Annotated in this window: 51 protein-coding genes (2 of these 51 cut by a window edge); 30 read left to right on the top strand and 21 right to left on the bottom strand. The window is 63.2% G+C overall.

Features of this window, described 5'->3' with window-relative positions:
- From AC3RCP_RS06350 to AC3RCP_RS06340, 3 genes are all read left to right on the top strand, one after another.
- A protein-coding gene (locus AC3RCP_RS06350) for an ornithine cyclodeaminase family protein (RefSeq protein ID WP_492569326.1) crosses the window boundary here: on the top strand, positions 1-485 show its 3' portion. The gene continues 469 nt to the left of window position 1, outside the view; 485 of the gene's 954 nt are visible here — the last part of the coding sequence; its start codon lies off the left edge, out of view; it ends in the stop codon at positions 483-485.
- A 127-nt stretch (positions 486-612) separates the two neighbouring features.
- Positions 613-1740: an NAD(P)/FAD-dependent oxidoreductase gene (locus AC3RCP_RS06345; protein WP_492569324.1), complete on the top strand. Its 1128-nt coding sequence runs from the start codon at positions 613-615 to the stop codon at positions 1738-1740.
- An 86-nt stretch (positions 1741-1826) separates the two neighbouring features.
- The gene (locus AC3RCP_RS06340; protein WP_101336898.1) at positions 1827-2453 is read left to right on the top strand and encodes a helix-turn-helix transcriptional regulator; all 627 of its coding nucleotides are present in this window, start codon (positions 1827-1829) and stop codon (positions 2451-2453) included.
- A gap of 94 nt (positions 2454-2547) precedes the next feature.
- Here AC3RCP_RS06340 and AC3RCP_RS06335 read toward each other — a convergent pair whose 3' ends face one another.
- The 6 genes from AC3RCP_RS06335 to AC3RCP_RS06310 form a co-directional block, all read right to left on the bottom strand.
- On the bottom strand, positions 2548-3324 hold the full coding sequence (locus tag AC3RCP_RS06335; RefSeq protein WP_101336897.1) for an ABC transporter substrate-binding protein: 777 nt from the start codon (positions 3322-3324) through the stop codon (positions 2548-2550).
- A 308-nt stretch (positions 3325-3632) separates the two neighbouring features.
- Positions 3633-4085: a molybdopterin synthase catalytic subunit MoaE gene (gene moaE / locus AC3RCP_RS06330; RefSeq protein WP_492569322.1), complete on the bottom strand. Its 453-nt coding sequence runs from the start codon at positions 4083-4085 to the stop codon at positions 3633-3635.
- 1 nt (position 4086) lies between these two features.
- A complete protein-coding gene (moaD, locus tag AC3RCP_RS06325) occupies positions 4087-4329 on the bottom strand; it encodes a molybdopterin converting factor subunit 1 (protein WP_007932097.1) in 243 nt (80 codons plus the stop codon).
- Positions 4326-4799 (bottom strand): cyclic pyranopterin monophosphate synthase MoaC, encoded by a 474-nt coding sequence (gene moaC, locus AC3RCP_RS06320; protein WP_009047097.1) that lies wholly within the window; start codon positions 4797-4799, stop codon positions 4326-4328. Before moaC ends, moaD begins: the two co-directional genes overlap by 4 nt.
- A 234-nt stretch (positions 4800-5033) precedes the next feature.
- Entirely contained in the window at positions 5034-6428 is a 1395-nt protein-coding gene (locus AC3RCP_RS06315) for a PhoH family protein (protein ID WP_007929389.1), read from the bottom strand.
- A 348-nt stretch (positions 6429-6776) separates the two neighbouring features.
- Complete coding sequence (locus AC3RCP_RS06310; RefSeq protein ID WP_492569319.1) at positions 6777-7901, bottom strand: polysaccharide deacetylase family protein; 1125 nt, start codon at positions 7899-7901, stop codon at positions 6777-6779.
- 226 nt (positions 7902-8127) lie between these two features.
- Between AC3RCP_RS06310 and yaaA the strand changes: the two genes are divergently transcribed.
- The 14 genes from yaaA to AC3RCP_RS06240 all read left to right on the top strand — a co-directional run bounded on the left by yaaA (position 8128) and on the right by AC3RCP_RS06240 (position 27581).
- Positions 8128-8907 carry a peroxide stress protein YaaA gene (yaaA, locus tag AC3RCP_RS06305; RefSeq protein WP_101336894.1) on the top strand — a complete coding sequence of 260 codons (780 nt, stop codon included), beginning with the start codon at positions 8128-8130 and terminating at the stop codon, positions 8905-8907.
- 813 nt (positions 8908-9720) lie between these two features.
- Positions 9721-11037, top strand: a complete 1317-nt coding sequence (locus AC3RCP_RS06300) for a nucleotide sugar dehydrogenase (RefSeq protein WP_087091309.1) — start codon at positions 9721-9723, stop codon at positions 11035-11037.
- 205 nt (positions 11038-11242) lie between these two features.
- Positions 11243-12724 carry a mannuronan synthase gene (alg8, locus tag AC3RCP_RS06295; protein WP_009042274.1) on the top strand — a complete coding sequence of 494 codons (1482 nt, stop codon included), beginning with the start codon at positions 11243-11245 and terminating at the stop codon, positions 12722-12724.
- Between the two features lie 35 nt (positions 12725-12759).
- On the top strand, positions 12760-13929 hold the full coding sequence (locus AC3RCP_RS06290) for an alginate biosynthesis protein Alg44 (protein ID WP_101336893.1): 1170 nt from the start codon (positions 12760-12762) through the stop codon (positions 13927-13929).
- A gap of 26 nt (positions 13930-13955) precedes the next feature.
- Complete coding sequence (algK, locus tag AC3RCP_RS06285; RefSeq protein WP_062823611.1) at positions 13956-15488, top strand: alginate biosynthesis TPR repeat lipoprotein AlgK; 1533 nt, start codon at positions 13956-13958, stop codon at positions 15486-15488.
- Positions 15485-17137 (top strand): alginate export family protein, encoded by a 1653-nt coding sequence (locus tag AC3RCP_RS06280; RefSeq protein ID WP_256593460.1) that lies wholly within the window; start codon positions 15485-15487, stop codon positions 17135-17137. Before algK ends, AC3RCP_RS06280 begins: the two co-directional genes overlap by 4 nt.
- A gap of 26 nt (positions 17138-17163) precedes the next feature.
- Complete coding sequence (algG, locus tag AC3RCP_RS06275; protein WP_492569317.1) at positions 17164-18768, top strand: mannuronan 5-epimerase AlgG; 1605 nt, start codon at positions 17164-17166, stop codon at positions 18766-18768.
- A gap of 11 nt (positions 18769-18779) precedes the next feature.
- Positions 18780-20228 carry an alginate O-acetyltransferase gene (locus AC3RCP_RS06270; RefSeq protein WP_007932828.1) on the top strand — a complete coding sequence of 483 codons (1449 nt, stop codon included), beginning with the start codon at positions 18780-18782 and terminating at the stop codon, positions 20226-20228.
- A 7-nt stretch (positions 20229-20235) separates the two neighbouring features.
- A complete protein-coding gene (locus AC3RCP_RS06265) occupies positions 20236-21360 on the top strand; it encodes a mannuronate-specific alginate lyase (protein WP_007932826.1) in 1125 nt (374 codons plus the stop codon).
- Between the two features lie 212 nt (positions 21361-21572).
- Positions 21573-23138, top strand: a complete 1566-nt coding sequence (locus tag AC3RCP_RS06260; RefSeq protein WP_492569315.1) for an MBOAT family O-acyltransferase — start codon at positions 21573-21575, stop codon at positions 23136-23138.
- An 11-nt stretch (positions 23139-23149) separates the two neighbouring features.
- The gene (locus tag AC3RCP_RS06255) at positions 23150-24325 is read left to right on the top strand and encodes an alginate O-acetyltransferase (protein ID WP_007930047.1); all 1176 of its coding nucleotides are present in this window, start codon (positions 23150-23152) and stop codon (positions 24323-24325) included.
- Positions 24326-24341: 16 nt separating this feature from the next.
- Positions 24342-24998, top strand: a complete 657-nt coding sequence (locus tag AC3RCP_RS06250) for an alginate O-acetyltransferase AlgF (RefSeq protein WP_053259711.1) — start codon at positions 24342-24344, stop codon at positions 24996-24998.
- 261 nt (positions 24999-25259) lie between these two features.
- Complete coding sequence (locus tag AC3RCP_RS06245) at positions 25260-26711, top strand: mannose-1-phosphate guanylyltransferase/mannose-6-phosphate isomerase (RefSeq protein WP_007930049.1); 1452 nt, start codon at positions 25260-25262, stop codon at positions 26709-26711.
- Positions 26712-27305: 594 nt separating this feature from the next.
- The gene (locus tag AC3RCP_RS06240) at positions 27306-27581 is read left to right on the top strand and encodes a short-chain dehydrogenase (RefSeq protein WP_492569313.1); all 276 of its coding nucleotides are present in this window, start codon (positions 27306-27308) and stop codon (positions 27579-27581) included.
- A gap of 90 nt (positions 27582-27671) precedes the next feature.
- Here AC3RCP_RS06240 and AC3RCP_RS06235 read toward each other — a convergent pair whose 3' ends face one another.
- The 4 genes from AC3RCP_RS06235 to AC3RCP_RS06220 all read right to left on the bottom strand — a co-directional run bounded on the left by AC3RCP_RS06235 (position 27672) and on the right by AC3RCP_RS06220 (position 30491).
- Positions 27672-28256: a putative adenosine monophosphate-protein transferase Fic gene (locus AC3RCP_RS06235; RefSeq protein ID WP_492569311.1), complete on the bottom strand. Its 585-nt coding sequence runs from the start codon at positions 28254-28256 to the stop codon at positions 27672-27674.
- Positions 28249-28728 (bottom strand): YhfG family protein, encoded by a 480-nt coding sequence (locus AC3RCP_RS06230; RefSeq protein ID WP_492569310.1) that lies wholly within the window; start codon positions 28726-28728, stop codon positions 28249-28251. The genes AC3RCP_RS06235 and AC3RCP_RS06230 overlap by 8 nt, the downstream gene beginning before the upstream one ends.
- Positions 28729-28932: 204 nt before the next feature.
- Positions 28933-30198: a type II toxin-antitoxin system HipA family toxin gene (locus AC3RCP_RS06225; RefSeq protein ID WP_101336890.1), complete on the bottom strand. Its 1266-nt coding sequence runs from the start codon at positions 30196-30198 to the stop codon at positions 28933-28935.
- Positions 30195-30491 carry a helix-turn-helix domain-containing protein gene (locus tag AC3RCP_RS06220; RefSeq protein ID WP_097135857.1) on the bottom strand — a complete coding sequence of 99 codons (297 nt, stop codon included), beginning with the start codon at positions 30489-30491 and terminating at the stop codon, positions 30195-30197. Before AC3RCP_RS06220 ends, AC3RCP_RS06225 begins: the two co-directional genes overlap by 4 nt.
- 218 nt (positions 30492-30709) lie before the next feature.
- On the opposite strand from AC3RCP_RS06220, the gene AC3RCP_RS06215 reads away from it, so the two are divergent.
- The 5 genes from AC3RCP_RS06215 (at position 30710) to AC3RCP_RS06195 (ending at position 35787) form a co-directional block, all read left to right on the top strand.
- A complete protein-coding gene (locus AC3RCP_RS06215) occupies positions 30710-31174 on the top strand; it encodes a hypothetical protein (protein ID WP_009042259.1) in 465 nt (154 codons plus the stop codon).
- A 36-nt stretch (positions 31175-31210) separates the two neighbouring features.
- Positions 31211-32035 carry an SDR family oxidoreductase gene (locus AC3RCP_RS06210; RefSeq protein ID WP_492569308.1) on the top strand — a complete coding sequence of 275 codons (825 nt, stop codon included), beginning with the start codon at positions 31211-31213 and terminating at the stop codon, positions 32033-32035.
- A gap of 185 nt (positions 32036-32220) precedes the next feature.
- Entirely contained in the window at positions 32221-33216 is a 996-nt protein-coding gene (locus AC3RCP_RS06205; RefSeq protein WP_492569306.1) for an SEL1-like repeat protein, read from the top strand.
- 233 nt (positions 33217-33449) lie between these two features.
- Positions 33450-34481: an SEL1-like repeat protein gene (locus tag AC3RCP_RS06200; RefSeq protein WP_101336887.1), complete on the top strand. Its 1032-nt coding sequence runs from the start codon at positions 33450-33452 to the stop codon at positions 34479-34481.
- A gap of 280 nt (positions 34482-34761) precedes the next feature.
- Entirely contained in the window at positions 34762-35787 is a 1026-nt protein-coding gene (locus AC3RCP_RS06195; protein WP_492569304.1) for an SEL1-like repeat protein, read from the top strand.
- Positions 35788-35895: 108 nt separating this feature from the next.
- Here AC3RCP_RS06195 and AC3RCP_RS06190 read toward each other — a convergent pair whose 3' ends face one another.
- The 4 genes from AC3RCP_RS06190 to AC3RCP_RS06175 are packed head-to-tail and all read right to left on the bottom strand — an operon-like array spanning position 35896 to position 40731.
- A complete protein-coding gene (locus AC3RCP_RS06190) occupies positions 35896-36762 on the bottom strand; it encodes an efflux RND transporter periplasmic adaptor subunit (RefSeq protein ID WP_101336885.1) in 867 nt (288 codons plus the stop codon).
- A gap of 10 nt (positions 36763-36772) precedes the next feature.
- Positions 36773-36973, bottom strand: coding sequence for a DUF1656 domain-containing protein (locus tag AC3RCP_RS06185; protein WP_007930063.1), 201 nt, complete (start codon positions 36971-36973; stop codon positions 36773-36775).
- Positions 36963-39167 (bottom strand): FUSC family protein, encoded by a 2205-nt coding sequence (locus AC3RCP_RS06180; RefSeq protein ID WP_101336884.1) that lies wholly within the window; start codon positions 39165-39167, stop codon positions 36963-36965. Before AC3RCP_RS06180 ends, AC3RCP_RS06185 begins: the two co-directional genes overlap by 11 nt.
- Before the next feature lie 52 nt (positions 39168-39219).
- Positions 39220-40731: an efflux transporter outer membrane subunit gene (locus AC3RCP_RS06175; RefSeq protein WP_101336883.1), complete on the bottom strand. Its 1512-nt coding sequence runs from the start codon at positions 40729-40731 to the stop codon at positions 39220-39222.
- Positions 40732-40993: 262 nt separating this feature from the next.
- Between AC3RCP_RS06175 and AC3RCP_RS06170 the strand changes: the two genes are divergently transcribed.
- The gene (locus tag AC3RCP_RS06170) at positions 40994-41962 is read left to right on the top strand and encodes a LysR family transcriptional regulator (protein ID WP_007930066.1); all 969 of its coding nucleotides are present in this window, start codon (positions 40994-40996) and stop codon (positions 41960-41962) included.
- Between the two features lie 230 nt (positions 41963-42192).
- On the top strand, positions 42193-43167 hold the full coding sequence (locus AC3RCP_RS06165; RefSeq protein WP_007930993.1) for a 2-hydroxyacid dehydrogenase: 975 nt from the start codon (positions 42193-42195) through the stop codon (positions 43165-43167).
- Positions 43168-43255: 88 nt separating this feature from the next.
- On the opposite strand, the gene AC3RCP_RS06160 is transcribed toward AC3RCP_RS06165, so the two are convergent.
- Entirely contained in the window at positions 43256-44221 is a 966-nt protein-coding gene (locus AC3RCP_RS06160) for a DMT family transporter (protein ID WP_492569301.1), read from the bottom strand.
- 260 nt (positions 44222-44481) lie between these two features.
- Between AC3RCP_RS06160 and AC3RCP_RS06155 the strand changes: the two genes are divergently transcribed.
- Entirely contained in the window at positions 44482-45357 is an 876-nt protein-coding gene (locus AC3RCP_RS06155; RefSeq protein WP_087091298.1) for a helix-turn-helix domain-containing protein, read from the top strand.
- A gap of 133 nt (positions 45358-45490) precedes the next feature.
- Here the strand turns inward: AC3RCP_RS06155 and dacB are convergent, their stop codons facing one another.
- The 4 genes from dacB to AC3RCP_RS06135 form a co-directional block, all read right to left on the bottom strand.
- The gene (gene dacB / locus AC3RCP_RS06150) at positions 45491-46939 is read right to left on the bottom strand and encodes a D-alanyl-D-alanine carboxypeptidase/D-alanyl-D-alanine endopeptidase (protein WP_492569298.1); all 1449 of its coding nucleotides are present in this window, start codon (positions 46937-46939) and stop codon (positions 45491-45493) included.
- 140 nt (positions 46940-47079) lie between these two features.
- Positions 47080-47403, bottom strand: a complete 324-nt coding sequence (locus AC3RCP_RS06145; protein ID WP_007929380.1) for a DUF3325 domain-containing protein — start codon at positions 47401-47403, stop codon at positions 47080-47082.
- Positions 47404-48978, bottom strand: a complete 1575-nt coding sequence (locus AC3RCP_RS06140) for a PepSY-associated TM helix domain-containing protein (RefSeq protein ID WP_123573640.1) — start codon at positions 48976-48978, stop codon at positions 47404-47406.
- Positions 48975-49280, bottom strand: coding sequence for a DUF3649 domain-containing protein (locus tag AC3RCP_RS06135; protein WP_492569296.1), 306 nt, complete (start codon positions 49278-49280; stop codon positions 48975-48977). The genes AC3RCP_RS06140 and AC3RCP_RS06135 overlap by 4 nt, the downstream gene beginning before the upstream one ends.
- Before the next feature lie 220 nt (positions 49281-49500).
- Between AC3RCP_RS06135 and AC3RCP_RS06130 the strand changes: the two genes are divergently transcribed.
- From AC3RCP_RS06130 to fecA, 3 genes are all read left to right on the top strand, one after another.
- The gene (locus tag AC3RCP_RS06130) at positions 49501-49989 is read left to right on the top strand and encodes a sigma-70 family RNA polymerase sigma factor (RefSeq protein ID WP_101336879.1); all 489 of its coding nucleotides are present in this window, start codon (positions 49501-49503) and stop codon (positions 49987-49989) included.
- On the top strand, positions 49986-50951 hold the full coding sequence (locus tag AC3RCP_RS06125; protein ID WP_101336878.1) for a FecR domain-containing protein: 966 nt from the start codon (positions 49986-49988) through the stop codon (positions 50949-50951). The genes AC3RCP_RS06130 and AC3RCP_RS06125 overlap by 4 nt, the downstream gene beginning before the upstream one ends.
- 232 nt (positions 50952-51183) lie before the next feature.
- The gene (fecA, locus tag AC3RCP_RS06120; RefSeq protein ID WP_492569294.1) at positions 51184-53544 is read left to right on the top strand and encodes a TonB-dependent Fe(3+) dicitrate receptor FecA; all 2361 of its coding nucleotides are present in this window, start codon (positions 51184-51186) and stop codon (positions 53542-53544) included.
- A gap of 175 nt (positions 53545-53719) precedes the next feature.
- On the opposite strand, the gene AC3RCP_RS06115 is transcribed toward fecA, so the two are convergent.
- Together AC3RCP_RS06115 and AC3RCP_RS06110 are read right to left on the bottom strand one after the other, a co-directional pair.
- Complete coding sequence (locus AC3RCP_RS06115) at positions 53720-54127, bottom strand: HPF/RaiA family ribosome-associated protein (RefSeq protein ID WP_492569291.1); 408 nt, start codon at positions 54125-54127, stop codon at positions 53720-53722.
- A gap of 212 nt (positions 54128-54339) precedes the next feature.
- Positions 54340-55287: a LysR substrate-binding domain-containing protein gene (locus AC3RCP_RS06110; protein WP_492569289.1), complete on the bottom strand. Its 948-nt coding sequence runs from the start codon at positions 55285-55287 to the stop codon at positions 54340-54342.
- A gap of 135 nt (positions 55288-55422) precedes the next feature.
- On the opposite strand from AC3RCP_RS06110, the gene AC3RCP_RS06105 reads away from it, so the two are divergent.
- Together AC3RCP_RS06105 and AC3RCP_RS06100 are read left to right on the top strand one after the other, a co-directional pair.
- Positions 55423-56799 (top strand): L-serine ammonia-lyase, encoded by a 1377-nt coding sequence (locus AC3RCP_RS06105; RefSeq protein WP_087091289.1) that lies wholly within the window; start codon positions 55423-55425, stop codon positions 56797-56799.
- A gap of 201 nt (positions 56800-57000) precedes the next feature.
- A protein-coding gene (locus AC3RCP_RS06100; protein ID WP_492569287.1) for a serine/threonine transporter crosses the window boundary here: on the top strand, positions 57001-57671 show its 5' portion. Its footprint extends 631 nt past the window's final position; only the first 671 of its 1302 coding nucleotides appear in the window; it begins with the start codon at positions 57001-57003; the stop codon falls past the right edge of the window.

Raw genomic sequence — 57671 nt, 5'->3', positions numbered from 1 at the left:
GCCTGTACTCCCCTGGCCTGGCCGGCAAATCCGCCGAGAACATCGCGCACCTGAAGGCCCTCGACCCGCGCCTGCAGGTCGCCAGCCAGCTCGATGATGCCCTGCAGGACGCCGACGTCATCATGCTCTGCACCTCCTCCGCCGGCCCGGTGATCGACCCGCGCACCTTGCGCAAACCGGCACTGATCACCTCCATCAGCACCAACGCGCCACGGGCCCACGAAGTGCCGCCCGCCGCACTGAAGGACATGCAGGTGTATTGCGACTATCGTCAGACCACCCCCGGCTCGGCCGGCGAGATGCTGATCGCCGGCGAACGGCATGGCTGGGACAAGGCGGCGATTCTCGGCGACCTGCCCGAACTGCTCAGCGACCTGGCGCAACGACCGGAGCCGGGGCGCCACGTGTTCTTCCGCTCCATCGGCCTGGGCCTGGAAGACATCGCCCTGGCCAATGCGCTGTACCGCTTGCAGTGCACTCACTAAATACCAATGGAACACCAGCTGGCTCGCGATCGACGGCCCCGAGCGAACCACGGTGACAGGCTCAGGATCGATCGCGGGCAAGCCTCGCTCCTACAGACGCGCGTTATCCCCTTTTTTGGAGGCTCGAATGACCCAGGCAGACTTCATCATCATCGGCGGCGGCATTGCCGGTGCCTCCACCGGCTACTGGCTGTCGCGCCATGGCCGGGTGCTGGTGCTGGAACGCGAATCGCATCCGGCCTACCACTCCACCGGGCGCTCCGCGGCGCTCTATACCGCCGCCTATGGTACACCCCAGGTACGCGCCCTGACCCTGGCCAGCCGGGACTTTTTCGATGCCCCGCCGCAAGGGTTCTGCGAGCACCCGCTGCTGACCCCGCGCGGCGAAATGACCGTGGACTTCACCGGCGACCCCAGCGAGCTGAACAACCAGTACCTGAGCGCCAAGGCCACGGTGCCGGAAATGCAGCTGCTGAGCGCCGACGAAGCCTGCGCGCGCCTGCCGATCCTGCGTCGCGAGAAGGTCCACGGCGCCCTCTACGACCCAAGCGCCAGCGACATCGACACCGACGCCCTGCACCAGGGTTACCTGCGCGGTATCCGGCGCAACCAGGGTGAGGTGCGTACCGACTGTGAAGTGCTGGGGCTGAGCCGCGACGAACAAGGCCAATGGCAGGTACAGACTGCCGGCCAGACCTTCAGCGCGCCCATCCTGATCAACGCCGCCGGCGCCTGGGCCGACCAGGTCGGCACCATGGCCGGCGCCCGGCCCCTGGGCCTGCAGCCGAAACGCCGCGCAGCCTTTATCTTCGCCGGCCCCGAAGGCGTCGATATCCACCACTGGCCGATGCTGGTGAGCCTCGACGAATCCTTCTACATGAAGCCCGACGCCGGCATGTTCCTCGGCTCGCCGGCCAACGCCGACCCGGTGGAGCCCCACGACGTACAGCCGGAAGAGCTGGACATCGCCATGGGCATCTACCAGATCGAAGAGGCCACCACCCTGACCATTCGCCGCCCGACCCGCACCTGGGCCGGCCTGCGCAGCTTCGTCAGCGACGGCGACTTGCTGGCCGGCTTCGACACCCAGGTACCGGGCCTGTTCTGGGTCGCCGCGCAAGGCGGCTACGGCATCCAGACCTCACCGGCCATGGGCCAGGCCAGCGCCGCCCTGGTACGTGGCGAAGCCTTGCCGGAGCAACTGGCGCGCTTTGGCCTGGACGCCGCCATGCTCTCCCCCGCCCGCCTCGGCTGACCCCGCTCAGTGACGCGCCCCAACGATTGCGGCACACTCGCAGCGCCCTGCCTCGCAGGGCGCTGACACCGCCTGGAGAACCACCCATGACCTCACCCGCGCAGGACCCTGCCCTGGATAACTTCCGGGCGATCGCCGATGCCATCGCCACGCTGTTCTTCCCCCATGCCGAGGTGGTCATCCACGATCTGCGCACGCAGAAGATCGACTACATCGCCAACAACATCTCCAAGCGCGAAGTGGGCGACGACTCCGCCCTCGAAGACATGCTCGGCGAGGATGCCAATGAGCGGAATATCGGCCCCTACGAAAAGCTCAACTGGGACGGCCAGAAGATCCGCAGCCTCAGCAGCGTGCTGCGCGACGGCAGCGGCCAGCCGCTGGCGGTGCTGTGCATCAACCTGAATATTTCGCTGTTCGAGAATGCCAAGGCGGCGCTGGACCTGTTCCTCTCGCCGAGCAAACTGATCCCGCAACCGGACTCGCTGTTTCGCGACGACTGGCAGGAGCGCATCAACACCTTCCTGCACAACTGGCTGCGCGAACGGCAGCTGGGCCTGAACCTGCTGACCCGCGAACACAAGCGCGAACTGGTGCTGGCGCTGCACGCCGAAGGCGCGTTCAAGGGCAAAAGCGCCGCCAACTATGTGGCCAACGTGCTGAACATGGGGCGGGCGACGGTGTACAAGCACCTGAAGGAATTGAAGGGCTGACAGCCTCTAAAAGCATCGCGGGCAAGCCTCGCTCCTACAAAACCGCAGGAGCGAGGCTTGCCCGCGATGGCGTCCTCACGAACGCCACACGACATCAGTCGCCGTAGATGTCGGACTTGAAGTACTTCTCGGAAATCTTCTGATATTCGCCACTGGCGCGAATGCCATCGATGGCACTATTCAACTGGCCGACCAGCTCGGCATTGCCCTTGCGCACCGCGATCCCCGCGCCCTCGCCCACGTATTTCGGGTCCTTCAGCTCCGGCCCGACAAACGCATAGCCCTTGCCGCGCGGCATCGACAGGAAGTCATTCAGCGGAATGGTGTCCGCGAAAATAGCATCGAGGCGCCCGGCCGCCAGGTCCATGTAGATCTCTTCGTTGTTGCTGTAGCGCTTGACGTTGATGCCCTTGGGCTCGAACACCTCGGTGGCGTAGCGGTCAGTGGTGGTCGCCCGTTGCACTCCGACGTTCTTGCCCTTGAGGCTGGCGTATTGGTCATCGACCGTGGCGCCTTCCTTCATCACCAGCCGCGAGGAAGTGAAGTAGTACTTGTGGGTGAAGTCGACCGACTTCTTACGGTCTTCGTTGATGGTCATCGACGACAGCGCCATGTCGATTTTTTTCACTTTCAAGGAGGGAATCAGGCCGTCGAATTCACCCTCGACCCATAGGCACTTGACCTGCATCTGCGCGCACAGGGCATTGCCGATGTCGTAGTCGAAACCGACGATCTCGCCCTTGTCGGTTTTCGAGGCGAACGGCGGATAAGCCGCCTCGATGCCGATGCGCAGGGTTTTCTCGGCGGCGAACAGGCTGCTGCACGCCAACAGGCTCAGGGCCAGGCCACTGATGAGGGGGAGTTTCTTCATATTCGTTCTCTCGCGGGTTGTTGTTGGTTTGGCAAGACAGAAGAAAGGAGTGAAACAGTGGAGCCTTGTTTGTACTTGTAAATCCATACTGGACTTTTACGTATATCTCGTCAACGCAGCGGACGCGGTTCAACTGGCCTTTGGTCGAGAGACAGAAATGGGAAAAGCAGGAAAATGGAGGGTGCAGCTGAAGGCCAATAGCGGGCAATCGAGCGCCGACCGGCCGCTCCTACATGGCCAGGTGCTTCTGTAGGAGCGAGGCTTGCCCGCGATAACGGACTTGCGGTCAATACAGAGGGATCAGGCCGTCATAATTTCCAACGATCCGCCGCCGCATGATCGCTGTCGCGACCTTCCACCCAGCGTGGGCCATCAGCGGTGGTTTCCTTTTTCCAGAACGGTGCGCGGGTTTTCAGGTAGTCCATGACAAAGGCACAGGCGTCAAACGCCGCCTGGCGGTGGGCGCTGGCGGCGCCGACGAAGACGATCGGCTCGCCCGGCTCCAGCGCGCCGATGCGATGCAGCACTTCCAGCTTGAGCAACGGCCAGCGCTGTTCGGCCTCGGCGGCGATCTTGCCGAGGGCCTTTTCGGTCATGCCCGGGTAATGCTCGAGAAACATCCCGGCCACATCCAGGCCATCGTTGAAATCACGCACGTAGCCGACAAAGCTCACCACCGCGCCGACGCCGACATTCGCCGCATGCATGGCGTTGACTTCCGCCCCCGGATCGAAGGCGCCCGATTGCACACGAATCGCCATGTCAGCCCCCGGTCACGGTAGGAAAAAACGCCACTTCGTCGCCGTCGCTCACTGGCTCGTCGAGCTGGCACAGGTCTTCGTTGCGGGCGCACATCAGGTTCTGCTCGCTGAGCACCTCGGCGCCCTCGCGTTGGGCCAGCAGGGCGCGCACATCGTCGACCGTGGCGAAATCGCCGGCGACCCGCAGCGAATCCACACCCAGCGCCTCGCGATAGCGGGCGAAAAACTTCACAGTCAGGTTCATTGTTCATCCGCCTGGTAATGACCGCTCTTGCCGCCCAGCTTCTCCAGCAAGCGCACGCCTTCGATGGTCATGCCGCGGTCCACGGCCTTGCACATGTCATAGATGGTCAGCGCGGCGACGCTGGCGGCGGTCAGGGCTTCCATTTCCACCCCGGTCTGCCCGGCCAGCTTGCAGCGAGCAACGATGCGCACGCTGTCCTCGCCTTCGGCGCTGAGCTCGACCTTGACGCTGGTAAGCATCAGCGGATGGCACAGGGGGATCAGATCGCTGGTCTTTTTCGCCGCCTGGATGCCGGCGATGCGCGCCACGGCGAACACATCACCCTTGGGGTGACCGCCGCTGACGATCATTTGCAGGGTTTGCGGGAGCATGCGCACCCGGGCTTCGGCCGTGGCTTCGCGGGACGTCACGGCTTTGTCGGTGACGTCGACCATATTGGCGCGACCTTGGGAATCGAGATGAGTCAGCACAGCCTTACTCCTGATCAGGAAAGGCGATTGTAAACCCGAGGGTCAAATTTCCGCACGTTTGATTATCCACGCACTCCGCCCCTGTAGGAGCGAGGCTTGCCCGCGAAGGCATCACCGCGCCTGACCTGCTGCACCGCGTTGCCTGGATCGCGGGCAAGCCTCGCTCCCACGGAAGATAGGTTTGCTTCGGGCACAAAAAAACGGGCGGCCTCGCGGCCGCCCGTCTGGTGAGGGTTACAGATGGGATTCGGCGTATTCGGCCAGAATCGAGCGTGGCACCCCTTGCAGGGTGATGTGCACCCCGTTGGGGAAGTCCTTGAAGCGTTCAGTGAGGTAGGTCAGCCCGGAGCTGGTCGCGGACAGGTAAGGGGTATCGATCTGCGCCAGGTTGCCCAGGCACACCACTTTGGAACCGGCGCCGGCACGGGTGATGATGGTTTTCATCTGGTGCGGGGTGAGGTTCTGGCATTCGTCGATCAGGATCAGGCTCTGCTGGAAGCTGCGGCCACGAATGTAGTTGAGGGATTTGAACTGCAGCGGCACCTTGCTAAGGATGTAGTCGACGCTGCCATGGGTGCTTTCGTCATCCATGTGCAGGGCTTCGAGGTTGTCGGTGATGGCGCCGAGCCAGGGCTCCATCTTTTCCGCTTCGGTGCCCGGCAGGAAGCCGATCTCCTGGTCCAGCCCCTGCACGCTGCGGGTGGCGATGATGCGCCGATAACGCTTGCTGACCATGGTCTGCTCGATGGCCGCGGCCAGGGCCAGGATGGTCTTGCCTGAACCGGCAGCCCCGGACAGGTTGACCAGATGGATGTCCGGATCGAGCAGGGCGAACAGCGCCAGGCCTTGATAGATGTCGCGCGGTTTCAGGCCCCAGGCTTCCTGGTGCAACAGGGGTTCCTGATGCAGGTCGAGAATCAGCAGCACGTCGGCGCGAATCTCCTTGATCCAGCCGACGAAACCCTGTTCGTCGATGATGAACTCGTTGATGTGCACCGCCGGCAGGTTGTCGGTGAGTTGCACCTGGTGCCAGGTGCGGCCGTGATCCTGGCGGGTTTCCACCTTGCTCACACGGTCCCAGAAGGAACCGGTCATGTTGTGGAAGCCGTTGGGCAGCAAAGCCACGTCGTCGACCAGCTGGTCGGTGCTGTAGTCCTCGGCGGCGATCCCGCAGGCGCGCGCCTTGAGGCGCATGTTGATGTCTTTGGTCACCAGCACCACGCGCAGCTCCTTGTCGCGCGCGTGCAGGTCGATCAACTGGTTGATGATGATGTTGTCGTTGAGGTTTTCCGGCAGCAGGCTGTTGGGCTCGGAGCGCTTGCTCATGAGGATCGACAGCAGGCCTTTGGGGCCGCTCTTGCCACGCTGGATAGGCACACCCAGCTCGACGTCTTCAGGCGAGGCCTCACCCAGGGTCTTGTCGATCAGGCGAATGGCCTGGCGGCATTCCGCTGCAACGCTGTGATGGCCGCTCTTGAGCTTGTCGAGTTCCTCCAGGACGATCATCGGGATCGCCACATGGTGTTCTTCGAAGTTCAGCAGGGCGTTTGGATCGTGAATCAATACATTGGTATCGAGTACATAAAGGATTGGCTGGTTGGAGGAAGGGCTACGTCCGTGGTCATCCATACTCGGTCACCTTATGTGGGGGCCAGTCGACGCAATACCATGGCGGTGCTGCGCCTCGAATTGACCGTCGAATTCACCCGCAGGGGTTCGAGTGAAGTGCACACAAAAGGAGTCTTGGGAGACGCCACCTGTGTTGCAGGTTTCGGCGGTCTGACTTCGTAATACTCCAAAACCTGTGACAGGAAAAAGCACTTTGACGCTTTTTTTAAGTTTATTTTGCAGAGTGACGAATAGCCCTTGGCGCGCTGCCCCGGCACCGTTAAAGTCGGAAGTCCGCCTGCCTCGAAATCCTGGCCAAAATCGGCAAAAACCTCCTCTCCCCCCGTAAATACGGACCTTTCGTCGTTTCTAGCGAAACGCGTCCTGACAATCCTCCCAACCGATTCCGCTCTGCGCCGTCTGCGTCAGCAACCAGGGCAATGCCGTCTTCACCGCGTCCTGCCGGGCGTTGAAATTGATCACCCCGTGTCGCCACAACAGCATCAGGGTCAACACCCGCTGGCCGCTCTGTTCGCCCTTGAGCTTGCCGGCGCCGTCCTGCGGATCGATGTCCCACAGCGCCACCTGCAAGCCCTGTGCATTAAAGAAGGCCTGCGCATCCGCCCGGCGCTGGCCGTAGGGCGGGCGAAACAGCGGCACGTAGTTTTCCGGCAGCTTGCCCTTGGCCAGTTCGACGCTGCGCTCGATCGAGTCCTGCCAGTCCTGCCAATGGCTGTGGGAACGATACTCCCAGCCCAGCACACCCACGCACTGCTGCGAATACAGGGCCTGCAGGCTGGCCACCGAACGCTGCTCCAGGCGGCTCTGCAACTCGCTGCCAAGCACGAAGAAGGTGCCGTTCATGTTCGACTTGCGCAGGTACTCGGTCAGCCACGGGGTGTTGTCCGGGGCGAGATTGGCGGCGCTGTCGAAGGTCAGCAAAAACAGCCGGTCATTGAGCTCGTCGCCATTGCGCTCGTAGTCGCCAAAACGCTCGATCTCGCTGGCGCTCTGGGGAAACAGCGCAGCCTTGCGCAGCAGCTCGTCCAGATACTGTTCATGGAAGGCCCGGCTCGGTTCGGCCCAGCGGGCGTAATAGGAGTCGTCGCCCAACTGGAACTTGCCGGCCTGCTCGCGCAGGGTGTCCATGTCTTCCACCAGGAAACAGAAGGAAGCGTCCTGGTCGCAGCTCTGCTGGGCGAAGTTGTAGTTGGTCAGCAATTGCCGCCAGAGCCGCTGGCGGACGGCATCGATCGACGCCATGTTGATAATCCGCAGGCCCAGGCGCTGCTTCAACGAAGCTTCATCCCAGGCCTCGCTGTCCAGCAGGGCGCGGGCGAAGGTGAGGATCTCCGCCCGCGACGCCACGTCGAACAGGGTCGGGTTGCCGAGTTGTTCCGGCCAGGTGCTGCGATCCAGGGTCGCCACCTCGTTCGGCGCCGCCAGGGCGCCGAAACTCAACAGCCAGATCGAAAGAAAAAACGCGCTGCGCAAAGGGATGTCTCCATAACAAAACCCGCGCGGCACTATAGCCGATGCCGGCCTCTCGGCCCTATTGCCTAGGCCGCTCCCCTTCCCTTTATAGAGAGCGGACACGCGCCTCCCTGCAGCAGGCCATCGCCGATCGACGGACGACCGGCGGCATGCCCTATTGCCTTCATAGGTGGAGTCAAAGCGCCCAAGCCCCTAGAATCCCCCGACGCTTACAGGAGACGACTTCATGCTGATGGTGATTTCACCCGCCAAGACCCTCGATTTCGAGACCCCGCCCGTCACTCAACGCTTCACCCAGCCGCAGTACCTCGATCACTCCCAGGAACTGATCCTGCAATTGCGCGAACTGAGCCCGGCGCAAATCAGCGAACTGATGCACGTCTCCGACAAGATCGGCGGCCTCAACGCCGCGCGCTTCGGCAGCTGGACCCCAGCCTTCACTCCGGCCAACGCCAAGCAGGCGCTGCTGGCGTTCAAGGGCGACGTGTACACCGGCCTGAATGCCGAAACCCTGGGCGAAGCCGATTTCGACTACGCCCAGCAGCATCTGCGCATGCTCTCCGGCCTGTACGGCCTGCTACGCCCGCTGGACCTGATGCAGCCCTATCGCCTGGAAATGGGCACCAAGCTGGCCAACGCCCGCGGCAAGGACCTGTACGCCTTCTGGGGTACGCGCATCAGCGAATGGCTCAACGAAGCCCTGGCCGAACAGGGCGACGACCTGCTGCTCAACCTGGCTTCCAACGAATACTTCTCGGCGGTCAAGCGCACGGCCCTGAACGCCCGGATCATCAATACCGAGTTCAAGGACCTGAAGAACGGCCAGTACAAGATCATCAGTTTCTACGCCAAGAAGGCCCGGGGCATGATGAGCCGCTTCGTCATAGAAGAACGCATCAACGACCCGGCGACCCTCAAGCAATTCGATGTCCAGGGTTACCGCTACAGCGCCGAACAGTCGAAACCCGACAATCTGGTTTTCCTGCGCGATCACGCACCGGAATAACGCACGCGGTCGATGCACTGGTTTCGCGCAAACGAGTGCGTCGACGAGCGGTCACTTTCCTCTTTGACTTCCACCAAAACGCCAAACAATTGGCGCCAAAATATTTTCTTCTGAATTTATAACTTTTGTTTCACTCGACAGAGGTCATTTTTTTCAGTAGTGGCACACAAATTTTTTAGCGGTAGTGGCATAAAAATATCCCCGCGCTTTAACTCCCCATAACTAAAGGCTGAAATGGTAAGTGCTATCAATATGAAAGCAGTGCCATCTTTTGCAATATTTCAAGAAATTTCAGAAAACAGGATCAGCGGTCTGGAACTATGTCCTGAACCACCGCTCATACCACCGGTAACGATTCTCAGCGAGTTTGTAGGAGATGACTTACATGGGATCCAACGACAGTAGCGAAGTTGTCATATTGTCCTGACCTACTGCTCAGGAACTCGAACTCAGGGTCAATACACAGGAGATAATGCACCATTACTATCCCCTACAAGGCCATGGCATAGCCCGCCTTAAAGCGCTTCCGGGAGCGTGTAACTACCTGATTATCATGGGCCTGTTCCTATAAATCAGGATTATCGCCAACCTCGGAGCAGCCTTCCAACAGGAAGGACGGCAACATTTAAGGGCAGCCCCTACAACAAGGCCAAGTTGCGCACAACTTGAGTGCACTTATTTAGACACTCGGAACTTAGTCTGCCTGCACTGGATATTTCAACGCCTGTTCGTTGAACTTCCGAGTGCGTAATTACAGCTGGCAAACATTAACTCCGGCCATCTAATGGCGTGAATAACACAGAGGTAAATGCGATGCGCATCAGCATATTTGGTTTGGGTTACGTCGGTGCAGTATGTGCCGGTTGCCTGTCTGCACGGGGCCATGAGGTCGTTGGCGTCGATGTTGCCAAGGACAAGATCGATATGATCAACGCCGGTAAATCGCCGATCGTTGAACCGGGTCTGGGTGAACTTCTGGCGCAAGGTATTCAAACCGGTCGTCTGCGCGGAACCACCAATTTCGCCGAGGCGATTCGCGACACCGACTTGTCGATGATCTGTGTCGGCACGCCCAGCAAGAAGAACGGCGACCTGGAACTCAACTACATCGAAGCGGTATGCCGCGAGATCGGTTTTGTCCTGCGTGACAAGACCTCCCGCCACACCATCGTGGTGCGCAGTACCGTACTGCCGGGCACTGTCGCCAACGTGGTGATCCCGATCCTCGAAGACTGCTCCGGCAAGAAGGCCGGCGTCGACTTCGGCGTCGCGGTCAACCCTGAGTTCCTGCGTGAAAGCACCGCGATCAAGGACTACGACTTCCCACCGATGACCGTGATCGGCGAGTTCGACAAGGCTTCGGGCGACGTCCTGCAATCGCTGTACGAAGAACTCGACGCTCCGATCATCCGCAAGGACATCGCTGTCGCCGAGATGATCAAGTACACCTGCAACGTGTGGCACGCCACCAAGGTCACCTTCGCCAACGAGATCGGCAACATCGCCAAGGCCGTCGGCGTCGACGGTCGTGAAGTGATGGACGTGGTCTGCCAGGACAAGACCCTCAACCTGTCCCAGTACTACATGCGCCCGGGCTTCGCCTTCGGCGGTTCCTGCCTGCCCAAGGACGTGCGCGCCCTGACCTTCCGCGCCGGTTCCCTGGACGTCGAAGCACCGCTGCTCAACTCGCTGATGCGCAGTAACGAGTCCCAGGTGCAGAACGCCTTCGACATCGTCTCCAGCCACGACAAGCGCAAAGTCGCCCTGCTCGGCCTGAGCTTCAAGGCCGGCACCGACGATCTGCGCGAAAGCCCGCTGGTGGAGCTGGCGGAAATGCTGATCGGCAAGGGCTTCGACCTGAGCATCTACGACAGCAACGTCGAGTACGCCCGCGTCCACGGTGCCAACAAGGACTACATCGAGTCCAAGATCCCCCACGTCTCGTCCCTGCTCAACGCGGACTTCGACTCGGTGATCGACAACTCCGACGTGATCATCCTCGGCAACCGCGACGAGAAGTTCCGCGCCCTGGCCGAAGAAGTGCCGCATGGCAAACAGGTCATCGACCTGGTCGGGTTCATGTCCAAGGCCACCAGCGCGAGCGGCCGGACCGAAGGTATCTGCTGGTAAGCCGGCAGATTCGGGAAGCACGGCGACCGCTTCGCGGTTGATCGCGAGCAAGCTCGCTCCTGCAAGGATCGCATCGCACCTGTAGGAGCCAGCTTGCTGGCGATGGCGTCCGCCAGGGCGCCAACGCCACCCCGGCTTTTTTCGCCTGCCTTAACCCCATCGGGCCACCCCACAGGCTCGCCCGAGATCGAGACGGATGCAGATTATGCACAGGCTAAAGCACGGCCTACTCCAGGCCGCAGGTTGGCTGTTTTTCTTGAGTTTACTGATGGGTCTCGCCCTGGCGTTGCCCGCGTCCACATTCGACTCCGAATCGAAGGACTTCATCTTCCTGATTGGCGCCGTGGGTATCTGGCGCTACTCGATGGGTGCCACGCATTTCGTGCGCGGCATGCTGTTTCTCTACGTGGTCTACCCGCACCTGCGCCGCAAGGTCCGCAAGCTGGGCAAGGCCGCCGATCCGTCCCACGTGTACCTGATGGTCACCAGCTTCCGGATCGACGCCCTGACCACCGCCCAGGTCTATGGCTCGGTGATCCGTGAAGCCATCGACTGCGGCTTCCCTACCACCGTGGTCTGCTCGATCGTGGAGATGTCCGACGAGCTGCTGGTGAAAAGCCTCTGGGCCCGCATGAACCCGCCAGCCCACGTCAAACTCGACTTCGTGCGCATCCCCGGCACCGGCAAGCGCGACGGCCTGGCCTTCGGTTTCCGCGCCATCTCCCGCCACCTGCCGGACGACCGCGCCGTGGTAGCGGTGATCGACGGCGACACCGTGCTCGGCGAAGGCGTGGTGCGCAAGACCGTGCCCTGGTTCCAGCTGTTCGGCAACGTCGGCGGCCTGACCACCAACGAGTTCTGCGAAGTGCGCGGCGGCTACATCATGAGCGAATGGCACAAGCTGCGCTTCGCCCAGCGCCACATCAACATGTGCTCCATGGCCCTGTCCAAGCGCGTGCTGACCATGACCGGACGCATGTCGGTGTTCCGCGCCAGCGTGGTCACCAACCCGGACTTCATCGCCGACGTGGAAAGCGACTCGCTGCAACACTGGCGCCTGGGCCGCTTCAAGTTCCTCACCGGCGACGACAAGTCCAGCTGGTTCAGCCTGATGCGCCTGGGCTACGACACCTTCTACGTGCCCGATGCGGCGATCAATACCGTGGAACACCCGCCGGAGAAGAGTTTCATCAAGGCCAGCCGCAAGCTGATGTTCCGCTGGTACGGCAACAACCTGCGGCAGAACTCCCGGGCCCTGGGGCTGGGTCTCAAGCGCCTGGGGCTGTTCACCAGCGTGGTGCTGTTCGACCAGCGCGTGTCGATGTGGACCTCCCTGCTGGGCCTGACCGTGGCCCTGATCGCCAGCTTCAAGTACGGCACCGCCTTCATCCTGGTGTACCTGCTGTGGATCGGTATCACCCGCCTGCTGCTGACCCTGCTGCTGTCCTGTTCGGGGCACAGGATCGGCCCGGCCTACCCTTTGATCCTCTATTACAACCAGATCGTCGGGGCCCTGGTGAAGATCTACGTGTTCTTCCGCCTCGACCAACAGTCCTGGACCCGCCAACCGACTGCTCTGTCCCGTGACCTCGCCAGCTTTCAACGTTGGTTCAACACCTGGTCGTCTCGGACCATGACCTTCTCCGCCGGCAGCATTTTCGTCGCCGCGCTGCTGCTGATGGTCTGACCCGCCTTGCCTGAATTAACTAGGAAATCGCCCTTATGAACACCGCCGTGAACGTCAATGTAGTGCATGAATCCGAAGCCCAACGCCAACACGCCCGGGTCAAGATCCCGGCCAAGCTGCGCTTCTTCGGCCCCGACCGGACCCCAGTCGAGGCGCGGGTCATCGACCTCTCCGCCGGCGGCCTGAGCTTCAACTGCGGGCAGTTGCCGATCAAGGTCGGCGACGTGCACAAGGGCCGCCTGCAGTTCGTCATCGACAACCTCGGGCTGGCCATGGACGTGGAGTTGCAGGTGCGCTCCGTGGATCGCCAGAGCGGCCGGGTCGGCTGCCAGTTCCAGAACCTCGAGCCCCAGGACATCTCGACCCTGCGCCAGCTGATCACCTCGCACCTGGCCGGCGACATCGTGACCATGGGCGACGTGCTCGCCACCCTGCAGCGCGACAACTTCACCAAGGCGCGCAAGAGCAAGGACGCCGGCCACGGCATGAGCGCCCTGGGCCGCCTGCGCGCGGTGACCTTCAGCGCCGGGATCTTCGTCGTTGGCCTGGCGGCCTTCGGTTTCATCCTCAAGTCGGTGTACGGCATGTACTTCGTCAGCCACGCCCAGGCCGGCCTGGTCAGCGCGCCGGGGATGAACGTCACCATGCCGCGCGACGGCACCGTGCAGAGCCTGATCCAGGCCGACGGCGTGGCCGCCAAGGGCGCCCCGCTGGCAACCTTCAGCACCAGCATGCTCGACGTGCTCAAGGGCCACCTGAACGAAGACCAGCTGCAACCGGCCAAGGTCGAGGAGCTGTTCGGCAAGCAGATGACCGGCACCCTGACCTCGCCCTGCGACTGCACCGTGGCCCAGCAAATGGTTGCCGACGGCCAGTACGCCAGCAAGGGCGACGTGATCTTCCAGTTGGTCCCGCGTAACAGCCAGGCCAACGTCGAAGCGCGTTTCTCCTACCGCCAGTTCGCCGACGTGCGTCCGGGGACCAAGGTCAGCTTCCAGATCGCCGGCGAAGACGACGTACGCACCGGCACCATCGTCAGCAGCACCAGCCTCAACAGCAACGACCTGTCCTCGGACATTCGCGTGCAGATCAAACCCGACGCCCCGCTGAGCAGCTCCTTCGCCGGCCGCCCGGTGGAAGTCAGCAGCGACCGCGGCCCGTCCGTGAACTGGCTGATCGACAAAGCCATGGCTGCCGGTCTCTAACCATGACTATTCATACCCCACTCCCGATGACGAAAACGGCCCCTGTAGCCGCTGCCGCAGGCTGCGATCGAGTGCAACGCACTCGTGAAGGGGATGAATGCGGTCTGGCGAACACAGCGCGCCGTCCGGAACCCGTCCGCTACGCGGCCGATCGCAGCCTGCGGCAGCGGCTACAGGGTTCGGCATTGCTGTTGCCTCTGGTGACCGCCATGGCCCTGGCCGGTTGCGCCGGCCTGCCCGACCAGCGCCTGGCCAACGAAGCCCTGAAGCGCGGCGACACTGTGCTCGCGGAGCAGAACTACCGGCAGCTGGCGGACCTGGGTTACAGCGACGCCCAGGTCGGCCTGGCCGATATCCAGATGGAAACCCGCGACCCGGCGAAGATCAAGCAAGCCGAGGCGACCTACCGCGCCGCGGCCGACACCTCGCCGCGGGCCCAGGCGCGCCTGGGTCGCCTGCTGGTGGCCAAGCCCGGCTCCACCGAAGCCGAGCACCACGAAGCCGAAGGCCTGTTGAAAAAGGCCTTCGCCAATGGTGAAGGCAACACCCTGATCCCGCTGGCGATGCTCTACCTGCAATATCCGCAGAGCTTCCCCAAGGTCAACGCCCAGCAGCAGATCAGCCAATGGCGCAGCGCCGGCTACCCGGAAGCCGGCCTGGCCCAGGTGCTGCTGTACCGCACCCAGGGTACCTACGACCAGCACCTGGCCGAGGTGGAAACCATCTGCAAGGCGGCGCTGAACGTCACCGATATCTGCTACGTCGAACTGGCCACCGTCTACCAGAAACGCGGCCAGCCGGAGCAACAGGCCGAGCTGCTCAAACAGCTGCAGGCCGGCCACGCCCGCGGCGTCATCAGCGCGCAACGGGTCGACAGCGTGGCCCGGGTGCTGGGCGACGCCAGCCTGGGCAAGACCGACGAGAAAACCGCGCAGGCGCTGCTGGAGCCGATCGCTCCCGGCTACCCGGCCTCCTGGGTCACCCTGGCGCAACTGCTCTACGACTTCCCTGAACTCGGCGACGTCGACAAGATGATGCAGTACCTGGACAACGGTCGCGCCGCCGACCAGCCCCGCGCCGAACTGCTGCTGGGCAAGCTCTACTACGAAGGCAAGATGGTCCCGGCCGACGCCAAGGTCGCCGAAGAACACTTCAAGAAGGCCCAGGGCAAGGAAGTCGCCGCCGATTACTACCTCGGCCAGATCTACCGCCGTGGCTACCTGGGCCAGGTCTATCCGCAAAAGGCCCTGGACCACCTGCTGACCGCCGCGCGCAACGGCCAGAACAGCGCCGATTTCGCCATCGCCCAGCTGTTCTCCCAGGGCAAGGGCACCAAGCCCGACCCGCTCAACGCCTATGTCTTCAGCCAGCTGGCCAAGACCCAGGACACCCCGCAAGCCAACGAGCTTGCGCAACAACTCGAAGCCCAACTGCCGCCAGGCCAACGCGCCGAGGCCCAACGCCTGCTGCAACAGGAGCAGGCCGTACGTGGCGCCTTGAGCCAGAACACGTTGGAACTGCACGCGTTGCAGGAAGAAGACGGTGAGGAATCCCTATGAAGTTCACTCCATCCAGCCACGCCAATCCTGTAACCGCTGCCGCAGGCTGCGATCGACCGCGCAGCGGACGTCGTCCAGGCGCCCGAGATCTTTCAGCCGCACCGCGTGCGCAGGTTTTGCGGCTGCTGCGCAGCCGATCGCAGCCTGCGGCAGCGGCTACGGGAAAACTGTTCAGCCTGTCGAAGCTGGGTGTGGCCCTGGGTTTTGCCCTGGTCTGGTCCAACCCGACGCTGGCGGCCATCACCGAGAGCAAGAACTTCGGCCTGGAAGTGAAAATCACCGGCCAGTCCGAAGACGACCGTGACCTCGGCACCCTGGGCGGCGGCGACGTCAATGGCGTCGGCCTCGACCTGCGTCCCTGGGTCTACGGCGAAAGCGGCAACTGGAGCGCCTACGCCATGGGCCAGGCGGTGACCTCGACCGATATCATCGAGACCGACACCCTGCAGCAGTCCGACGGCGCCAGCACCGAAAGCAGCAACAACAGCGACCGCAAGAGCAAGAAGAACTACCTGGCGATGCGCGAGTTCTGGATCGGCTACAGCGGCCTCACCCCCTACCCGGGCGAGCAGTTGAAGTTCGGTCGCCAGCGCCTGCGCAACGACGACGGCCAATGGCGCGACACCAACATCGAAGCCCTGAACTGGACCTTCGACACCACCCTGCTGCGCGCCAACGTCGGCATCGCCGAGCGCTTCAGCGAGTACCGCACCGACCTCAAGGAGCTGGCGCCGGAAGACAAGGATCGCCTGCACGTCTACGGCGATGTGGCCTACCAGTGGACCCCGGGGCATTGGGCTGGCGTGCGCGCGCACCACAGCCACGACGACGGCAAGCTCGACTACCCGGTTCCGGGCGAAGCCACCGACTCCCTGGACAAGCGCCAGAACGGCGACCTGACCTGGCTCGGCCTGGAAGCCAACAGCGACGCCTATAACTGGCGCAACACCAACACCGTCAACTACTGGGCGAGCATCACCGGCATGAGCGGCGACCGCGACAAGGTCAACGCGCTGAACGCCGACGGCACCCGCCCGGCCCAGGCCAAGAGCGGCGAGAGCCTCGATGGCTGGGCCACCGACCTCGGCGTGCGCCTGCGCCTGGACCCGAAATGGCAGGTCGGCGCGGCCTACGCCCGCGCCAGCGGCGACTACGAACAGAACGGCCTGGAAAGCAACCGCTCGAACTACACCGGGACCCGCTCGCGGGTGCACCGTTTCGGCGAAGCCTTCCGCGGCGAAATGAACAACATGCAGACCGCCACCCTGTTCGGTTCCTGGATGCTCGCCGACGAATATGACGCCAGCCTGATCTACCACAAGTTCTGGCGCGTGGACGGCAACAAGCCGGTGGGCAGCAACGGTATCAACGCCGTGGAAAACAACTACGACGACGCCACCGGCGCCCTGCTCTCCAGCTCGTCCCTGCCGCTGCGCGATGGCGAGAAAGACCTTGGCCAGGAAGTGGACCTGGTGGTCACCAAGTACTTCAAGCAAGGCCTGCTGCCGGCCGCGCTCAGCCAGTCGATCGACGAGCCTTCGGCGCTGGTGCGCTTTCGTGGCGGCGTGTTCAAGCCGGGCGATGCCTATGGCAAGAACGTCGACTCGTACATGCACCGCGCCTTTGTCGACGTGATCTGGCGTTTCTGATGCGAGTCGCCAAGGGAGTGCCTGAGATGAACAGCCCGATGAACAGCCCAGCGATAAGAGGCTCGATCAGCCTGTTGGCCGGCGCCATGCTGCTGGCCAGCAGCGCCGCCTTCGCCAACGTCGAACCGGCTCCGGCCGCCACGTCCGGCAAGCAGCCGACCGTGGCCAAGGAGCTGCAACAGGCCAAGACCTACACCGTCAGCAGCGCGCCCACCGCGCCGCTGAACCTGGCCAAGCCGGCCCTGCCCGACCTCTCCGGCTACACCGCCGAAGCGGTGGCGGCGAAGATCGTGCGCAGCAAGCCTGGCAAGATCAGCGTGCGCCGCATGATGCAGGAAGACGCGCTGAAGGACTTTATCGGCGGTGACAACAAGATGGCCGAATGGGTGGTGCGCCAGCACGGCATCCCCCAGGCGATCTTTATCGACGACGGTTACGTCAACCTCAAGGAGCTGGCGAAGAAGCTGCCCAAGCAGTACATCAGCGAAACCTCGCCGGGCGTGTACCTGGCGCGGCTGCCGATCGTGGTCGGGCGCAAGGGCATCCTGGAAATCGACCAGCAGACCCAGGAGCTGCGCCTGTCCCAGGAAGGCGGTTCGTTCCTGGTCAACGACGGCCAGCTGTTCGTGCGCGACACCAAGGTCACCGGCTGGCGCGAGAAGGACAACGGCCCGGCGACGTTCAACTCGCCCAAGGAATTCCGTCCGTTCCTGCTGGCCTGGGGCGGCACCGAGACCTACATCGTCAACAGCAAGATGGCCAGCTTCGGCTACGCCAACAGTAAGTCCTACGGCGTGAGTATTTCCCAGTACACGCCGAACATGGCCAAGGTGCTCAAGCGCCCCGAACCCACCGGCTGGATCATCGGCTCTGAGTTCTCGGACATGTGGTACGGCTTCTATTGCTACGAGACCCGCGACTTCGTGGTCAAGGGCAACACCTACAAGGACAACATCGTCTACGGCATCGACCCCCACGACCGTTCGCACCGGCTGATCATCGCCGACAACACCGTCTACGGGACCAAGAAGAAGCACGGGATCATTATTTCCCGGGAAGTGAACGACAGCTTCATCTTCAACAACCGCAGCTACGAGAACAAACTTTCGGGCCTGGTGATCGACCGTAACAGCGTGAACAACCTGATCGCCGACAACGAGATCTACCGCAACCACACCGACGGCATCACCCTCTACGAGAGTGCCGACAACCTGCTGTGGGGCAACAAGGTGATCAGCAACCGGCGCCATGGCATCCGCATTCGCAACAGCGTGAACATCCGCCTGTACGAGAACGTCGCCATGGCCAACGGCCTGACCGGCGTCTACGGCCACATCAAGGACCTCTCCGACACCGACCGCGACATCAAGCTCGACCCGTTCGACGCCCAGGTGTCGCTGATCGTGGTCGGCGGTGAGCTGGCCGCCAATGGCAGCGGCCCGATGTCCATCGACTCGCCGTTGAGCGTCGAGCTGTACCGCGTGTCCATGCTCGCCCCGACCAAGAGCAGCGGCATCAGCTTCTCGGGGATCCTCGGCGAGCGCCAGGACGAAATTCTTGACCTGCTGGTGCGCCAGCAGAAAGCCGTGCTGATCGACCCTGTCGAACGCCAGACCGAAATGCGCGATTGAGGATGACTGTCATGCGCCCACACCTGATCAAACTCTTGAGCCTCTCGGCATTGACCGCGGGCATTCTCGCCGCCAGTAACAGCGCTCGCGCCGACGAAACCCAGGCACCGAAGTTCACCGCCGAGCCGTGCTGCAACCTGTGCCCGGCCGCCCACGACGCGAAGAACTACACCACCCGTTACCAGCAGAACTTCACCACCCTGGTGCAAGCCCAGGGCGACTGGCTGTTCCGTACCCAGGAAGACCTGCGCACCGAATTCAACACCACGCCGGAAGGTTATCGCCGCCTGCAACAGCTGCACGACGCCTTCAAGAGCAAGGGCGTGGAGCTGGTGCTGGTCTACCAGCCGACCCGCGGCCTGGTGAACCGCAACAAGCTCAACCCGCAGGAGAAGGCCAGCTTCGACTACGACAAGGCACTGAAAAACTACCAGGGCATGCTCGGCCGTTTCGCCCAGATGGGCTACGTGGTGCCGGACCTGTCGCCGCTGACCAACGAGCAACTGCCGGAGACCCTGCCGGCCCACGACTTCTACTTCCGCGGCGACCAGCACTGGACCCCGTACGGCGCCCAGCGCACGGCGAAGATCGTGGCGCAGAAGGTCAAGCAGTTGCCGGCCTTCGCCGACATTCCCAAGCGTGAGTTCGAGACCCACAAGTCCGGGCGCATGGGCAAGACCGGCACCCTGCACAACATGGCCGGCCAGCTCTGCGGCACCAGCTACGCGATCCAGTACATGGACCAGTTCACCACCGAACCCAAGGGCGAAGCCGGCGACGGCGACCTGTTCGGCGATTCCGGCAACCCGGAAATCACCCTGGTGGGCACCAGCCACAGCGGCAAGAACTACAACTTCGCCGGCTTCCTGCAGGAAGAGATCGGCGCCGACATTCTCAACGTCGCCTTCCCCGGCGGCGGCTTCGAAGGCTCCATGCTGCAGTACCTGGGCAGCGAGGAATTCCAGACCAAGCCACCGAAGATCCTGATCTGGGAATTCTCGCCGCTGTACCGCCTGGACCAGGAAACCATCTACCGGCAGATGATGGCCCTGCTCGACAACGGCTGCGAAGGCAAGCCGGCGCAAATGAGCGCCAGCGCCACCCTCAAGCCCGGCAAGAACGAGCTGATGGTCAACAGCAAGAACATGGACCTGCGCAACAGCAGCCACCAGGTCGATATCCGCTTCGCCGACACCTCGGTGAAAACCCTGCAAGCCACCCTCTGGTACATGAACGGGCGCCACGAGGACATCAAGATCGACAAACCGGAAACATCCGACACCGACGGGCGTTTCGCCTTTGAACTGCGCACCGACGAAGACTGGGCCTCGCAGAACCTGCTGGCGGTCGAAGTCCAGGGTCCGGAAGCCGGCGCCGCGGCACAGAAAGTCGAAGCGAAAATTTGCAAACGCAACGTATTCCCGGATGCCGGTCAACGCACCGCGCAAATCGGGCAATGAGGTTCCTATGCAAAGCAAAACGCTGAAACAGTTACTGGCACCGAGCCTGTTGAGCCTGGCGATGTTCGCAGGCGCAACCCAGGCCGCGGCCCCACTGCGCCCGCCCCAGGGTTATTACGCGCCGGTGGATAAATTCAAGAGCGGCGACCACAGCGAAGGCTGCGACGCCATGCCCGCGCCTTACACCGGCTCGCTGCAATTTCGCAGCAAGTACGAAGGGTCGGACAAGGCTCGCGCGACCCTCAACGTGCAATCGGAAAAGGCCTTTCGCGACAGCACCGCCGACATCACCAAGATCGAGCGCGGCACCAGCAAGCGGGTGATGCAGTTCATGCGCGACGGCCGTCCGGAACAACTGGACTGCACCCTGAGCTGGCTGAGCGCCTGGGCCCAGGCCGATGCGTTGATGTCCAAGGACTTCAACCACACCGGCAAGTCCATGCGCAAATGGGCCCTGGGCAGCATGGCTTCGGCCTACCTGCGCCTGAAGTTCTCCGACTCCCATCCGCTGGACACTCACCAGCAGCAGGCGCAGCAGATCGAGGCCTGGTTCAGCAAGATGGCCGACCAGGTGGTCAGCGACTGGGACAACCTGCCGCTGGAGCAGACCAACAACCACTCGTACTGGGCCGCCTGGTCGGTGATGGCCACCGCCGTGGCGACCAACCGCCGCGACCTGTTCGACTGGGCGGTGAAGGAATACAAGGTCGGCGCCAATCAGGTCGACGCCAACGGCTTCCTGCCCAACGAACTCAAGCGCCAGCAACGCGCCCTGGCCTATCACAACTACGCCCTGCCGCCGCTGGCGATGATCGCCAGCTTCGCCCAGGTCAACGGCGTCGACCTGCGCCAGGAAAACAACGGCGCCCTGAAACGCCTGGGCGAGCGGGTGCTGGCCGGGGTGAAAGACCCGGACGAGTTCGAGGAAAAGAACGGCAAGGAACAGGACATGACCGACCTCAAGGTCGACTCGAAATTCGCCTGGCTCGAACCCTTCTGCAGCCTCTACACCTGCGCCCCGGATGTACTGGAACGCAAGCACAAGATGCAACCGTTCAAGACCTTCCGCCTGGGTGGCGACCTGACCAAGGTCTACGACCCCTCGCACGAGAAGGGCAACAAAGGCTCGTAAGCGACACCTGTAGCCGCTGCCGAGGCACGAGGCTGCGACAAGGCTCGAAGAGCCTTCCGAGGTCCTCAAGAGCACGACCGCTTCGCGGCCGATCGCAGCCTCGTACCTCGGCAGCGGCTACGGACGAATGCAATACGCCGCCCCCGGTTTTTCACGGGGGGGTTTGGGGGGGCTCTGGCCCTTTACTGTTGGTCAAACATGGAGAGATCGGGATGGTTTTCTCATCCAACGTGTTCCTGTTCCTGTTCTTGCCGATCTTTCTCGGCTTGTACTACCTGAGCGGGCAACGCTATCGCAACCTGCTGCTGCTGATCGCCAGCTATGTGTTTTATGCCTGGTGGCGGGTGGACTTCCTGGCGCTGTTCGCCGGCGTCACCCTGTGGAACTACTGGATCGGCCTGAAAGTCGGCGCCGCCGGCGTGCGCACCAAACCGGCCCAGCGCTGGCTGCTGCTCGGCGTGGGCGTGGACCTGGCCATCCTCGGCTATTTCAAATACGCCAACTTCGGCGTGGACAGCCTCAACGCGATCATCACCAGCTTTGGTCTGAACCCGTTCATCCTGACCCACGTGCTGTTGCCGATCGGCATCTCGTTCTACATCTTCGAGTCCATCAGCTACATCATCGACGTCTACCGCGGCGACACCCCGGCGACCCGCAACCTGATCGACTTCGCGGCGTTCGTGGCGATCTTCCCGCACCTGATCGCCGGCCCCGTGCTGCGTTTTCGCGACCTGGCCGACCAGTTCAACAACCGCACCCACACCCTGGACAAGTTCTCCGAAGGCTGCACGCGCTTCATGCAGGGCTTCATCAAGAAAGTGTTCATCGCCGACACCCTGGCGGTGGTCGCCGACCATTGCTTCGCCCTGCAGAACCCGACCACGGGCGACGCCTGGCTGGGCGCCCTGGCCTACACCGCGCAGCTGTACTTCGACTTCTCCGGCTACAGCGACATGGCCATCGGCCTGGGTCTGATGATGGGTTTTCGCTTCATGGAAAACTTCAAGCAGCCCTACATCAGCCAGTCGATCACCGAGTTCTGGCGGCGCTGGCACATCAGCCTGTCCACCTGGCTGCGCGACTACCTGTACATCACCCTGGGCGGCAACCGCAAAGGCACGCTGATGACCTATCGCAACCTGTTCCTGACCATGCTGCTCGGTGGCCTGTGGCACGGCGCGAACATCACCTACGTGGTCTGGGGCGCCTGGCACGGCATGTGGCTGGCGATCGAGAAGATGCTCGGCATCAACACTTCGCCGCGCAGCCTGAACCCGATCCGCTGGGTGCTGACCTTCCTGCTGGTGGTAATGGGCTGGGTGATCTTCCGCGCCGAGAACCTGCACGTCGCCGGTCGCATGTACGGCGCCATGTTCAGCTTCGGCGACTGGTCGCTGTCGGAACTCAACCGCGCCAGCCTCACCGGCCTGCAAGTGGCAACCCTGGTCGTGGCCTACGCCACCCTGGCGTTCTTCGGCCTGCGTGACCTGTATCGCAACCCGACGCCGGTCAAGAGCAAGCCTGAAATCAACATCGAGGCCGACGGTCCGGCCACCGCCCAGCCGGGGCTGATCAAGGCTGTACCGGGGGACAAGCCGGACAGCATCCACCAGCCGGGCTACACCGTGGGCGTCGAAGCCCAGGTCCAGCCGGCCTACTGGGTCGCCGACTGGCCGCGTTACGTGATGCGCACCCTGGTGCTGCTGCTGTTCATCGCTTCGATTCTCAAACTCTCGGCGCAAAGCTTCTCGCCGTTCCTTTACTTCCAGTTCTGAGGGATCTGACCATGACCCGCTCATTACGCGTCTTCTATATCGCCCTGTTCCTGGTGACCCTGATGGTCCTGGGTCTGTGGTCGGTGCGCAGCTTCTTCGGCTTCAGCACCAACAACGACGCCACCGTGCTCAACGGTCGCTGGGCCAAGGCCGTGGAAACCCACTACGACGACGAGTTCCCGATCAAGCGCCTGGGTACCAACCTGTGGGCGGCCCTGGACTTCAAGCTGTTCAACGAAGGTCGTCCGGGCGTGGTGCTCGGCCGCGACCAGTGGCTGTACAGCGATGAAGAGTTCCACCCGATCGTCAACGAAGAACTCAACCTGCAAGGCAACTACGCGCTGGTCGAAGGCGTACGCCAGGCCCTGAAAGAGAAAGGCGTGAAACTGGTGATGGCGATCGTGCCGGCCAAGGTGCGCCTGTACCCGGAACACCTGGGCGACGTCCAGCCGGCCAGCATCCACGCCAACCTCTACCAGGACTTCCACGCCCGGGTGGCGGCCGACAAGATCCTCGCCCCCGACCTGCTGGGCCCGTTGCAACAGGCCAAGCAGAACGGCCAGCAAGTGTTCCTGCGCACCGACACCCACTGGACCCCGGCCGGCGCCGAAGTCGCCGCCAACCAGTTGGCCAAGGCGATCGCCGACAAGGCGCCGCTGATGGGCCAGCCGCAACGCTTCGTCACCGAAGCCGAGCAGACCGTGGTGCACAAGGGCGACCTGCGCCTGTTCCTGCCCCTGGACCCGCTGTTCGAGAACCTGATGCCGGCCAAGGAGCCGCTGCAGAAACGCGTGACCCGTGCCGCCGACGATCAGCCGGCCGCCGACGACGCGCTGTTCGCCGACAACGAAGTACCGGTGGCCCTGGTGGGCACCAGCTACAGCGCCAACCCGAACTGGAACTTCGTCGGCGCGCTCAAGCAGGCCCTGCACAGCGACGTGGTCAGCTACGCCGAGGACGGCCACGGCCCGGTGTTGCCGATGCTCAGCTACCTGAAAAGCGATGCCTTCAAGAACAGCCCGCCCCAGGTGCTGATCTGGGAGTTCCCCGAACGATATCTGCCGGTCAATAACGAAATCGGCGACGCCGACCCGCAGTGGGTCGCAGAGCTCAAACAAGCCGGCGCCCGCCAACAGAACGTAGCTGCACTCAACAAATCCGAGACGCCCGATCGGGCGCAAAACTGAAAGAGAGGTGACACCCATGACTTTCACTATCACTCCGCGTCGTCTCGCCAAGGCAATCACACTGGCTGCCGGCATGAGCGTCCTGTCCCTGCCCGCCTTCGCCGGTGGCGACGCCGCGCTGTACGGCCCAACCGCACCCAAAGGCTCGTCCTTCGTGCGTATCTACAACGCCAGCAACCAGGAAGTCAGCGCCACCGTCGGCAGCACCAGCCTCAGCGACGTCGCGCCGCTGGCCAGCAGTGACTTCAGCTTCATGCCCGGCGGCGACTACACCGCCAAGGTCGGCAGCCAGAGCGTGCCGGTGAAACTCGCCGCCGACCACTATTACACCCTGGTCAACAACGCCAGCGGCCAGCCACAACTGATCGAAGAACCGCCGTTCAAGAACAAGCAGAAGTCCCTGGTCCGGGTGCAGAACCTGAGCGACAAGGCCCTGACCCTGAAGACCGCCGACGGCAAGACCGACGTGGTCCAGTCGGTGGCCGCCAAGGGCCGTGGCGAACGAGAAATCAACCCGGTGAAAGTCAGCTTCGCGCTGTACGAGGGCGAGAAAAAAGTCAGCGACCTCAAGCCGGTCGCCCTGGAGCGCGGCGAAGCCGCGGTGCTCTACGTCACCGGCAACGGCAGCAGCCTGTCGCCAGTCTGGGTCAAGCGCCCGGTCTCGACACGCTGATGAATCGATCGGGCAGGTGAAGGCCATTTCTGTAGCCGCTGGCGAAGCCTGCGATCGGTTGCGCAGCAATCGTGAAAACGGCTCACGCGGTCTTTCAGCAAGACCGTAGCGCCTGAATCACGACCGCTTCGCGATCGTTCGCAGCCTGACGGCAGCGGCTACAGGGATCGGCATACACCGCCCGGCAAGCAACAAAAACAAGAGAGTGAAACGACAGAACGCAGTAGCTCTAACCCAAACGATTTTTGAAGGAGTAACAACATGATTCCGGTGATCTTGTCAGGTGGTAGTGGCTCACGTCTTTGGCCGCTTTCGCGTAAGCAATTCCCTAAACAGTTCCTCGCCCTGACCGGCGAACACACCCTGTTCCAGCAAACCCTCGAGCGCCTGGTGTTCGAAGGCATGGACACACCGATCGTGGTCTGCAACAAGGACCACCGCTTCATCGTCAACGAGCAGCTGGCGGCGCGCAAACTCGAAGCGCAGCGCATCCTGATGGAGCCGTTCGGCCGCAACACCGCGCCGGCCGTGGCCCTGACCGCGATGATGCTGGTCAACGAAGGTCGCGACGAGCTGATGCTGGTGCTGCCGGCCGACCACGTGCTGGAAGACCAGAAGGCCCTGCAACGCGCCCTGGCCCTGGCCACCGTGGCCGCCGAGCGTGGCGAGATGGTGCTGTTCGGCGTGCCGGCGACCAAGCCGGAAACCGGTTATGGCTACATCAAGTCGACCAACGATGCGCTGCTGCCGGAAGGCGTGAGCCGCGTCTCGCACTTCGTCGAGAAACCCGACGTCAAGCGTGCCGCCGAGTTCGTCGAGGCCGGCGGCTACTTCTGGAACAGCGGCATGTTCCTGTTCCGCGCCAGCCGCTTCCTCGAAGAGCTGAAAAAGCACGACCCGGACATCTACGACACCTGCCTGCTGACCCTGGAACGCAGCGCCCAGGACGCCGACACCGTGGACGTCGACCCGGCCACCTTCGCCTGCTGCCCGGACAACTCCATCGACTACGCGGTGATGGAAAAGACCCAGCGCGCCTGCGTGGTGCCGCTGAGCGCCGGCTGGAGCGACGTGGGCTGCTGGTCGTCGCTGTGGGACGTGCATGAAAAGGACGTCAACGGCAACGTCAGCAAGGGCGACGTGGTGATCCAGGACAGCCGCAACTGCATGATCCACGGCAACGGCAAGCTGGTGTCGGTGATCGGCCTGGAAAACATCGTGGTCGTGGAAACCAAGGACGCCATGATGATCGCCCACAAGGACAAGGTCCAAGGCGTTAAACAGATGGTCAACACCCTCAACGAACAGGGCCGCAGCGAAACCCAGAACCACTGCGAGGTCTACCGTCCGTGGGGCTCCTACGACTCGGTGGACATGGGCGGGCGCTTCCAGGTCAAGCACATCTCGGTCAAGCCGGGCGCTTGCCTGTCCCTGCAGATGCACCACCACCGCGCCGAACACTGGATCGTGGTCAGCGGCACCGCCGAAGTCACCTGCGACGAGAACGTGTTCCTGCTCACCGAAAACCAGTCCACCTACATCCCGATCGCCTCGGTGCACCGCCTGCGCAACCCGGGCAAGATCCCGCTGGAGATCATCGAAGTGCAATCGGGCAGCTACCTGGGCGAAGACGACATCGAACGCTTCGAAGACATCTACGGCCGCTCCACCCCGGTGGAACGCGGTATCTCGGTGAAAACCATCGCCCAGTAATCACAGCGACAAGTTTCAAGCGGCAAGCTGCAAGTAAAAGCAGGGAGTCGTTGCCAGCAAGTCCTTGCCCCCCGTCCGACCGACTGCGTTCCCTATCCGCAGGCGGTTGGGCGGGGGATTTTTTATGTCCGCGCGCCTGAACGAGGACCTCCTGTAGCCGCTGCCGCAGGCTGCCATAAGACCTGTAGCCGCTGCCGAGCCCGCGAGGCTGCGAAAGGACCGAAGGTCCTCCGGCGCCCTCAAGATCCTGCGCCCGGTTGCGGTCGATCGCAGCCTGCGGCAGCGGCTACAGGTGGTAGCGTCAGGGTACAAATATCGGGTTGACCACCTATTCATCGCTCCCTATCCTCGCGCCTGTCACGACTCATTCGTGATCGGGTTTGACGGCTCGGTAACACTTTCAGGACGCATGGTTCCTCGACTCTGCTTGCGCTCTTCTGCGCTCGCAAAAAAAGTCTTATGGCAACTGTGCGTGGGGCATCTTCGGATGCGCCGGGTTCCTGAAACCGGTCCGTCAACCTGCGTACAGTTGCCACCCAATTCGTTTGACGGCGATTCCTGTGGCAGCTCTCTTTATTTCAGGAGCAACACACCATGACGGACCGCATCGCGCTAACCAGCAACGAATCCTCCACCCCTACCCTGTTCATCGACACTCGAGCCCCATTGGACGAACTCCATGCCAGCGCTGCCTACCGCATCCTCGCAGTGACCCAGCTGATGGAAAGCATCGTCCATCTGGACAGCCGCCATGCCGACGCTACCGACCTGACACAGATCGCCCACGCCAGCGCCATTCTGTTGCGTGACGGCTGTGATCTATTGGATGTGCTGGGGCGACGTATTAATGGCAGTCCATACCTAAGCTAAAACTAGCCATTGATCGTTCCCACACTTCAGCATCGAAGGTGTGGGAACGATCTATATAGTCGTTTTTTCAAGCTAAGAGAGGGCTTACTGTTACGAAGTTACGATACGTTTAAATATTTCCGCCATGGGAGCGTAGTTCACATTGACCCCATCAATATTAGCTTTAAGCCATTCGCTTTGACTGACATCTTCCCAGTCGAGTTCGTAACCCGCCGATAACGCAAGGTGCTCAAAGAAAATCCGCTGAACTCTGCCATTGCCTTCGCGAAACGGATGAATCATATTCAGTTCGCAATAGAACTCTGCCAACCTCTCACAAAACTCGTTTTTCGCAAGTCCGCTCAGCCATTTATTTTCTTGAAGAGCGGAAAAAATCTTGAGTGCTTCAGCTTCAATTCTTCCACAAGTACAGAAACGGGTTCCTCCCTTGGAGATATCGACATTTCTTATCTCTCCTGCCCATGTATAAAGCGCGGAAAACAACTGTCGATGCAGTAGCTTGAAATTCTCCAAGCTGTAGGGGGGAGCAACATACTCAACCCCATCAAGCGTAACCGCAGTAATTTCCCTCTCTGCCGCTTCAAGGGCTTCCATATCCTGGATATTCAGCTTGTTTTTAAGCACCGACGACTTGGGATAGCAGTAATGATCATTAGACGCGTCATACTTATCCATTCAAATGCCTTCCATGTTTGGCCAAGAGTTTTTCCAAAGAGGTTTTTTCTTCAAAAACAGGTATGTCTATACCTTCCAGCTTTGAGCTACTTATAAAGTTCTTATGTTTCTTTTTTTCGAAACGCTTATACGGGTCGAATTCAAGGCGGGCGGAGCATGTCGACAAAACATGTAGCGCCGCCTTGAGTTCCGTCCAATTTCTTGCTGTTATTTTAAAACCGATTTTTTTTGAAAATTCAGCCCGGACAGCCGAATATGGCATTGCATCACAAACACAACTTTCACAGTCGTCACTCACCCCTTCCAGGGCGTTGAGGGACTGTAGCTTAAGAAGTAACGAGCTCCATCCATTAGCCCCCAACTTTAAGTAAAGTTGGGCCTCGACAAAGCGTTTTATTTCAAGAAATTTTCCCAGCGTCTTTAGATCGCTAACATGTGTAGTTTTCAAAATCTGCTGCAGTGATACGTCCATCATTCGACCCCATGACCTTTGCCAAAGCCTGAAAATTATACACCCCCATGGGTCGCCATCGCGGGCACGCCGCGCGCCTCCCAAGGCGCTCCCGGAGAACTGGGCCAAGCGCCCCTTGAGCCTTCCCATACCGCCCCTCAAATCTGAGGAGTATCACAATACTTGCCCTAGCCTGGGGGGGCATCTTTTCATCAGGTTTTATTTTTAAAGATGCACATGTACATCCTCGAGCGTCTCGAAGATCTCTTTCCCATCGGCGGCCAGTATATTCAGTTCGCCAAACACCGTTTCCCAGTTGCCCAGCGCTTCCAGCGTCTGATCGATGTAGTCGTCAGGCTTGAGAAACTTGTAGTCCGCACACAAACGCCTGATCGCCTTTCTGGAGGGGCGCCCCTGGCCGTCGAACGCGGTGGTGTGTTCTCCCATGCCGGTGGAGAAGGTAAGGTCGTACGCGGGCGCGAGAACCCATTGCCCCTCCAGGCCGTCCTGCCCCTCTTCGTACAGAAAGGCAAAGTTCTTCGCGTGATCGTCGTAGTTGTGGGCCAGGCCGTTGAACACCATGAGCCGGGCCATTTTCTCCACTTCCTTGGCGCTCTTGGTCAGCGCGAAAGTCAGCCTCAGCAAGTCCTTGTAGTCCAGGCATGGAATTCTGAAGTCCGCATGCAGAATCCCGGCAGCGGTCATCATGTGGACTTTCCGGTTGTGCTGTCGATCAAAGCGTCGAGTCGCAAAGAAGCGCTCGTTCCATCCCTGCTCCGAGGGCACTGTGATCAGTTCGCAATGGGCCATATCAACCCCGGCCGTGCGGGCCATGCGGGCATAGGCACATTCAATTGCGCCCATCGACCACGGCTCCTGAAGGGCTCTGAATTTCACGATCCAGTGCGCATAGCCCTCAGGCAAGGGTTCAAAGGCGGAAACCACATGGGACAGATCCTCCGAAAACGCAACGGCTGCCTTGGGACGCGCGCCCCCCGGTGAGCCACCGGCAATCCGCAGAGCCTTCAGGACCTCAACCGTCTCCCCCACCTGGACCTGGATCGAAGCCTCATACAACGCTGAAAGACTGATGGGCTCCCGAGCCACTTTTTCCGACATGGGGTAGTACTCGAGGGCGCCCATCCCCCGGTTGCCGATGTAGGCAAGCCGGTCGAGCTGAGTCAGGCCATGGGTGACCCGCGCTCCATACTCCGCAGTAAAAAAACGCCCCATCAGCAGCAACCCCCAACCGTCGGGAAGGGAATCGGCAAAGGCCCCATGGATACCGAGAAACAGATGGGTATCGGGCTGCTGCGGCTTCTCGTCGAAGGTCAGTTGGGGGGATAGGTTGAAACCCTGGGTCAACCAGTCCTTGGCGTAGGTGAAGTAGGTACCTTGGCGGTTCCAGCTAAGCAGCCCCACCTGCCGGCCATGCATGAAGACCCCCAACGCCTCGATCGGCTTGTATTTCTTGATGCCTGGTTCAGTCATCGGGTTCCCCTTTGGCGTTTTGAGTTTTGCAACTCAAACAGCGTGTTCGGTGAAGGTGGCTTGAACAGTTTGAGCATCGGATCGAGTTCATCCAAAGCTGCCGCGATCAGCACCATCGATTCGAGGGAAATTGCCCCATGCAGCTCGAAGCGCTTGATCGTCGAAGCGGGTACCCCGGATTTCTCGGCCAGGGTTCTGCGCGACAGGTTTTTTGACAATCTGAGGGCCTGTGCGTTTTTTCCGATCTCGGCCGTGATCTCGGACGGTGTGTACATAAAACGGGTAAGCGACATAACGCTGCGTCTGCCTCCGGCCTGCTGATTATGAATCAATCATATGGACAACATAGGATCCATTATAGTAAAAAATTAACAATAAGAGACCCTATATTACCCATAACAAAAATATTGGCTACGAGGCATTGAGTAAAACGTAGCCAAGGCATCATCCATCGCCAACCCCACCTACGCTTAGGTAGGATGACTGCTCTATTTCCCCCGAGGTTCTCCTCATGTTCATCGGCGTTCTGCTGGTTATCACCTGGCTGATCCTGCTGGTCCGTTACCCCGCCAAGGCCTTGCCGGTGTCCATGGCCGCCGCTGTCGGGCTGGGCCTGGTGGCGGTGTGGGTGGTCTGGCTGGACAACCGCGAAGCCCAGCAACTGGCGCGCCTGGAATTGCGCATCAGTTATGCCCCCGAGCATTGCCCGGCGGATCGCCCGCTGCTGCTGAAGATGAACAACGGCAACGATGTGCCACTGACCGAACTGCGCTGGCGCGTCGCCGCCTACGCCCCGGGCGACACCGTGAACCTGGCCGACAACCAGTACAGCGCCCCGCGTTATCGCGGCCCCGGCGAGTTGCAGGCCGGCGCCAACTGGGAAGACTGCCTGCCCCTGCCGCCGCTGCGCCCCGGCTACCGCCCGCAAACCCTGGAGTTTCGCGCCGAACGCTTGCAGGGCAGTTTCTCCGACTGATTCCCCCCTTCCCTCTTTTTGTACAAGGACCGCGCCATGCCCGTTGCGCTGATCACCGGTTGTTCCAGCGGCATCGGCCGCGCCCTGGCGGATGCTTTCAAGGCCGCCGGTTTCACCGTCCTGCCCACCGCCCGCAGGGCCGAGGACGTGGCCATGCTGCGAGCCGCGGGTTTTGACGCGGTGCAACTGGACGTCAACGACGGCCCGGCGCTCACCGCCCTGGGCGAACGCATCAACCAGCAATATGGCGGCCTCGACCTGCTGATCAACAACGCCGGCTACGGCGCCATGGGCCCGCTGCTCGATGGCGGTGTCGAGGCCATGCAGCGGCAGTTCGAAACCAATGTGTTCGCCCTGGTCGGCGTGACCCGGGCCGTGTTCCCGGTACTGCGCCGCAGCCGCGGGCTGGTGGTGAATATCGGCAGTGTGTCGGGCGTCCTGGTGACGCCTTTTGCCGGTGCCTACTGCGCCTCCAAGGCGGCGGTGCATGCCTTGAGCGATGCGCTGCGCATGGAACTGGCGCCGTTCGGCATCCGGGTGATGGAGGTCCAGCCCGGGGCTATCGCTTCGAGCTTTGCCAAGAATGCCGGGCACGAAGCCGAACAGCTGTTGACCGAACGATCGCCCTGGTGGCCATTGCGCGAAGGCATCCGCGCACGGGCCAGGGCCTCCCAGGACCACCCGACGCCCACCGGCGAATTTGCCGCCAGGCTGCTCAAGGCCGTGCAGCAGGACAAACCGCCACGCCTGGTTCGGATCGGTAATGGCAGTCGGGCGTTGCCCTTGATGGCCAGTCTGTTGCCCAAGGGTCTGCTGGAGAAGGCGCTGATGAAGCGTTTTGGCCTGGGCGCAAAACTGTAACGGCCGATCACCGGCAGCGGAACGTCTTTTAGTCGCCTAGGTTGTACCCTCTCCCAATCCCAGTAGAATGCGCGCACTCGAGGCTCCCAGGGCCTCGATCAGGCCGCATGGATCGCTGGCGAACCGCTGAAACTCCCCCCTCTTCCATGCTCGCCGTCACTCAATCGTCGATCAGGGAATATCCATTGAAACCTCAACACTTGCTGCCGCTGGTACTGGCCACCGCGCTTATCGGCTGCGCGCCATCGCCAGACGAGGAGCTGAACGCCACCCTGCCCCAGCTCAGCCTCAAGGAGCTGTTGCCGCCAGCCGTCGCCAACGAGTACTGCAACCCCAAGCTGGACAGCGATCTGCTGTATGGCATCGGCTACCAGCTGTACAACGACGACAAACCCGAGCAGGCGCGCAGTTGCCTGATCATGGCCGCGCCCACCCACGACCGGGCCCTGTGCTACCTGGCGAGCATCGCGGAACAGGACAGCAGCAAGGACAGCGCCGAGCGCGACCGCGAAGCCTTCGGCTACATGGCCTATTCCGCAGTGAAGAACGACTCCTGCGCCGAGTTCGGCATGTTCCAGAACTTCACCTACGGCATGCGCGGGCAGGCCCCGGACAGCGACCTGGGCCTGCGCTGGCTGGAGCGCTCCGCGCGCCATGGCGATGCGGACGCGCAACAGACCCTGGTGCGCCTGCACAGCAACAAGAACAATCTGCCGCTGGCCTACAGCTGGGCCAGGGTCCTGGATGACAGCGCACAGATCGACGCCTTGAAACAACGGATGAACCCGCAGCAAATCAGCGAAGGCGAACAGGGCTTCGAGCAACTGGGCAAGATCGTCACCAGCAAGGACGCGGTGCGCAAAGAGGCCCGCGAGGAGAACATCGCGGTGTACTCGGCGAACATCCATATGGAATACCCCGAGACCTTCAAGGGCCTCTCGGTGGCCGAGCGTCATACCCTCATGGAGCAGGCCGTGGCCACGGTGAGCGGCCGTCCCGAGTTCAGCACCCGTGGCCAGCTGTACGCTTATGTGATCATCGCGCGGCAGGCGCAATTGAAGCAGGCCGGCGTCGATGTGCTGCAGAACCCGCAGATCGTGGAACTGCTCAACGATAAAGAGCTGGAAGTGAGTGAGGCAGTGAAGAAAGCCGACGTGATCCTCGGCCAGGCCGTCCTGTAACAGCGGGAACACCGCCGGCCGCGCCTACAGGGGCCTTATACATGGCCGCTGTCTTGTAGGTGCCGGCTCCTGCAAGGGGGCGGGGTCAGGTTGTTCACCCAGGCAATCCCAGTAGAATGCCCGCACTCCAATCGCAAGGAAGCGGTACCTCAAGCACGGAACGGCTGCATCCCGCCCCTGCTCATGCCCTCTTGGCGTCCTCACTTTTACGATTGAACCTCAGGGACTCTCCATTGAAATCTCGTAGCCTGCTGCCCTTGGCTATCTTCACTCTGCTGCTGGGCTGCAATGCCTCGTCACCGGACGAAAAACTCAATAATTCCCTGCCGGACTTGAGCCTCGAACAGATCCTGCCCAAGGTCGAGGCCAACCAGTACTGCACACCGGAGATGGACAGCGAATTGCTGCTCGGCCTCGGCATCCGCCTGATCGATGAGGACGAGGTACTGTATGGCGCAGGCCGTACCTTGCTGGCGAGCAAGGAAATAAAAATGGCCCGCAGCTGCCTGATCATGGCCGCCCCCCGCTACACCACGAGCTTGTGCATCCTGGGCAGCATTGTCGGCGCCAGGCAAAACGACTACGACAAAAGCGAAGCCTTCAACTATATCGCCTACGCCGCCAAGCACAATGAATCCTGCGCGGAAGCAGGCCTGTACGACATCTACAGCGTTGGCAAGCTGGGCCATCCACCGAACAAGGAATTGGCCATGGGCTGGCTTGAGCGCGCCGCTCGGCACGGCGACCAGGAGTCGCAACAGGACATGGTGCGCTGGAGCAGCGAACAGGACAATTTCCCGGTGGCCTATGCCTGGGCCAGGGTCCTGAATGAGGCAAAAACAATCGAGGCAGTGAAGCGCAAAATGAGCCCTCGGCAAATGGCCGAGGGCGAGCAGCACTACACCCAGCTGCTCAGCCAACTCACCCCCGAAAAGGATATTGAGCAGGCGCTGCGCAAGGACCTCATCGCCCTGAGCTCAGGGGATCTGTACTACAGCCACCCGGAGGTATTCGAGGGCATGTCCCCTATGCAACGGCATGCTTTCGTGGCCCAGTTGGTGGACATGCTGGACCTCTACCCGAAGTTCCACACGCGCGGCCAAGTGGTGGCCTACGCCTTGATTTCCCGCCTTGTGCAAAGTACCGGGCCGGCCGTGGACCTGTGGCAGGACCCGGCACTGCATGCCTTGCTGGTCAATGATGACCTGAGCGTGGAAGACACCGTGGCCAAGGCCAAAACCATCCTGGCCAAGCGCAAGCAATAGCTTGAGAGGCTGGCGCTAGTTCTTTTGAAGCGCCGCCGAGGTGTCGCGTGCGCAAGGCCCAAGAGCCCTTTGCCGTTGCCAAACAGATGCTGCGGTTTCGGTTGTGCCCCCTCGCAATCCCAGTAGAATGCGCGCCTCTTGAGCGCTTGCGCTCAACACAGCATGGAATCGCTGGCGTCGACACTGAAAGCACGGAACTGCTCAAGCTCCCCCCTCTCCCGTCCTGTCCCTGCTGCATTCCATGCGCCTCTTCATTCAATCGCAGATCAGGGAATGTCCATTGAAATTGTTCAACGTGCTGCCACTGGCATTGGCTGTCTTGCTGGCGGCTTGCGCCACCACGGCTCCAGAAAAAACCGAGCCGAAAGTCCCCGAACTGAATGACACCCTGCCCAAGCTGACGCTGGAAAGCGTCTTGCCCAAGGTCAGCGCCAACGAGTACTGCAACCCGGCCATGGACGCCGATGTGCTGTACGGCGCCGGTTACAAACTCTACGAGGCCGAGGACTACACGAACGCCAAGAGCTGCTTCGCCATGGCCGCGCCGAACTACACCCGGGCGTTCTGCTACCTGTCCACCAGCACCGATCAGGAAACGGACAGACCCAAGGCCGAGCGCGACCGCGAGTCCTTCAACTACATCGCCTACTCGGCGTCGCAGAACGATTGGTGCGCCGAGTACGGCATGTACGCCACCTACTGGTTCGGCGACAAGGACATCCCCCAGGACCGGCAGCTGGCGGTGCGCTGGCTGGAGCGCTCGGCGCTGCACGGCAACCCGGAGCCGCAGCAGAGCCTGGCCGACGCAGCCGAAGAGTCTGGCGACCTGGTGAAGGCCTATGCCTGGCTGAAGGTCATCGATAACACCGAAGACACCAGCCAGCTGGATGCCTTGAAAGGCAAGATGAGCCCGGAGCAACTGGCCGAAGGCGAACAACGCTTCAGCGAGCTGAAGGCGCGCGTGACCAGCAAGCAGGTGATGTACGACGAGGCGCGAGCTGAGGAGGTGGCCATTTTCTCGGCCGAGATCCATTTCGATATCCCCGACCTGTTCAAGGGCATGACGACGGCCGAGCGCCAGGCCTTTGTCAAAACGGCCATCGCCAAGGCCCGGGACAGCGGCAAGTTCAAACTGCATTACGCGGTGACCCAGTACATCATCGTCTCGCGGCTGGCCCAGCAGCGTTACCCCAGTGTCGACGTGCTGCAGAACCCAAAGCTGGTGGTCGCCATCAACCACGTTGACGACGGCTTGGAGGCTACGGCGAAGAAGTCCCTGGCGATCATGCAGAAAAGCTACAAGTAACCCTCGCTCTCCAGCTCGATAGCGCCTGGTCGCCCGCCGGCTCCCGCAATATGTCGCGGGAGCCGGTTCTCCAGAGATGCCGCCCAGGCACGCCCGGCAGCGGCCCGATCACTGCGCATCCCCACCCTCCTTCACCACCACCGTGCAGGTAATCCCCGCCGCCAGCAGCACGCCTTCCGGCACCTCGTCGATATGGATGCGCACCGGCACGCGCTGGGCCAGGCGCACCCAGTTGAAGGTCGGGTTGACGTCGGCGATCAGCTCGCGGCTTTCCGGGTTGTCGCGGTCGTAGATGCCGCGGGAAATACTCTCCACATGGCCCTTGAGCACCTCGCCGCTCATCAGCTGCATCTCGGCCTTATCGCCGACACGCACATGGGGCAGCTTGGTTTCCTCGAAGAAGCCGTAGACCCAGAACGAATGCCTGTCGACCACCGCCATCTTCGGTTCGCCGATGCGCGCGTAGTCGCCGCGGTGCACGTTGAGGTTGGTCACGTAGCCATCGACCGCGGCGCGTACCTGGGTGCGCTTGAGGTTGAGCTCGGCGGCCTCCAGTTGCGCCTGGGCCTGCTGGTAGTCGGCCAGGGCCGAGTCGGCGATGTTGCTGGCGTCGTCGCGGTTCTCCTTGGAGATCACCAGGTTGTCCAGGTCGGCGCGGCGGTGGGCGTTGACCTTGCGCATCTCCCAGGTGGCCTTTCTCGAAGCCACCAGCGACTGCGCCTGCTTGACCGCGATCCGGTAGTGCTCGGGGTCGATCTGCATCAGCAGGTCGCCCTTTTTCACCAGCTGGTTGTCGCGCACCGGCACGTCCACCACTTCCCCAGTGACGTCGGCGGCGACGTTGATGATATCGGCGCGCACCCGGCCGTCGCGGGTCCACGGCGTGTTCATGTAATGCACCCACAGGGTGCGGCCGATCCACAGGGCCAGGGCCAGCACCAGCAGGGTCGCGAGCAGGCTGAAAAACTTTTTCATCAAAGGACTCTCAACGGTAGACAGTCAGCGCCATGGCGCCGAACAGACAGCAGAACAGGCTCAGGCGCAGCAGCGCCGGGTGCCAGAAAAAACGGTACAGGTCATAACCCGAGATGAAGCGGTCCAGGGCCCAGGCCAGGGCCGCGGCAATGAAGAACATCAGGGTCATGGTCGGCATGTACACGCCGTGGAAGGCGATTTCACGAGGCATGTTCAAGTCCTTGGGTCGGGGCCTGTACGGGCTGTGCGGCGTAGGCGGCCAGCGGCGATTGCGGGTCGAGCAATGAGCTGCGGATGAAGTGCAGGTAGCTCTTCACCCGGCGCAAGACCGAAGTATCGAAGTGCGGGGCGAAGGGTTCGTCGCTGGCCTGGACCCGGCCGATCGCGTGATCGACCGCGACCAGCGCGCGCGCAAGGTTGCTCTGGCCCGGTTGCAGGAACAGCCGTACCAGCGAACGGCCCATGACCCGGATCGCCTGGCGCCACGGCTGGGATTCGGCATAGGCCGGGTGCACCGGGAGGATCGCCTGCTCCTTGCGCAGCTCGATGATCGCGTGGCCCACCTCCAGCACCACGAACATCCAGCGCAGCAGCTCGCGCTGCACCTGCGGCTGCCCCGCCGCCAGGCCATAGGCCTGGTGCAGCAGGTCGCGGGTGCGGCTTTCGAAGCTCGACGCCAGGCCCTTGAGCTTGCCGCTGATGGCGTATACCACTTGGCCGCGCAGGTCCTGCTCCAGGCGGCGCCACAGCCAGCGGCTGTTGGGCGGCAGGATGATCGCCCCGGCGGCGGCGCAGACCAGCATGCCCATGACCATGGCGATGTAGTCGTTGATGAAGGCGTAGGGGTTGTAGACGGTCAGGTTGTCCGGCACCGAACCGGTGCTGAAGAAGATCAGCAGCCCCAGGCCGACCCCGGCGTACTGCGGGCGGGAAGCGAGGAACGAGCCGAGCACGATCACCGGCGCCAGCATCACGCACAGCAGTGGAAAACCGTCGATCCAGGGGAACACGAAGAACATCTCGACGAAGCCGACCACGGCCCCGATCAAGGTGCCGCAGGCCATCTGGAAGGCCATGCGTTTCGGGTTCGGCGTGGCGGCCGAGAGGCCGACGGTGGCCGCCGCGATCAGGGTCATGGTGGCGCCGCTGGGCCAGGCGGTGGCGACCCAGTAGCTGCCGAGCACGATCAGGATGAACGAGGCGCGAATCCCCGAGGCGGCCGAGGCCAGCCAGTTGGTCTGCGGGGTGAAGGGCTCGTCCCAGCGCTCGCGCTCATGGCTGTGTTCGGCCAGGGACGCGTGGGTCTGGGCATAGCTGTGCAGCTCGTCGACGAAGCGATAGAGCAGCTCATAGGCGGTGTGGAAATCCAGTTGCTCGGCATCGCTCGGTTCGTGCTCCTGGAACAGCGCGCGCATGCTGCGCACCCGCGTCGGCAGCTCGGCCTTGTAGCTCGCCAGCTGCTCGGCCAGGCGCGCGGCATCGGGGCTGGTCAGGGCGCGGCCGGAGAAACCGTCCAGCAGTTCGGCGAGGTCCTGCAACCCCGGTTTGGTCGCCGCCAGCACATACTCGGCGGCGCTGCTGCGCAGGCGTTCGAGCAACTGGTGCAGGGCGTTGAAACGGGTGGTGATGCCCATGAACTCGCTGTTCAAACGGCTCAGGCGACCGTTGCGCCGACGCATGTGCGGGTCTTCGAAGACGGTGACGCTGCGCAGGCCTTCCAGGCCCACCGCCTCGGCGATGAAACGCACGTTGCCGCTCTCGAACGCGTCGCGCTGGCTGCGGCCGCGCAAACCGTCGGTGACGAACAGGGCGAACACCCCAAAGCGCTGGTACAAGGCGTTGCGCATCGCCGCGCTGGCGGTCTGCGGCAGGATCGCGGCGCTGACCAGGGTCGAGCAGAGAATCCCCAGGGAGATTTCCAGCACCCGCCATACCGCCGCCATAAAGGCCCCGTCCGGATGGGCCAGGGCCGGCAAGCCGACCATCGCCGCGGTGTAGCCGGCCAGCACGAAACCGTAGGCGCGGAAGTTGCGATAACGCGCGGCGCCGGCCGAGCAGATGCCGACCCAGATCGCCAGCGAACCGAGGAACAGTTCGGTGTTCTGGGCGAACAGGGCGATCAGCGCCACCATCACCGCCGACCCGGCCAGGGTGCCGAGAAACCGATAGAAGCTCTTGGCGAACACCTGGCCGCTCTGCGGCTGCATGACGATGAACACGGTGATCATTGCCGTGCGCGGTTGCGGCAACTCCAGGCGCATGGCCAGCCACAGGGTGAGGAACGCGGCGGCCAGGACCTTGAAGATATAGACCCAGGTCACGCCGTCGCTGCGTGCCCAGTCGAAGAAACCCCGGCGCCATTCAAGGGAGTACAGCCAGCGCAAGGGAGCAGGCAAGGGAGTCATGGGGGCTTACTCGGTGATCAGCACTTGGTGGTCGGCTTTTAATGGTCAGCTTTTAATGGTCAAAGATGGCCAGCGCCGCCGGAGTCTTGCTCGGTTGGGTCCGGCTGTCCTCGGGCACATCGCGCCCCGCCTCCAGGCCGCCGCCCAGGGCCGTCACCAGCTCGGCATGGGCGCTCAGGCGCGCGGCCTGGACCTGCTGCTGGATCTGCTGCTGGTGGAACAGCATGCCCTGGGCATTGAGCACATTGAGGTAGTCGGTGAGGCCGCGCTGGAAGGCGACCATGGCGATGTCGTAGGTCTTCTGCGCCGACGCCACCGACTCGGCGGCGAACTCGGCCTGCTTGTCCATGGACTCGCGGCGGATCAGCTGGTCGGAGATGTTCTTCAGGGCGTTGACCAGGGTCTGGTTGTAGTGGGCCACGGCGATGTCATAACCGGCCGCGGCCTCGCCCAGCTCGGCGCGCAGGCGGCCGCCGTCGAAGATCGGCAGGCTGATGGCCGGACCGACGTTGTAGTTGAGCTTCTTGCCGGTGAGGAACTCCAGCGCCCCGCCACCGGTGGCCATGTAGCCGAGGCTGCCCACCAGGTCGACGTTGGGGTAGAAGCCGGCGTGGGCGACATCGATGCCGCGGGCCTGGGCCGCCACCTGCCAACGGCTGGCGACCACGTCCGGGCGCTGGCCGAGCAGTTCGGCGGGCAGGGCCGACGGCAGTTTCAGCGGCGCGGCCAGGGACAGGCTCGGCCGTTGCAACTGCGCGCCCGCCCCCGGTCCCTTGCCGGCCAGGGCGGCGATCTGGTTGCGGCCCAGGGCGATTTCTTCGTCCAGGGCGTCCAGCTGGCGATGGGTTTCCGGCAGCGGAGTCTGCGCCTGGCTGACTTCGAAGTGGGTGCCGATGCCGCCGGCCAGGCGCTTTTGCGCCAGTTCGAGGATCTGTTCCTGCTGCTTCAGGGTGGCGAGGACGATGTCGCGCTGGGCGTATTGCAGCGACATCTGGATATAGGCGCGCACGACATTGTTCTGCAGTTCCAGCTGGGCCAGGCGCGCCTCGGCGGCGCTCATGTGCGCCAGGTCCACGGCACGCTCGCTGGCATTGCTTTCCCGGCCCCAGAGGTCGAGGGCGTAGCTGAAGCCGAGCGCGGCGTTGTTGTCCCAGGTGGTGCTGTTGGCCAGTTCGCCCGGGCCGTAGAACTGATCGGTGGGCCAGTTGTGGCGCTTGAGGGTAGCGTCGCCCTTGATCTGCAGCGACTCGGCCGACTCGGCGATGCCGGCCATGGCACGCGCCTGGCGCACCCGGGCGGCGGCCATGGCCATGCTCGGGCTGCCCTGCACGGCCAGGCTCACCCAGTGGTTCAGCTGCGCATCGCCATAGGCCTGCCACCATTGGGCGGCGGGCCAGCGGGCGTCGCGCGCGGCGCTCTGGATCGCCTCGTCGGTGGCCAGTGTATTGGCCGGTAGTGCCTTGCCCTGCGGGGCAATGCCCCCGGTTCCGATGCAGCCGCTGATTGCTAACGATAAAGCCCAAACACTGAGAGTCTTCAGCTCTCTGCTGATGCGACGCGGCACTGCTGCGAATTCCTGAAATAGGGAGAAGGCGGATCCCTGTAGGAGCGAGCGTGCTCGCGAGACGGTGTCACTGAGCCACCGCATTGCACGGGCTCCGGCAGCCGGCCCCTACAGATCGGCGCAATTCTAGGCGGCGGGCTTTACGGCGATAAGCTGGGATTCCTGTGAATCTTTATTACCGTTCGCGCGATAATCCCTTGGTGCAATAGCCAACAATCTGTTACTTCGTGTCACAATTTGCCATCTCCCCAGAGAGCACCCCATGGACACTTTGCAAAACATGCGTGCCTTCAGCTGTGTCGCCGAAGCCGGCAGCTTCACCGCTGCCGCCGTCCAGCTCGACACCACCACGGCGAATGTCTCGCGCGCGGTCTCCAATCTGGAGGCCCATCTGCAAACCCGCTTGCTCAACCGCACCACTCGCCGCATCGCGCTCACGGAGGCCGGCAAGCGCTACCTGCTGCGCTGCGAGCAGATCCTGGCCTACGTCGAAGAAGCCGAGGCCGAGGCCAGCGATGCCCACGCGCGGCCGTCGGGGCAGTTGAAAGTGCACACCATGACCGGCATCGGCCAGCACTATGTGATCGACGCCATCGCCCGTTACCGCAAGTCGCACCCGGACGTGACCTTCGACCTGACCCTGGCCAACCGCGTGCCGGACCTGCTGGACGAGGGTTACGACGTGTCCATCGTGCTGGCCAGCGAGCTGCCGGACTCGGGTTTCGTCTCCCAACGCCTGGGCATCACCTACAGCATCGTCTGCGCCTCGCCGGCCTACGTGAAAGCCAACGGCTGCCCGAGCAGCCCCAGCGACCTGTCGAACCATGCCTGCCTGCGCCTGGTGAGCCCGGTGATCGCCCTGGACAAATGGCTGTTCGACGGCCCCGAGGGCCAGGAAGGGGTCACCCTCAACGGCTCGCCGTTCCTGGTGAACTCCGCCGACGCGCTGAAAACCGCGATCACCAGCGGCATGGGCCTGGGCGTGCTGCCGGTGTACGCGGCCATCGAGGGCCTGCGCAACGGCACCCTGGTGCGGGTCATGCCCAAATACCGCTCCCAGGAGCTGAACCTGTACGCCATCTACCCGTCGCGCCAGTACCTGGACGCCAAGATCAAGACCTGGGTCGAGTACCTGCGCAACACCCTGCCGGAGATTCTCGCCGCCCATCAGGCGGAGCTGACGGCCTATGAACTGAGCGGCGGACTCAGCGGCGTGCGCCTGGCCCCTTGATCGGGGCTTTCTCATGTATCCCCCTGTAGCCGCTGCCGCAGGCTGCGAAAGGTCCGCAGGACCTCCTGCGGCTGCTGGAACGTCACGGCCGTGCCGGCCGATCGCAGCCTGCGGCAGCGGCTACATTCGCAGAATCATCCGGCCCTGACCGCCTGCGCAGCCGCTACAAAAAGCCCGTGGGGAATGTTAGCTTGCTTGGCATTCTCCTCTGCCTGACGAGCTTTCCCGCGATGAAAAAGACCGTACTTGCCTTCAGCCGCATCACCCCGGACATGATCGAGCGCCTGCGCCAGGACTTCGAGGTGATAGTGCCCAACCCCAAGCAGGGCGATATCGGCGCGCAATTCAACGAAGCCCTGCCCCACGCCCACGGCCTGATCGGCGTCGGTCGCAAGCTGGGCCGCGCGCAGCTGGAAAACGCCAGCCGGCTGGAAGTGGTCTCCAGCGTCTCGGTGGGCTACGACAACTATGACCTGGCCTACTTCAACGAACGCGGGATCATGCTCACCAACACCCCGGACGTGCTCACCGAAAGCACCGCCGACCTGGCCTTCGCCCTGCTGATGAGCAGCGCCCGGCGCGTCGCCGAACTGGACGCCTGGACCAAGGCCGGGCAATGGCAGGCCAGCGTCGGCGCACCGCTGTTCGGTTGCGATGTGCATGGCAAGACCCTGGGGATTGTCGGCATGGGCAACATCGGCGCGGCCATCGCCCGACGCGGTCGCCTGGGCTTCAACATGCCGGTGATCTACAGCGGCAACAGCCGCAAGCCCGCGCTGGAACAGGAGCTGGGCGCGCAGTTGCGTAGCCTCGAGCAGTTGCTGGCCGAAGCGGATTTCGTCTGCCTGGTGGTGCCGTTGAGTGAAAAGACCAAGCACCTGATCAGCCACCGCGAACTGGCGCTGATGAAGCCGGGCGCGATCCTGGTGAATATCTCCCGCGGCCCGGTGGTGGACGAGCCGGCGCTGATCGAAGCCCTGCAGAACGGCACCATTCGCGGCGCCGGCCTGGACGTCTACGAGAAGGAACCGCTGGCCGAGTCGCCGCTGTTCCAGCTGAAAAACGCCGTGACCCTGCCGCATATCGGCTCGGCCACCCATGAAACCCGCGACGCCATGGCCAACCGCGCCCTGGCCAACCTGCGCAGCGCCCTGCTCGGCGAGCGTCCGCAAGACCTGGTCAACCCGCAGGTGTGGAAAGGCTGAAACCACTGCCTATCACCACCTGTAGCCGCTGCCGAGCCTGCGAGGCTGCGAAAAGGTCCGCAGGACCTTCAGCGATAGACCTGCAGAATCAGGTCGCCTGGTTTTGCGACGGCTGCGCCGCCGTTCGCAGCCTCGCAGGCTCGGCAGCGACTACAGATTCAAATCCGGATGCAGATGCAGGCACAAGTCTGGGCTTGCGGAACACCAGCACGTTGCCCAGCATCACCAGGACCAGCCCGGCCAGCGCCGGGGCGGTCCACTGGTAACCTTCGGCAAAGGCCGAGACATTCAGCGCCACCACCGGGAACAGCACGGTGCAGTAGGCCGCCCGCTCCGGGCCCATGCGGCCGACCAGGGTCAGATAGGCGGTGAAGCCGATCACCGATCCCGGGATCACCAGATACAACAGCGAGCCGATGTAGCGCGCGTTCCACTCCATATCGAAAGGGATGCCCTTGACCAGGCAATAGCCCGCCAGCATCGCCGCGCCATAGGCCATGCCCCAGGCGTTGGTGGTCAGCGGCCTGAGGCCGGCTTTCTGCTGCAGGCTGGACAGCATGTTGCCCGCCGAGAAACACAAGGTGCCCAACAGCGCCAGGCCCAGGCCGAGCAGGGTTTGCGGGCTGGCGCTATGCCCCGCCAGTTCCGGCCAGAACAGCAGGCCCAGCCCCAGCAGCCCCAACGCCCCGCCCAGCAGTACGTTGCGGGCGATCTTCTGGGCGAAGAACACCCGGGCATTCAGGGCGTTCCACAGGGTCGCCGTGGAAAACACCACCGCCACCAGGCCGCTGGGAATCCACTGGCTGGCGTGCAGGAAACACATGAAGTTGATACAGAACAGGCACAGCCCCTGGGCCAGGCAGATCAGGTGCCCGCGGCGGTTCATCACCTGCAGCTTGCGGCTGAGCAGCAGCATGACGAACAGCACCAGGGCCGCCAGGGCGAAGCGATAGACGATGGACACCGGAATCGCCACCACCCCCAACTGCCACTTGAGGGCAATCCAGGTGGTGCCCCAGATCAGGACGGTGAGCAGATAAAGCGAGAGGTTCATGGCGCGGGACTCCTGTGCAGGGCAACCCAGTCTCAGGCCATTGCCTGCCCGGGCGCTTGCATAAACTTGCGCTTTTGTCGGTTGCCGGGCTGGCAGCGCGCCGCCCACGGAGTAGGATGCAGAACATCGTGTAGCCGCTGCCGACAGGCTGCGATCGGCTCCGCAGGAGACGTGCCCTTGAGATCGCTGAAGGCCTTCGGCCTTATCGCAGCCTATCGGCAGCGGCTACAGAATGCCGTTCAATTTCAGACCTGACCGCCATGCCCGCACTGGAAACCCTGCAAGTCTTTCAAGCCCTGAACCGCTCGCCCAATGCTCGCCTGGAGCACAGCGCCGAGCTCGGTGACGGCCTGGCCGCAGCCTTGTGGAGCAACCATCACGACGCCCAGGACTACGAAGCGCCGAGCCATCACACCCTGTCGTGCTACATCGCCGGCGGCACCGGGACCTTTCGCCGCGGCCAGCCGGGGACCAAGGGCGGCCCGGACAAGCTGTGCATCCTGCCCGCCGAGCACCAGTCAGCCTGGGTGATCAACGGCGGGATCCGCCTGGCCCACCTGTATTTCAGCCCGGAACAATTCGCCCTGGGCTGCGTGACCCTGCTGGACCGCGAACCCCGCGAGCTGCAATTGCAGGAAACCACCTTCCTCGACGACCCGCAGCAGGCCAGGCGCTTTCGGCAACTGATCCAGCTGAACTGGGACGAGCCCGGCGAGCGCCTGCTGACCAGCAGCCTGGCCCACGAGATGCTCAGCCACGCCCTGCTGACCCAGGTCGGCCAGCGCCAGGGCCTGCGCCTCAAGGGCGGGCTGGCGGCGCACCAGCGCCGGCAACTGGTGGAATACATCGACAGCCAGCTGGCCGAGCCGATCAGCCTGGGCCAACTGGCCGCGCGCTGCGCCTTGTCGGAATACCACTTCGCACGGATGTTCCGCGCAAGCTTCGGCCTGCCGCCCCATCAATACCTGCTGGCGCGACGCCTGAAACATGCCCGCGACCTGCTGCGCGGCACCCGCCTGCCCCTGGGCGAGATTGCCCTGGCCTGCGGCTTCGCCAGCGCCAGCCACTTCACCAACCGCTTTCGCCAGGCCCTGGGCGGCACGCCCGGAGAATATCGCCAGGCGTTTCTCGGCTGACGGCGAGTGATCGGCAGGCGTACCGCGTCGCACCTTTTCGCGGGCAAGCCTCGCTCCTACGAACGCGGCGCCTGTAGGAGCGAGGCTTGCCCGCGAAGACGGTGTATCGGTTACCCTCCGTCGTTCCAGGCTTTTACTGCAACAGCACCCGCGTCACCCGGTCTTCCAGGGCCTTGATCTGCGCGCCATCGGCACGGTAGTTGTTCGACAGCATCACCAGCACCAACCGGCGACCATCGGCCGCGCGCAGATACCCGGACAGCGACGACACGCCCTGCATCGAGCCGGTCTTGGCGTGCAGGTTATCCACAGCCTCGGTGCCTTGCAGGCGATAACGCAGGGTGCCGCCGGTCATGCGCTGGGCATCGCCGGCCACCGGCAGCGCCGCGTACCAGGTGGCGAACCAGGGCTGCTTGCGCGCCACCAGCAGCAGGTCGCTGAGGCTCTGGCTGGAAATCTGGTTGCGCCGCGACAGCCCGGAACCGTCCACCTGCACCAACCCTTGCGGGCTCAGGCCCTGGCGCCGCAGGAAGCCCTCGATGGCCGCCACCCCGGCAGCGGCGGTGCCGGCATTGGCGGTCTTGCGGCCCATGGCCTTGAGCAGCACTTCGGACATGTTGTTGTTCGACAGCTTGAGCAAGGGTGTGATCAGGCCCGCCAGCGGCATCGACGAGTGGCTGGCCAACACCCGGGCGGCGGGCGCCGTGGGCTGGCCGAGACGCACCTGGCCCTGCACCGTCACGCCCTGCTCGGCCAGCGCTTGTTGGAACACGTCCGCCACCAGGCGGGTCGGCTCCCACACGCTGACCCAGTTGCGCCGCGACTGCCCCGGCGGCAAGGCGCCGCTGACCAGCAGCAGATTGCTGCCATGCTCACGGCCGACCTGCAGGCTGTCCGCCGTCCCGACCCGGCCCTGATTGCGCAAGCTCATCAGCCGGTTTTCCGGGCTGACGCGCACCGCCAGCGGCGCTCCCGGCACCGTCGGTGCGGTTACCGCAACCAGTACGCTGCCGGCGTCGAAGTCGTCGTTGGGGGAGATATTGAGCGCGGAAATCTGCGCCGCGTAATACAGGCTTTCATCGTCGCTGGCCCAGTCGATGCCGAGTCGTTGATCGTCGAAAGCGGTGTCGTCGAGCACCAGGTCACCCGCGACCTGACGAATGCCGGTACGCGCCACCGCCGCCGCCAGCGCCTGATAATCCTTGGCCTGCATGCTCGGGTCGCCGGAGCCGCGCAGGTAGAGATTGCCGTGCAGCCGCTCGCCCTGTTGCGCACCGTCGCCCAGCACCTCGGTGGCGAAACGGTAGTCGGGGCCGAGGACGTCCAGCGCGGCGGCGGTGGTCAGCAGCTTGAGGCTCGAAGCCGGGATCAGGCGGCTGTCGGGGTTGTGCTGATACAAGGCCGCACCGCTCTCGGCATCGCGCACCGTCAGCGATACCGTGGCGCCCTGGAGCGCCGGGTCGGCCAGGACCTGATCCAGGTTGGCGGCGTACCGGGCGCCGGGATGGCTGGCGCAAGCCGCCAGCGACAAGGCCAGGAACAACCCCAGCCCGCGAGTGTAAAAACGATGTACTGAACCCATGAGAAAGGTATTTCCTTGATGACCTCGAACCCACCGCCGACAGCCTTGCGGCTGTGGCGGGCGCCCAGATAACGATTGGCGAGGGGCGCGTGTCAACGAACAATCGCAGCCGGCGCCTCAGGTCGGGCGTTGCGCAGCGCTCATTGCGCCAACGCGGCCAGCGGACTGACCAGCAACCCCAGCCCGGCCGCCAGCAGCGCCAGGCGTGGTTGATACGGCAACAACAGCACCAGCGACAAGGCGCTGAGCATCAGGGCCGCGCACCACTGCACCAGGCCGAAAGCCCAACCGGCCGCCGCGATCGCCGCCCACAGCGAACCCGCCAGCAGCAACCAGCCGCCGAGGCGCAGGCCACTGCGGCGCCGGGCCGTGGGTTTGTAGCCCAGGAGTTCGGCGTGGTGACGGTCCATCGACAGGCACAACCCGGCAAAACCGGGGTAACACAGCAGCAGCGCCAGGAGCATTCAGTTCACCTCGGTTTCAAGGGCGGCCCGTCGCGAGCGGGCGGCAGCGGAGGGATAGACGGCAGGACGCGACATCTTCCAGGCCGCCCAGGCCAGGAACAGCCCCGCCGCCAGGCAGGTCAGGTCGAACCCGGCCCGGACCCAGTCGCCGTGCACCAGGAAACCATCCAGCACATCGGGCACCGTCAGCGCGTCCAGCAGCGGCACACTGGCCAGCAGCAACGCCGCCGTGCCCAACTGCTCGACCCAGGCCTTGCGCCCGCGACGCAGCGCGGCGTGCAGCAGGCTCAGGCCCCAGACGATAAAGAAGCTGTTCACTTCCCAGTCCGCCCGCCCGGCGAGGCTCACCGGCAATAGGCGGTTGGCCCAGAAGAAGGTGGCGACAGCCAGCACCAGGCCGGACATGCTGGCGATGTTCAGCACTTCCACCAGCCGCAACTCGAAGGGCGTCACGCCGCTCTTGGCATGCTTGAGCTGGCGCTTGCCGAGCCAGATCACCAGCCCGGTGCCGATCATCGCGGTGGCGGCCAGGCCGCAGATAAAGTACAGCCAGCGCAGCAGCGGCCCGGCGAAGAGGCCCATGTGCAGCCCGTAGAAACCGCCTCGGATAGCAACGATCGGCGACTGCGGCGGGGCAACCTGCAGCAGCTTGCCACTGACGCCGTCGAACGAAACCGCACTGCCAAAATCGCGAACCACCTGGTCGCCACCGTGGCGCATGACATTCACCGAGGCATGGGCATCCCCGGGATTGTTCACCGTGATACGCCCCACGCGGCCGCCCGGCCACTGCTCGCGGGCCTGCTGCAACAGCGGTTCGAGCTGTACCAGCGGCGCCGGCCGGCCCGCGGCCGGTGCGTTGCTGGTGGCGGGAAACGCCTCATTGAACAGTGCCCGGCTGTCTTCGCCGTAGGTGGCGAGGATGCTCGCCGGCATGACCATCGACATGAAGATCACCAGGCTGCTGTAGGTGATCATCAGGTGGAACGGCAGCACCAGCACACCCACCGCGTTGTGCCCGTCGAGCCAGGAGCGCTGGCCCTTGCGAGGACGGAAGGTGAAGAAGTCCTTGAAGATTTTCTTGTGGATGATGATGCCGCTGATCAAGGCGACGAACATCAGCATGGCCGCCGCGGTGGATAGCCAGCGGCCCCAGGGATAGGGCATCTGCAACTGGAAATGGAAGCGGTAGAAGAATTCGCCGCCGCGGGTATCGCGGGCCTGCAGCTCGGCGCCGGTGGCCGGGTCCAGCAGTTTCTGGGTGAAGGCGCCGCGCTCGCCGGGCTTGCCCGGAAATTGCCACATCACCGACAACACCGGCTCGCGGGCATCGGGCAAGTTGATGAACCAGCGCGAGGCGCCTTGGGCGTGCTGCTGCAAGTAGCTCTGGGCGAGGATCACGCTGGTTTCGTTGCTGACCGAGCGCGACGGCACTTCGGGCTGCATCCAATGGCTGATTTCATCCTTGAAATAGGCCAGGGTGCCGGTCAGGAAAATCGCCAGCAGCAGCCAGCCGAATACCAGTCCGACCCAAGTGTGCAACCAGGCCATGGACTGGCGAAATCCCTCCTTCATGAGAGATTCATCCAATACGCCAACGCAGAAATCGCCGCCAACACCAGCGCCGCCAGCAGCAACCCGAACCAGGCCTGCCAGGCCGTGCGGCAGGCGAAGCACCAGAGCACCGCCACCAGGTAGAACAGGAAGGACGCCATCATGCCGCCGAATACCGCATCGGCGCGGGACACAGGGAGCAGCAGGGTCATGCAAAGGCTGGACAACGCCGCTAGCAGGTAACCGCCAAACACCGCGGCCAGCACCCGCGAAGTCACGGCCAGACGATAGGAAAAAGGGATCGCAGCAACTTTGCTTTTCATGTTTCGACCTTGAAACCAGGACAGCCCGGCATTGGCAAATACCTCACGCGGGCTCAAGTCGGCGCAATATTAATGATAAATATTCTCATGTGCAAAAAATCCCCAACCCACCGAGGGCTCTTCCGCCGGTCCGGGTTGATTGCCCAATGCCATGTCAGGCCACTACAATGCGAACAATTCTTGTTCTCTTAAGCATTTTCATGCTGCCGGAGCGTTCGGCTTGGCTCACTCCTCTACCGTCGAAGTCCTCTATCACGCCCATCACAGCTGGCTGAACGGCTGGTTGCGGCGTCGGCTCGGCTGCCCCGACAGCGCCGCCGACCTGGCCCAGGACACCTTCATACGGGTGCTCAGCGCCCGAGAAACGCCGTCGATCGTCGAGCCGCGGGCGTTCCTCACCACCATCGCCAAACGGGTGCTGTGCAACCACTACCGGCGCCAGGACCTGGAACGGGCCTACCTCGACACGCTGGCGCAGATGCCGGAACTGCTGGCGCCGTCCGAGGAGGACAAGGCGATCATCCTGCAGACCCTGATGGAGCTGGACCAGTTGCTCGACGGTTTGCCGCGCCTGGTGAAACGCGCGTTCCTGCTGGCCCAGGTCGATGGCCTGAAACACAGCGAGATCGCCCGCGAACTGGGGATTTCCATCGCCACGGTCAAGCGCCACCTGCACAAGGCAGCCCTGCGCTGCTACTTCGCCCTATGAACGCTGCACTCCCCCGCCCGCCGGACATCGGCGCCCAGGTCGCCGACCAGGCCGTGCACTGGCTGCTCGAAATGCAGGCGGGGCCGCTCAGCCCGCGCCAACAACTGGCCTGGCAGCAGTGGCACGACGCCCACAGCGAACATCAACGGGCCTGGGAACATATCCAGCGGGTCAACCAGCGGCTGCGCGGCCTGTCTTCGCCCCTGGCCCATGCCGCGCTCAACGTGCCGAAATCCTCCAGCCGGCGCCAGGCGCTGAAACTGCTGCTGATCCTCGGCGCCGGTTCCGCCGCGGCCTGGGGCTTGCGCGAACACAATCCGCTGACCCCGCTGATGGCCGACTACCGCAGCCCGGTGGGCCAGCGGCGCACGCTGCAACTGAGCGATGGCAGCCAGCTGCAGCTCAATACCGACAGCGCGGTGGACGTGAGTTTCGATGGCCAGCAACGGCTGATCCGGCTGTTGGCCGGGGAGATCCTGCTGACCGCCGCGGCCGACCGCCGGCCGCTGCTGATCCAGAGCGCCCAGGGCCTGCTGCGCCCGCAAGGTGCACGCTTGAACCTGCGCCAGTTCAGCCAGCGCACCCAGCTGGCGGTGTTCGAGGGCAACGTCAGCCTCAGCCCGTCGGATTATTCGGCAGCGCCATTGCAGGTAAGCAAGGGGCAACAATTGAGCTTCACCCGCAGCGCCTGGGACAACCCGCGGCCGCTGGACGCCGGCAGCGGCGCCTGGAGCGAGGGCATGCTGGTGGCTGCCCATATGCGCCTGGCGGACTTCCTCGACGAGTTGGGCCGCTACCGTCGCGGCCAGCTCAACTGCGATCCACGGGTCGCCGACCTGCTGATCTCCGGCAGTTACCCACTGGACGACAGCGAACGGATCCTCGACCTGCTGGAAATCAGCCTGCCGGTGAAGGTCCGGCGCTTCACCCGTTATTGGGTCACGGTCGAGGCCCGTGCCTGAACCTGTAGCCGCTGCCGCAGGCTGCGATAAGGTCCGAAGGACCTTCGAGGGCCTCAAGAGCACGTCCCCTTCGGGGTCGATCGCAGCCTGCGGCAGCGGCTACCAATCGGCACCGATTCAATGTTTTTTCCGACGTGCGAATTATTTTCATTTTGTGTGAGCCGTTTTCCAGCACTCGCGTGACAGAGAAGGAAAGCCCCCCTTGACTGCAACCTTCTCAGGATCGATGTCCATGCCCCAGCACCCCACTCGCCTTACGCCCCTTGCCCGTACCCTGCGCCAGTTGCTGCTGGGCGCCAGCCTGAGCTTTTCCGCCCTGCCGCTGGCCATGGCCGCCGACGGCCCGACGCGCGATTACCACATCGCGGCGGCGTCGCTGGAAAACGCCCTGAACCAGTTCGGCCGTGAGGCCGGGGTGCTGATTTCCTTCGGCTCCCAGGTCACCAGCGGCGTGCAGAGCCAGGGCCTGGAAGGCAGCTACACCACCGAAGAAGGTCTGAATGCCCTGCTCAAGGGCACCGGCCTGCAAGCCCGCGCCGAAGGCGGCAATGCCTTCAGCCTGCAACCGGTGAGCACCGAAGGCGCACCGGCGGCCCTGGAGCTGGGCGCCTCCAGCGTGGTCGGCGACTGGCTGGGCGACGCGGCGCAGACCAACGTCTTCGAGCATCCAGGTGCGCGGGATGTGATCCGCCGCGAAGAATTCGAACGCCAGGGCGCGACCCAGGCCCGCGACGTGCTCAACCGCATCCCCGGGGTCAACGCCCCGGAAAACAACGGCACCGGCAGCCACGACATGGCGCTGAACTTCGGCATTCGCGGGCTCAATCCGCGCCTGGCCTCGCGCTCCACGGTACTGATGGACGGCATTCCGGTGCCCTTCGCGCCCTATGGCCAGCCGCAGCTGTCCTTCGCCCCGGTCAGCATGGGCAACATGGACGCGGTGGATGTGGTGCGTGGCGGTGGCGCGGTGCGTTACGGGCCGCAGAACGTCGGCGGCATCGTCAACTTCGTGACCCGTTCCATCCCCGATGCACCCACGGTCAAGGGCGGCTTCCAGACCGAGACCAGCCCGTCCTCCAGCCACGACGGCTTCAAGACCACCGGCAACCTGCTGGCCGGCGGCACCGCCGACAACGGCCTGGGCGGCGCCCTGCTGTACTCCGGCACCCGTGGCGGCGACTGGCGCGAACACAGCGACACGCAAATCGACGACCTGATCCTCAAGGGCCATTACCAGCTCGACGACGCCAACAGCTTCAACGCCATGGCCCAGTACTACGAGGGCGAGGCCGACATGCCCGGCGGCCTCAACGTCGCCGACTACAAGGCCGACCCGTATCAGTCGACCCGTCCGTACGACAAGTTCTGGGGCCGTCGCACGCTGATCAACTTCGGTTATCGCTACCAGGAAGATCGTCGCGAATTCACCGTCAACAGTTTCTTCACCAAGACCCTGCGCAGCGGCTACCTGGACCAGGGCAGCTTCCTCTCGCTGTCGCCGCGCGAATACTGGGTGCGCGGCATCGAAACCCGCTTCGCCCAGGGCTTCGACCTGGGGCCGACCAGCCACGAGCTGGGCATCGGCTACCGCTACGTCAACGAGGCCGGCCACGAGTTGCGCTACCGCACGCCGATCAGCGCCAACCAGCAACTGCCGAGCACCAGCAGCCGCAACGACCGCGATACCCGCGGCGGCACCGAGGCCAATGCGTTCTTCGTCGACGACCGCATCGACATCGGCAAGTGGACCCTCACCCCGGGCATCCGCTACGAGATGATCGAGTCCCAGCAGACCAACAACCTGACCAACGTCAAATACAAGGGCGACTACAACACCGCGCTGCCGGCGCTGAATGTGATGTACCACCTGACCGACAGCTGGAACCTCTACGCCAACACCGAGGGTTCGTTCGGCAGCGTGCAGTACAGCCAGATGCCCAACCGTGTGAGCAGCGGCGAAGTGAAACCGGAGAAGGCCCGCACCTGGGAACTGGGCACCCGCTATGACGACGGCGCCCTGCGGGCGGAGATCGGCGCGTTCCTGATCAACTTCGACAACCAGTACGACAGCAACCAGACCAACGACTCGGTGATCGCCCGTGGCGAAACCCGTCACCAGGGCATCGAGACCAGCGTCAATTACGCGCTGGACGGCCTGAGCCCGGCACTGGCCGGTTTCGATCTGTACGCCACCTACGCCTACGTCGACGCCACCATCCGTGAGGACGGGCCGAACAAGGGCAACCGCGTGCCGTTCTCGTCCAAGCACAAGGGCACCCTCGGCATCGGCTACACCGAAGGCCCGTGGAAGCTGAACTTCGACAGCAGCTACCAGAGCAGCCAGTTCGCCGACAATGCCAACACCTCCGCCGAAAGCGCCGACGGCAGCACCGGGCGGATTCCCGGCTACATGCTCTTCAGCAGCCGCGCCGCCTACGACTTCGGCCCGCAACTGTCGGACCTGAGCGTGGCGGTCGGGATGAAGAACATCTTCAACCACCAGTACTTCACCCGCTCGTTCGACGACAACAACAAAGGCAAATACGTGGGCGAACCGCGGACCCTGTACGTACAGACCTCCGTGGCGTTCTGATCCACGGCCACCGCCTGGCAGTAGGAGCGAAGCTTGCTCGCGATAGCATCCGGCCTGACACACCGCACCGCCTTCATCGCCGGCAAGCCTGATCGCCGCCCGCTCGCTCCTACAGAAACGTGGCGCACAAAAAAGGGCCTGCAATTGCAGGCCCTGTCTGTGGAGAAATCAGCCGTCAGCTATTGAGCGCGGCCTGTTCGTTTTCCAGGAATTCCTCTTCAAGCAAGGCGTCGGCCTGGCCTTCGCGGGCGCTTGGCGCTACCGCGGCGCGCTTGTTGCGCAACCGGCCGAACAGGTGTTCCAGGGAATTCTCCAGCTTGGTGGCCGCTCCTTCGATGGCCAGTTCCAGGGATTCGGCTTTGTGGGTCACGGAAATCGGTTGATGGCCTTTTGGCCGCGCCTCCAGTTGGCAGCGCAAATCGTGGGGACCGGGCTTTTCGCCGTTCTCGTCCCGCAGGTGAACCTCGACTCGGGTCAGGTCCTCCTCGTAGCGTTCGAGCGTGCTCTCAATGGTAGTACGTACCCACTCCTCCAGTCGGATGCTGCTTTGAATATGGTTATCGCTATTGACCTGGATTTGCATAGTTCTTCCCTTATTTCAGCTAGCTCGCGAGAGGAACCGCGTGCCCCTGAGGGCGTACTTTTTGCGGCCTCTTGGTTACAGAGTTGGGCAGAGCGCGGAACAATTCAACCCCTAAAAAAAGATAAATATCTATTCGCAAATAAAGCCGGACAAGGAGCAAAAGCGCTGTTAATGTCGGGAGTTGGGTCGCCTCTGTCCCTGGCCTTTTTCACTCACAACTGCCCCTCTCCCAGAGGGTGCTGGCTGCGAAAAATCCCCGCCTCCTCCACCAGCCAGTCGTGCACCGCGCACACGCCCGGATGGCTCAGCGCACCCGGCGCATACAGCAGCACATAACGTTTGTGATTGGGCACCGCGAGGCCGAACGGCACGATCAGGGTGCCGCGCTCCAGCTCATCGTTGAGCAGGGTACGCCGGGCAATCGCCACCCCCATCCCGGCGATCGCCGCCTCGATGGTCAGGTGATTGCGATTGAAGGTGTGCCCACGCCGCACATCCGCGCCCTCGCAGCCGATGGCATTGAGATAGAACTCCCACTCCGCGTACTCATAGCTGCCGCGCCAGGCGGTGATGTCGTGCAGCAACGGGAAATGCACCAGGTCCGCCGGGCCGTGCAACGGCGGCCGCCCGCGCAACAGGCCCGGGGCACAGACCGGAAAGATCTGTTCATCCAGCAGGGCTGTGGATAACAGCCCCGGATAGCTTCCGTCGTTGAGGTCGATGGCCAGGTCGAAATCGCCTTCGTGCAAGGCCACGCTGCTGTCCTCGGCCACCAGCCGCAGCTGAATGTCCGGAAAACGCTGCTGTAGCCGGGGCAAACGCGGAGTCAGCCATTTGCCGAGAAACGACGGGATCGAGCGCAGGCGCAAGGTGCCGCTGATCATCCCGGCATCCAGCCGGCGCAATTCGGCGTCGATGCTGCCATAGGCCTCGTTCACCGTGATCGCCAGCCGCTGCCCCTCGGCGCTCAGTTCCACCCCACGGGCGCGCCGGTGAAACAGGCGAAAGCCGAGCCGCTCTTCCAGCAGGCGGATCTGCTGGCTGACCGCCCCCGGGGTGATGTGCAGTTCTTCCGCGCAACGGGTGAACGACAAGTGCCGCGCGGCACAGGAAAACACATGCAGCCAGACGTAGGTCTGGGCATGAAACTGACGACTCATCGTTTAGTCCTGCTAAAGGCTGTCTTAGGAAAATTCGTTGGTCAGTCTTGACCGAGCTAGGCAGTATCGCCGACCTGACGCTCGGCCTACAAAAAATGGCAGCGATTTCTCTTCCATTGCTTGTAAGGCTTTAGCATGGCTATCAGTGTTTTCGATCTCTTCAAAGTCGGTATCGGCCCATCCAGCTCCCACACCGTCGGCCCGATGCGCGCCGCCGCGACCTTCGCCCAGGGGCTGTTCGAGCAAGGGTTGCAGGAGCAGGTGCAGCGGGTGGAAATCCGCCTGTACGGCTCCTTGTCCGCCACCGGCGTCGGCCATGCCACCGACCGTGCCTGCGTCATGGGCCTGATGGGCGAATGGCCCGACAGCATCGACCCGAGCAGCATCGGCCCGCGCATCCAGCAACTGCGCGAAAGCGGCGAGCTGAGCCTCGGCGGCCGCTCGCGCATCGCCTTCGACTGGCACCGCGACCTGCTGCTGCTCGACGAGAGCCTGCCCTACCACCCCAATGCCATGTCGCTGTCAGCCTTCGCTGCGGACGGCCTGCTGTGGCGGCAGACCTACTACTCCGTGGGCGGCGGTTTTATCGTCGAGGAAGCCGAAGTGGCCGAAGGCGCCCCGGCGGCCAACGGCGTCGAACTGCCCTACGACTTCAACAGCGCGGTGGAACTCCTGGCCCTGTGCCAACGGCACCAGTTGCGAGTCTCGGAACTGATGATGGCCAACGAACGGGCCTGGCGCAGCGACGCCGAAATCCGCAGCGGCCTGCTGCACATCTGGGCGGTGATGCGCGAATGCGTCGAGCAGGGCCTGCGCCACGAAGGCACCCTGCCCGGCGGCCTGGATGTGCCGCGCCGCGCGGCCAAGCTGCATCGCAACCTGCTGGAAATCGGCAAGCCCAACGTCATCAGCTCGACCCTGTCGGCCATGGAGTGGGTCAACCTGTTCGCCCTGGCGGTGAACGAGGAAAACGCCGCCGGCGGGCGCATGGTCACCGCACCGACCAACGGCGCGGCGGGGATCATCCCGGCGGTGCTGCATTACTACATGAAATTCAACCCCGAAGCGTCGGACGACGACGTGGTCGACTTCTTCCTCGGCGCCGCCGCGGTGGGCATCCTCTGCAAGAAAAACGCCTCGATCTCCGGCGCCGAAGTCGGCTGCCAGGGCGAGGTGGGTTCCGCCTGCGCCATGGCCGCCGCCGGCCTGGCCGAGGTGCTTGGGGCCACCCCGGAGCAACTGGAAAACGCCGCCGAAATCGGCCTGGAACATAACCTCGGCCTGACCTGCGATCCGGTCGGCGGCCTGGTGCAGGTGCCGTGCATCGAGCGCAACGCGATCGCCGCGGTGAAGGCAATCAACGCCACCCAGATGGCCCTGCGCGGCGACGGCAAACACTTCATTTCCCTGGACCGGGTGATCCGCACCATGCGCGATACCGGCGCCGACATGCACGACAAATACAAAGAAACTTCACGGGGCGGCCTGGCCGTGAGTTGGGTGGAGTGCTGAGGAGCATTCCCCCAGGCCGTATGAAAACTACTGCGCTCGGCAATACTGCGTTAAAAACAGGCTCGGAATGCTCATGTAGGTCCCTACACTCCGCTTCCTCGCCTGTTTTTGCCTTGTCTTGCCTTCGCTCGCTACGTTTTCAAACGGCCTGACCGTCCGCCCCACGTGAGCCCGAGCAAAAATAATAACGAGGCAATACCGATGACCGATGTACGAACACCCGCTGCCGAAAACCCTGCCGTAGAGACCGCCCGCGACACCACGACCGCCAGCCAGGGCTGGAGCAAACACGACACCACCTGGATGCTCGGCCTGTACGGCACCGCCATCGGCGCCGGTACCCTGTTCCTGCCGATCAACGCCGGGGTCGGTGGCTTCTGGCCGCTGATCGTGCTGGCGCTGCTGGCCTTCCCGATGACCTTCTTCGCCCACCGCGGGCTGACCCGCTTCGTGCTGTCCGGGCGTTCCGGCGACATCACCGAGGTGGTGGAAGAGCACTTCGGCATCGGCGCCGGCAAGTTGATCACCCTGCTCTACTTCTTCGCCATCTTCCCGATCCTGCTGGTGTACAGCGTGGCGCTGACCAACACCCTGGGCAGCTTCATGGAGCACCAGCTGCACATGACGCCGCCGCCACGGGCGATCCTGTCGCTGGTGCTGATCCTCGGCCTGATGGCCATCGTGCGCTGCGGCCAGGGCGTGATCGTGCGGGCCATGAGCGTGCTGGTCTATCCCTTTGTCGCCGCGCTGTTGCTGCTGGCCCTCAGCCTGATCCCGAACTGGAACGGCGCCTTCTTCGCCTCGGCCAATGACGGCATGTCCACGCCGCTGTTCCTCAAGACCCTGTGGCTGGCGATCCCGGTGATGGTGTT

The sequence above is a fragment of the Pseudomonas sp. GW822-FHT05A08 genome, assembly GCF_058800485.1.
The sequence above is the reverse complement of the archived record's forward strand: the minus strand, read 5'-3'. Positions and strand labels throughout refer to the sequence as shown.

Bases quoted from the DNA above. Each gene is read 5' to 3' on its own strand.
- AC3RCP_RS06105 (WP_087091289.1), top strand. From the start codon at position 55,423: ATGGCTATCAGTGTTTTCGATCTCTTCAAAGTCGGTATCGGCCCATCC.
- alg8 (WP_009042274.1), top strand. From the start codon at position 11,243: ATGCACAGGCTAAAGCACGGCCTACTCCAGGCCGCAGGTTGGCTGTTT.
- AC3RCP_RS06220 (WP_097135857.1), bottom strand. From the start codon at position 30,491: ATGTCGCTTACCCGTTTTATGTACACACCGTCCGAGATCACGGCCGAG.
- AC3RCP_RS06260 (WP_492569315.1), top strand. From the start codon at position 21,573: ATGGTTTTCTCATCCAACGTGTTCCTGTTCCTGTTCTTGCCGATCTTT.
- AC3RCP_RS06300 (WP_087091309.1), top strand. From the start codon at position 9,721: ATGCGCATCAGCATATTTGGTTTGGGTTACGTCGGTGCAGTATGTGCC.
- AC3RCP_RS06265 (WP_007932826.1), top strand. From the start codon at position 20,236: ATGCAAAGCAAAACGCTGAAACAGTTACTGGCACCGAGCCTGTTGAGC.
- yaaA (WP_101336894.1), top strand. From the start codon at position 8,128: ATGCTGATGGTGATTTCACCCGCCAAGACCCTCGATTTCGAGACCCCG.
- AC3RCP_RS06170 (WP_007930066.1), top strand. From the start codon at position 40,994: ATGGACACTTTGCAAAACATGCGTGCCTTCAGCTGTGTCGCCGAAGCC.
- AC3RCP_RS06110 (WP_492569289.1), bottom strand. From the start codon at position 55,287: ATGAGTCGTCAGTTTCATGCCCAGACCTACGTCTGGCTGCATGTGTTT.
- AC3RCP_RS06245 (WP_007930049.1), top strand. From the start codon at position 25,260: ATGATTCCGGTGATCTTGTCAGGTGGTAGTGGCTCACGTCTTTGGCCG.
- AC3RCP_RS06235 (WP_492569311.1), bottom strand. From the start codon at position 28,256: ATGGATAAGTATGACGCGTCTAATGATCATTACTGCTATCCCAAGTCG.
- AC3RCP_RS06250 (WP_053259711.1), top strand. From the start codon at position 24,342: ATGACTTTCACTATCACTCCGCGTCGTCTCGCCAAGGCAATCACACTG.
- fecA (WP_492569294.1), top strand. From the start codon at position 51,184: ATGCCCCAGCACCCCACTCGCCTTACGCCCCTTGCCCGTACCCTGCGC.
- AC3RCP_RS06345 (WP_492569324.1), top strand. From the start codon at position 613: ATGACCCAGGCAGACTTCATCATCATCGGCGGCGGCATTGCCGGTGCC.
- AC3RCP_RS06145 (WP_007929380.1), bottom strand. From the start codon at position 47,403: ATGCTCCTGGCGCTGCTGCTGTGTTACCCCGGTTTTGCCGGGTTGTGC.
- algK (WP_062823611.1), top strand. From the start codon at position 13,956: ATGACGAAAACGGCCCCTGTAGCCGCTGCCGCAGGCTGCGATCGAGTG.
- AC3RCP_RS06115 (WP_492569291.1), bottom strand. From the start codon at position 54,127: ATGCAAATCCAGGTCAATAGCGATAACCATATTCAAAGCAGCATCCGA.
- AC3RCP_RS06315 (WP_007929389.1), bottom strand. From the start codon at position 6,428: ATGGATGACCACGGACGTAGCCCTTCCTCCAACCAGCCAATCCTTTAT.
- algG (WP_492569317.1), top strand. From the start codon at position 17,164: ATGAACAGCCCGATGAACAGCCCAGCGATAAGAGGCTCGATCAGCCTG.
- AC3RCP_RS06140 (WP_123573640.1), bottom strand. From the start codon at position 48,978: ATGAAGGAGGGATTTCGCCAGTCCATGGCCTGGTTGCACACTTGGGTC.
- AC3RCP_RS06215 (WP_009042259.1), top strand. From the start codon at position 30,710: ATGTTCATCGGCGTTCTGCTGGTTATCACCTGGCTGATCCTGCTGGTC.
- AC3RCP_RS06190 (WP_101336885.1), bottom strand. From the start codon at position 36,762: ATGAAAAAGTTTTTCAGCCTGCTCGCGACCCTGCTGGTGCTGGCCCTG.
- dacB (WP_492569298.1), bottom strand. From the start codon at position 46,939: ATGGGTTCAGTACATCGTTTTTACACTCGCGGGCTGGGGTTGTTCCTG.
- AC3RCP_RS06290 (WP_101336893.1), top strand. From the start codon at position 12,760: ATGAACACCGCCGTGAACGTCAATGTAGTGCATGAATCCGAAGCCCAA.
- moaD (WP_007932097.1), bottom strand. From the start codon at position 4,329: ATGAACCTGACTGTGAAGTTTTTCGCCCGCTATCGCGAGGCGCTGGGT.
- AC3RCP_RS06160 (WP_492569301.1), bottom strand. From the start codon at position 44,221: ATGAACCTCTCGCTTTATCTGCTCACCGTCCTGATCTGGGGCACCACC.
- AC3RCP_RS06240 (WP_492569313.1), top strand. From the start codon at position 27,306: ATGACGGACCGCATCGCGCTAACCAGCAACGAATCCTCCACCCCTACC.
- AC3RCP_RS06280 (WP_256593460.1), top strand. From the start codon at position 15,485: ATGAAGTTCACTCCATCCAGCCACGCCAATCCTGTAACCGCTGCCGCA.
- AC3RCP_RS06210 (WP_492569308.1), top strand. From the start codon at position 31,211: ATGCCCGTTGCGCTGATCACCGGTTGTTCCAGCGGCATCGGCCGCGCC.
- AC3RCP_RS06185 (WP_007930063.1), bottom strand. From the start codon at position 36,973: ATGCCTCGTGAAATCGCCTTCCACGGCGTGTACATGCCGACCATGACC.
- AC3RCP_RS06270 (WP_007932828.1), top strand. From the start codon at position 18,780: ATGCGCCCACACCTGATCAAACTCTTGAGCCTCTCGGCATTGACCGCG.
- AC3RCP_RS06340 (WP_101336898.1), top strand. From the start codon at position 1,827: ATGACCTCACCCGCGCAGGACCCTGCCCTGGATAACTTCCGGGCGATC.
- moaE (WP_492569322.1), bottom strand. From the start codon at position 4,085: ATGGCGATTCGTGTGCAATCGGGCGCCTTCGATCCGGGGGCGGAAGTC.
- AC3RCP_RS06155 (WP_087091298.1), top strand. From the start codon at position 44,482: ATGCCCGCACTGGAAACCCTGCAAGTCTTTCAAGCCCTGAACCGCTCG.
- AC3RCP_RS06230 (WP_492569310.1), bottom strand. From the start codon at position 28,728: ATGGACGTATCACTGCAGCAGATTTTGAAAACTACACATGTTAGCGAT.
- AC3RCP_RS06180 (WP_101336884.1), bottom strand. From the start codon at position 39,167: ATGACTCCCTTGCCTGCTCCCTTGCGCTGGCTGTACTCCCTTGAATGG.
- AC3RCP_RS06165 (WP_007930993.1), top strand. From the start codon at position 42,193: ATGAAAAAGACCGTACTTGCCTTCAGCCGCATCACCCCGGACATGATC.
- AC3RCP_RS06135 (WP_492569296.1), bottom strand. From the start codon at position 49,280: ATGAAAAGCAAAGTTGCTGCGATCCCTTTTTCCTATCGTCTGGCCGTG.
- AC3RCP_RS06255 (WP_007930047.1), top strand. From the start codon at position 23,150: ATGACCCGCTCATTACGCGTCTTCTATATCGCCCTGTTCCTGGTGACC.
- AC3RCP_RS06225 (WP_101336890.1), bottom strand. From the start codon at position 30,198: ATGACTGAACCAGGCATCAAGAAATACAAGCCGATCGAGGCGTTGGGG.
- AC3RCP_RS06335 (WP_101336897.1), bottom strand. From the start codon at position 3,324: ATGAAGAAACTCCCCCTCATCAGTGGCCTGGCCCTGAGCCTGTTGGCG.
- AC3RCP_RS06125 (WP_101336878.1), top strand. From the start codon at position 49,986: ATGAACGCTGCACTCCCCCGCCCGCCGGACATCGGCGCCCAGGTCGCC.